The organism is Methylobacillus flagellatus KT (assembly GCF_000013705.1).
GTDB lineage: Bacteria > Pseudomonadota > Gammaproteobacteria > Burkholderiales > Methylophilaceae > Methylobacillus > Methylobacillus flagellatus.
In genome coordinates, this window is record NC_007947.1 from 858,568 (window position 1) to 912,116 (window position 53,549).

The window sequence follows — 53,549 nt, forward strand, 5'->3', positions numbered from 1 at the left end:
ATCCCATGGTCTTCATGGCGCGTGCGGCGGCTCCTATGTTGCCCGGGTGGCTTGTCTGGCAAAGGACGATACGGATTTGTTGCAGCAGGTTGAGTTTGGATGTCATGGCAATAAGGCTTAAAATGCTATTTTACCAGTTTAGGGTGTGTGCCCTAACAAGCGCAATTTGTCCCTGTTCTTTAAAATCAGCCCGGCGTGCCGGGATACCGTAACGGAAAGAATCTATGCATTTGTTGAATAATGCGGTCAAGGCCGCCCGCCGTGCAGGCGATATCATTAACCGTGGCTCTTTGGATATCGGCGCCCTGACGGTGCGCAGCAAGGATTACAATGATTTCGTCAGTGAAGTCGACCAGGCCGCCGAGGCTGCCATTATTGATATATTGAGAAATGCCTATCCTGACCATGGTTTTTTTGGGGAGGAGAGTGGCAAGCAGGATGAGGATGCGGATAATGTCTGGATCATAGATCCATTGGATGGTACCACCAACTTTCTGCACGGTTTTCAGCAATATTCCGTGTCGATCGCCCTGAGGCAGAAAGGGCAGATCACGCGTGCGGTCATCTATGACCCTAGTCGGAACGATCTGTTTACTGCCATTCGCGGCGGTGGCGCTTTCCTGAACAATAAGCGCATCCGCGTCACCAACCGTCCCAAGTTGCAGGATTCCCTGATCGGTACCGGCTTCCCGTTCCGGGATTTCACGCATTTCGAGACTTATATTGGCATGTTCAAGGACATGGTCAAGAAGACCGCTGGCTTGCGTCGCCCCGGCTCTGCCGCGCTTGATTTGGCTTATGTCGCAGCCGGCTGGTTTGACGGCTTCTGGGAAATTGGTCTGTCTACTTGGGATATCGCAGCCGGCGCTTTGCTTGTGCATGAAGCTGGCGGCTTGGTCGGCGATTTCGAAGGCAACGAGGGTTACCTTGAAAGCGGCAATATCGTCGCAGCCAATCCTAAAGTATTCGCTCAGATGTTGCAGGTGTTGGCTCCCCATTTGACGGAAGAACTGAAAACCAAGAAAAAATAGTCCTGGGGCGGCGGATGTCGCCTTTCGATATCCATCATGCCAACACGAAAAAAAGCCAGCGTGAGCTTTCACGCTGGCATTACACTATGGAGAAGTTGCAAAGAACATGGAGTGAACTCTTAACTTCTGAGGTCCATTCTAGACATCCGTCAGGAAGCTGGCTGTAGGAATGTGTCACTCGGGTAGGGGGAAATATTCATTCAATTTTCGTGGTGAAGGAATAAGTATCGGGACTTTTTCCCGTTTCTGTTTTCGGAGAACTGATTTAAATTGCGCAATCACACGCAGCAGGCTGCTTTATCAAGTTCACCGATGAACCTAAAATTACGTCTCAATCTGATCATTACCCTATTGTTGGCATTGGTGTTGTTGCTTGCTGCTGTGATGATGATCCACAATGCCCGGGACGATGTCCGTGCGGAAGTGCAATCTACTGCTACCCTGGCCATGCATCTGCTGGATGCTGAAATACTGCATTACACTTCTGATTTCGCTTGGCTGAATGAAGCGGATGGGCAAAATCCCAATTCCATATTCCGATTGCATAACCTGGGCAACGTTCGCCATCTGCGCATTGAGTTCTTTGACGCTAATGGCCGCCTGCGTGACAGCAATATCGAAAGTCATAAACAGGAACCCACATCTTGGCTGGTGAGCGCGATGGGGTTCATTTCTCCAGCCCTGCCTGAAATCCGCCGCAAGATTTTTGTCAGCGGCCGCATGATTGGAGAGCTGGTTGTTACACCAGACCCCAGTTATGAAATCCAGGAAGTCCTTGGCGATGTCATGGGGTTGCTATTGCTAGTGGCCATCTTCTTCGTGGCCGTCAATGCATTGGTGTACTGGGCGGTTGGCCGTGCTATGCGGCCGGTTGATAGCGTCATGACCGCATTGAATGAGCTGGAGCGAGGCAATCTGAAAGCGCGGCTGCCTGATTTTGAATTGCCAGAACTGGCCGGCATTAGCCGGAAGTTCAATGCCATGGCCGAAACGCTTGAAACCAGCATACAAAACAATCATAAGCTCACGCAGCAGTTGATTCGACTGCAGGAAGACGAGCGCAAGAACCTGGCGCGGGATCTGCATGATGAAATCGGTCAATACTTGACCGCGGTGCACGTGGATGCTTCTGCCATCCTCAATGCCAAGAGTATCGAGAATGCTAAGGAAAGTGCGAAAGCGATCAGCGCCGTGGCGCGGCAGATGATGGATATCGTGCATGACATGCTGCAGAGGTTGCGACCTTCAGGGTTGGATGCGTTCGGCTTAAGTACTGCGTTGAAAGATCTGGTGAGCACTTGGAAACAACGCAATCAGCAAGTTGACGTGCATGTCGATATTCCCGGGCGGCTCGATGACATCCGGGATGAGACGACTGCCATTGCGGTGTATCGCATAGTGCAGGAGTGCCTGACGAATGTGACCCGGCATTCCAATGCAAGCCGGGTCGATATACGGATTACTATTGAGAAGACGATGCTCAACATTACTGTTGAAGACAACGGGCGTGGATTCAATACTGCCCAGCTGCCATCTGGTTTTGGGCTTGCCGGCATGCGTGAGCGCGTAGAAGGCTTGGGAGGACGCTTCTCATTAGACAGCGCGTTGGCGGCGGGGACACGGGTCAATGTTGAGTTGCCATTACAAGCGTCAGCAGGGGAAAAGCAATGAGTGTCAATATTCGCATCATGTTGGTGGATGATCATGAGGTGGTCCGCTCAGGCCTGCGGCGATTGCTTGAGCAGAATGACGGTGTTGAAGTTATTGCCGAAGCAGACAGTGGGGAGCAGGCATATCAGTTTTATGGCGAGCATATGCCTGACGTCATCGTCATGGACATGTCCATGCCAGGTATGGGCGGGCTAGAGGCTTTGCGCCGCATCATTGCGCGCTATCCTCAGGCTCGTGTCATTATTTTTTCCATGCATGAGAATGCTGCGTTTGCATCGCAGGCATTGGGCGCGGGGGCCAGGGCGTATGTGGCCAAATCTGGTGCGGCGGATGATCTCGTCCAGGCAGTGCGTGAAGTGGCGCAGGGAAAAGGTTATTTAAGCCCGGGTATTGCCCAGCAGATTGCCTTGCAGACCCTCTCTGGCAGCGACGACCCTACGCGTCTGTTATCAGCGCGTGAGTTTGAAGTATTCCGCTTGTTGGCCGCGGGCAAGGGAGTAGAGGAGATTTCCACTATATTGAAGATCAGTCAGAAAACCGTGGCAAATTACCAGACACTGCTGAAGCAGAAATTAGGTATCACCAGCCCCATTGAGCTGGTGCGGCTGGCGATCAAGCATGGCGTAATTGAGGGGTGACAGGCAAACCCTTGCGGCCAATGTTCCCGTTGATATGGGCGAATATTTCATTTTCGGGAATAATTCCCTGTAATTTTGAGGAATGAATGCGATAGGTGATTGCTTGGTTTGGGATTACGCTGTCATTCAGCAGCTTGGATTTCTTAGCAAGATAATTTTCCATCAAGCCTGTTGTTCAACTCCATACCACTAAGGATTTACCAAAACCAGGATGACACCTGGTTTTTTTTTGCTGTTTAATCCCGCTGCTGGGTAATGCCAAAGCGTATTGCAATATGCACCAGTTGTCCTGTTGTCTGCACATTGAGCTTTTGCCGTACCTGGGTCTGGATATTGGCAGCAGTCTTGTAGCCAATATGCAACTCCTCAGCGATACCGCTTAAAGAAATACCTTCAGCGATACGGCGAAACACCTCGAATTCCCTGGGGGATAGTTTTTCCAATGGATTTTCGCTAGGAGAGAAGCGGTCCATGGCGAGGTGCTGTGCCAGTTCATGTCCAATATAGCGTCCACCACGCAATACTTGTTTCACTGCTTCAAGCAATATTTCTGGCGCATCGGTCTTGACGACATATCCCCTCGCGCCGGCCTGCATGGAGCGCGCCGCATAGATATTGTCGTTATGCATACTGAAAATAATCAGGCGGGCATTCCTATCTCGTGCAATGATGCGGTGCAAGGTTTCCAATCCGCCAATTCCCGGCATGTCCAGGTCGAGAATTCCCAAGTCGGGGTGATGCTCTTGCCAAAGCGTACAGGCGCGCTCGCCGCTCTCTGCTTCTGCTATTACTTGGTAACCTGCGTTCTCAAGCAAGATGCGCAATCCACTGCGCACTACTGCGTGGTCGTCTGCCAGTAGTATTCGTTGAACCATACTTAATTTTCCTGAATGACCTTCGGTGTGGCATTGAAGGGAAGCGTTGCTGAAATAACAACCCCTTTTCGTTCGCTGCGGATGTTAAATGTGCCGCCCTCTGCCTCAACACGCTCTCGCATGCCGGATAAACCGAAACCCGCCCGGGGCAGATGTGGATTGAAGCCTACACCATCATCTTGCACCTCTACCGTCAATATGTCTGAAAGTATTCCATGGGTGCGGATTAGCCTGATCGCGACACGATTGGCATACGCATGGCGCGCGATATTGGTGAGCGACTCCTGCACGATACGATATGCCACGATACTGGTTTTTTCCGGCAGGCTCGGATAATGTTTATCCAGCATCAGTTGACACTCGATTGCCGGATGTTGTCTTTTCCATTCATTGACCAGTTGCTCAATCGCTTCTGCAAGACCATGAGCGTCCAATGCCGTAGGACGAAGGCGGTGAATCAAGCCGCGTACTGCTTGCTGAATATGTTCGACATGTGAATTGATACGTGCGGAAAACTCCCCGATGAAAGAATGGCCCTCCTTGGGTAGGCTCGCCAATTCCAGACGAATTGCAGTCAGGTACTGCCCCATTTCATCGTGGATCTCACGCGCGATATTGCGGCGCTCTTCCTCTTGCACTTGCATGGCATGACGGGCGAGTGCTTGGTTTTCCTTGAGCAGAACAGCCAGTTCACGTTCTGCCAAATGCTGCTCCGTAATATCGGCAAAAAAACCGTAGATATTCTGTTGTGAAGAGTGTGGGTTATCCAAGGCACGTGTCAGTCTAGCCGTTACGACCCAAGGCGCATTGTCCGGACGGGTAAGCGTAAGCTCCGGGATGTCGACTTTGTCTGAAGTTTGCAACTGGAGACAAATATCCCCCCAGCGCCGCCCCATTGCCTTCTTCAGGTTGAGGGTAGATGCGCTGTTGCCGGACATGGCATTAAATGCCGGATTACACAGCAAGATATTACCATTGAGATCAGCAATGAAATTGCCGGACAAGCCTTGTTCAAAAAGTGTTTTGAACAAGCGCTGACTTTCTTGCGATGCCTGTTCTGCGACACTGCGACGGTTAACCTCTGCGATCATTTCGCGCATGCGGCGGCGTGAGAACCACACCGCAACAAAAGCCGCTGTGAAAAGGACCAGTGGAAACTCGTCCAGCTGGAGTGATTCGTGGGCCAGCGCCCACGCGATGAACTTTTCTGACAGATCCAACTTTGCCGATAGCAGAAACACGCTTGCGATGACAAGCAGGGAAATGATGATATCGCGGGTGGGCTGGGAAATGCGCGTCCAGAATGTGAGAGTGGGGTTGGGCGTGGTACTCATTGTTGCGCAATTCTGATAGAGAACCTTCATTCCTTGGAAGTGATTTTTTCCTGAAATCGCTGACGGCATGCGGGGTTGGGAGTTTTTCCTGGTGTCGTGGGCAATTAATTTTCATTGGTATTGAAATATTTCAAAACATATTCGGGATTTTTTCCCAATGTAATTTGTGATTAATTCCTCTTCTTGAATTGAACCAATCCTTGGAAACTCTCAGCTATCTCTGGTTACAAATTTTTACAATTAAATAAAATCGGTGATATTTATGGAGAGGTGCTGGAAAGCCGTGCTGTTCCAGTGTTCAATGAAACTAAGAGGGAATTCAAAAGTGATTAAAAAACCAATGATGGGGATGGCAGTCTTGATCTTGACCATGCCGGCATTCGCGGCTGAGCAGGCAAATCAAAAAAATGCTGCTTCCAATGCCAATGAGGAGAGCATTGTTGCAGATAAGGTCAAAGTGACCAGTATCCTGCCAGACCGTCTGGAAGCAGTGCCTGGCTCTTTCAATGTAGTCGACGAAAAGGAATTGAAGGCCCGTCAACCATTCAGCGTACGCGAAGCATTGAACCAAACGCCTGGCATCAATATTGTGGGTGAGGATGCCTTTGTGCTGGCGCCTAATATCGGCATTCGCGGCTTGAATCCCCGTCGCACATCCCGTACCTTGCTGATGGAGGACGGGGTTCCCTTGTTCTTGGCGCCTTATGGAGATCCTTCTGCTCACTATACTACGCCTCTTGATCGAGTGAACCGGATTGAAGTTGTGAAAGGTTCCGGGCAGACACTGTATGGTCCGCAAACCGTTGGTGGCATGATCAACTTCGTGACCAAGCCTGTACCAAAAGAGTTTCAGGCGAGCGTGATGGCGATTATTGGTAACAATAATTTCAGCGGCGGCCATGTCAATATCGGTACAGGTGGTGACTGGGGTGGCATCATGCTGGATGCGGTCAATCGCAAAGGCGATGGCATTCGCGACAACCATGACTTTGAAGTCAATGAGTTGACCTTGAAGGGACAGTTGAATTTAGACGAGCGGAATACGCTGATTACTAAGCTGGGCTGGTATGAGGAAAACTCGAGTATTTCAGAAACTGGTTTGGGTCTTGTTGAATATAATGAGGATAAATATCAGGCCCCAACTGGAAAGCAGGATTATTTCAATCATGAACGTAAGTCAATGCAATTAAAGCATATTTTTCAAGTTTCTGATAAGGCAAAACTTAGTACACAGTTTTATTATGTTAAATCAGAAGCCCAGCTAAAAACCGGTTATACCGGCTCTTTTTCAACAATTCTAATCTGCAACACCCGGCTAGCCTACGTTCCAAGCCCTCGCTACATGGGCCGAACAATAAACAATAAAAAAGGAGCCGTCAATATGTCATTCAAACATTTCAATAATTTTTCATTGAGCAATGAGAATACGCCCGAGGCCATTGATTGGCTGTTGGAAGTCGGATGGCATTACACCACCATGCAGGAAAATGAAGCGATGCAGATTGCCAGAGTTAACCGTACGACCTGGGGACGCTGGCGCAAAGGCCAAATCAAGATTCCACCGGCAACACTGGAATTGCTACGGCTTCATGCCTTCGGCCATACGATGTGCAATTTGCACAGGCAATGGGATGATTTCCGCTTCAGGCGCGATGCTCTCATCACGCCAGATGGACGGGAAATGCGACCCGCAGACCTCAAGGCCGTTTTTGTATGGAAGCAGATGTGCCTATACAACAGGACTAGCGCCGAGCGGCAAGATATTTATAATAGGCTGCGCTTGGTTTATGGCGACAATTACCAACACGCGATAGCTTAAGGGGAAAGAATGAATAAATACGAAATTGAACACCTTGAGAAAGACAGCGGAAAGACATTCCCTGTCATTATTGAGGCTGAAACGGCCGAGGATGCTTGGTTTATTGCCAACATCAACGCAGAGCGCGACATCAGCATTCAAGGCCACGGAGAACCCGTTCTTGTGCCTATTGGCATCAAAGCATTCAAAGAATAAGAAAGGTAAAAAAAATGAAAACAATCACCCTATCGCTTATCACCGCCCTGACCCTGGCTGGCTGCGCGTCAACTCAGACTTACAAGGCACCCACACAGAACTACAGACTAAAAGGCCAAGATAACGCCATCACAATTAATGGCGCTATTTTTTCCCAAAAGAAACATGAACTTGACACGCCCAAGCTAACAGCTGGAATTTATATCAATGGAAGCCTTTATATAGAAGTTCCGCTAGATAGACAAGGTAACGGCCAAGCAACAGGCGGCACTTTTGAAGATAAAAGCACCGAGGCATCTTGCCATAGCAAACCCGTTGCAAAAGGCATCGCCAATATAGATTGCATGGTTTTCATCGACAATGAAAAGACCGTCACCCTTACGTTTTAACGCTTGATAAAACGGCCTGTACGCTTCGAACGTGCAGGCTTTTTTGTTGCCTTACGCTTTTTTCTGGTAGCCATATCTAACAACCCTTTCCAGTGAATCTATACGACGATGTGCTGTATCAACATCCCTGCGCAGGTATTTGATATGCACTCCGATGGCGGCATAACTGCCCACGAATGAGCAGAGCGCCGCCAGCCCTGGCATCAGCCAATCCATTACAGAATAGCCATTACCACAGCGCCTACCGCATTCACGGTATTTGCTGCCTGCTCACCAAAGATCGCACCAGCAGCAACGCCGATTGCGGCCCATGTACTACGCGCATCAAAGAGCGCTTTCAATTTCTCACGCATATTCCCCCCGAGTTACCAAGAACCGGTAGCACCATGCCCACCGAATGAGCCGCCACCGCCTATAAAATCAACCTGCCCACTGGTGAACAAGTCATTAAATTGCCATGCGATAAAATCGCCCGCATCGCAATATCTTGAAGCGTCCCAAGAATTACCTAGACGCTTTGCCATTTCGCATTTGCTCTCATTGGTGCGAGGCACCCCCAGCAGGTCGCCAACACCCACCACCACCCCGCCCCCAACGCTCCCAGCGAGACTACCAACACCGCTAATTGCACCCGCAACCGCATCTTGTGCCGCTGCCGCCACACTGCCTTTTTTTATGATGTACAGAGCGACCCCCGCCGCGCCCAACATCCAGAACCAAGGCGGGATTGCATCCAGTGCTTTCAGCGCCTTATACATTGATGACCCCGTTGTTATTTGTCGCATTGTTGCCCGTTATATTGTCCGACCATGACGGCGCGTATTGCGTGGGCCAGAACAAAGCCTGTTCCGTCTTTTTCTGGTAGCGCGTCAGCAGCAGGAATGCACCAACGCCAAGGCCAACCACGGCCAGAATCTGAATTGTTTTCATACGTTCACCTTATGCAAGAAACAGCGCCCGCTCATTGGCACGGCGCTTGACCAAACCGGCCATGACAACGCCGCCAGACATGCGCCACGCCGGGAATTGATTCGCGGCCCCCTGATAGTCCCCGGCATTCAGCAGCTTGAGCAGTGTTGAGCGGCTGAAAGCGCCTGAACCTACGTTGAACACGAATGACACCAGGGCGTCATATTGATTTTGCGTCAGCGGCACCTTTACCAAGCGATTGACGGCGGATTCTGCATCAACCAGATCAGATACCAGCAAGCGCGTTGCTTCCGCTTCCGTGATCGTCCATAAATCCTCAAACGTCCCGAGCTTATGGCCGTACCCGATTGTTGGATAACCTTTCGCCTTTTGCCCCCTGGCAAGCGGCTGGCCTGTTGCATCGTCATATCTGACAAGCTTTAAGCCCTCTTCTTGTTTGATTTTTGCCAGCCCGTTAAGGCTTATGCGCATTCCAGATGCTGGCATTACTGTATTGCTCATTTGAAGAAAATCCCCCGTAATTCCATCAAGCCAGCCCGTACCCTCGCCGTCCGGCGTTGTTACAGTGTCGCTATTGTTGAGATAGCGCCAGATCATATAACCGCCGAACCCCAAGGCAAGGCCGGTAATGATGTTTTTAAGCACCGGCCAGCCCCTTGATGATGGTTTGCGCCTGGAGTAAGTCATCTGGCGACATATCGACAACGAGCATTGGCAGATGGACGGCCAATTGCGCGGCGCTGATGCTGCGCGATGTTTCTTGCTCTACTTCTTGCGATTCGCCGCCACCCTCCACAACTACGGTAACAACTTCACTCACTGTTAAATTGCCGTATTCATCGAAAGTAAAAGTTTTCATTTTTTTCCTCATAAAAGCGAGTAAATAACCTGCATCATTCCACCATCCCGATTTTTGTTACTGATGAAATACACCCCCAAACCAGCTGGCACAAAAAATTCCCTATCCAGCTTCAAAATATCGGCATCGCTGTTTGTGAAAGCAGAATATCCAGATGTAATTGCCAGCGCCTGACCATCAAAAATATTTGCCGGCGCACTAGTCTTTACAATCAATGACGAAAGAACCGCCGGCCCCCGCACCATGGATGCAGCTGCATGAATGATGCAGCCCCTTGCATTTGCGGCAGGTGAGATGACTTCTTGAGCCACATTTACCCCAGCAACTATGCCAGCCAACCAGCATGCGCCGTATCGAATTGGCCTCATCAGTAGCTACCCTCCCACACCATGACATTCGGATTGCTGGCAGCATTACCTATGGCGATCAAGACGCCAGTGAACACGGCACCGCCTATAAATTCGATGCTTTCACCCGGCCCCAATTCCCAACCATTGCCCACGGATACCGAGCCAGAGGAAACCCAAATAGTGCCGACCTCATCCTGATTTTTTATAGATATAAATGCCCGGTTCGGATTGACCGCGGCCAGCTCCCCGGCTGATGTTGTAATCGTCCGGCGCACAAGGTTACTATTGCCAACTTGCACCGCACTACGCAGATTGTTGACATTCACCCCACCCGGCACCGAGACTCCCCCGGATACTTTGGCAGAGCCGACACGCGCCCCGCCGGTGCCGACAAACAGGCGTATTTCCTCTTCCCCTACCCCACCATGCCCCAATATCAGTCGCTTGAATTCGCCGATATTGGCCTCTTCCCCTTCATCTAAGGTGAAGTCATCGCCGTTTTCCGTGCGGACGCGCACCGGGACAAGGGCTTTTTCAATGCGGATATAGTCGCCAGTCAAAGCCGGTATTTCTTCCCCGCCCGCCTGGACTTTAAACGTATAAAGTTTGAGACTCATTTCAGCGCTTCCGATTGAAGTAGAAATAGAGCGCGGCCAGCCCGGCCACTACCCACAGTGTTTTGTTTGTCAGCTTTTCTTGCGTCAGCTCGGGATTGGTGGAATCAGAGACGTATTGCATGGCCTGATTGCCTGCCTTTTCTGCAAAGCCGAGTGCCTGAATATTGGCCTGCTGTACCGCATCCAGAAACTTGACCGTCAACCCGGCCACGGTATCGACGGATTTACCAGCAAGATCAATCGCGCCACCGTCCAGAAAGCTGATTACAGAATTTGCCCCCGCCGAAAAATTTCCGCCAAAGAAGGTTCCATCCCCGATATTGACGCCCTTGCTACCCGCGACATTGTTCACAGCCAGAGGCGTATCAATATCTTGAAGGGTTAGAGGCGCCTGGATATTTTCGTTAAATGTGGCACTGGCTGACCCCTTGTAACCCGTTAAACTCACCGATTCAGGCATTGCCATTTACAGCCACCCTCTCTTTTTTGCATATACAAACCCCAGCCCGATCGCCGCCAGCACGGCGATATGAATCGGGTTTTCGAGATCAATCAGCGGCTTGTTATAGACTGGTGCACTGGTGTTTGTCGGTGCAAACGCGCCCAGCCCCGAATATGCCGCGCTGGAATTGGTTTCCGTATCAGAACCGAACAAACCGCCACCCCCACCTAATAAAGCCAGCCCGGCAAGCCAGGGATTGCCAGAGGCGAGCGCACCCGCTCCGGCTGCACCTGTTGCGCCTGCCGCCCCGCTGGCATAACCGCCCCCGACCGACCCCCACGAACCCGGAGCCACAAGGCCAGCAATTCCCGCCATTACTTACCACGCAGCAGCATGAAGCCCACAAGGCCAGCACCGGCAATCACGGCCACCCATAACAGGCGGTTATTGCTGGCGCTGGTGTTTGCTTGCAGGGCTTGTGCCTGCATTTGCGCTTGCAGTGTGAGCAACGAGGCTTGGTTCTGCCATTCGGCCTGCTGCTGCGTGGTTTTTGCCACGCCTTTGGCGATTTCTTGCTGGTTCCAGAAGGCGGCAATATCCAGCGCATCCTTAATGCTGAACGCTTTTAAATCGTCCCATAGCTGTAGCGCCATGATGCCCCCTTAAGCCCAAACGGCCAGTGTCTCAGCGACGATATTTGCCAAACCGGCAGTATCAAATGTCATTTTGAGTCGCAGATCGGACACGCCGCGCGTATTCAGCAGGTCGCCCGCATCGCCTTCAAGCAGGAAGTCAATATGTGTTGCCTTGCCTGTTTGCGGTACGCGTGGCACCGGATAGACGTTTTTCTGAGCACGCTCAAGAATCGGCTTGGTAGCATCGATCACCTGGACGCCATCAACCAGCAATTCCACATTGCTAATATCAGACTTGAAGATATGGATAGCCTTGTACACGTCACCAGACTTCGGCAATTTGTCGTTTTCGACTACGCCAGATACAGCGCTTGAAATGCCGTAATCGCGGATTTGGGTATATACGCCCAGCTTTTGCGGCACGGTATCAATGAACGCTTGTGCCTTCATGGTGATGTCCGCAGGCGCACCGGCTGCGAGTTCCAATTCCACAGTGAAGGTTTGCAGATCATCAGTACCGAACGCTGGCGCTCGCTTGTAGGCAAGCTGATCGTAGGCGTTATCCGTGAAATGAATCATGAACTGATTCACGGTATCAGGGCTGCGGCCATAGTAGGCATTCAGATCAAACAGGCGTTGCAGGCTGGCAAAAGTTTGTACTTCCTTGCCATTGGCGAGAACGCGAATTTTGCCGATGTCGGTTACGTCCAATCCTGTACCTGTCACAGAAAACAGGATGTTGTGATATGTGGGCTTGATTGGAATCTCAAGCACGGCAGTGCTACCAGCAACAACACGGCTGATAGAGGGCAGTTTGATATGCTTTTTAGCCATGATGCCCCCTTATGCAGCCAATGCGGTGTTGACGTATGGAATTTGACGGGCAACGATCATGCCCAGAACGCCAAGCGCAGCGCCCTTTACATGATTACCCGGCGCGAACTTGTAAACAGCAAAAGCGATGCCCGCACCGATGGCGATAGTAACCCACTTGCTATTTGCTGTTGTGGTTGTGGAATCCATTTAAAACCCCTGTTAGTTAGAAATAAGTTATGACAGGGCGAAGATTGCGACGAAAGCCGCGCCGCGTATATAGGCGGTAACGGTTACGGTTACAGGAAAAAGGGCCATTTTTGGCCCTTTTCTTTACAAACTTTTACACTTTTTTCATCGAAAAGTGAGTTTTGACCCTGTTACCTGGCCCGTCAATGCGTCCTTATGCAGGTATTCCAGCGGCTGCAAGTGAGCAATGCGCTCCCTAGGCAGGCCGGTTTTCTTTGCCATGTAATCGACATCCGACCCGGTAGCAGCGCGGAACACGTAGAAATCTGTGGCGTTGCCTATGGCAGTCTTATCTGCCTCTGCCCAGCGCTGGGATATGGGGAACAGACTGATACCCCGCTTCAGGCCGCGCCGCACCAGGATGCCCCAGCCCTCGGGTGCCTTGCTCATGGTTGTCACGTCTGCCAGTTCTTCCAGCACAGCGGCACACTCGCCGAAGTACGAGCCGTAATGAAACACAGCCCGGCAGAATCTATCGAAGTCTGCCTTCATGTCGCCCTGGCTGACGTAGGCATATTTGCCCGGCTTGCCTTTCTTGACCACTTCCAACAGATCGGCAAATGCAGTAATGCGCTTATAGCCCTGCAACTTGCTCCACTGGTCCTCAATGTCCCACACGAACACGGCCTTGAATTTGCCCTGGCGCACGAGGCGCACCGTCATGGCCGTTTTACCCGACCGGCTGGCCCCGGACATGATGCATAGCCGTCCGTCCCTTGTCGCCAACGTCATGACGCGTACCTATCCACGTCTGCCGCGCATTCATCCGCCGGGACTGGCTCGTATTGCGGCGCTGGCTCTGCTGGCTTTTCTGGCTCTTTTTCCGGTTCCGGCTTTTTCAAATCCTGCTGCACGGCGTTGACTGTTGCCATGGTGAGCGGCATTGCCACGGCGAACAGCGCCATTTCCTCGACACCGGCGCCGGATTCCAGAAAGGCCAGCACCCTGCCGCCCCATGGGTATTTGCGCAGCACAGGCACGGCGGCACCGGCAAAGGCGTTGCATGAATCTTGATTCCAGACGGCGGCGGTATTGCGCATGCCGCCAGCCAGCAAGGCCAAATGTCCGATTTGCAGCAACCCGGCAAGGCTTTGTTCGGCGCTGATTTGTGGCACCGGCCCGGCTTCCTGCCCCGGCTCCGCTGTTTCTTGTACAGGCTCATCCGCCAGCATTTCAAGCTGGGTTTCCGATGCGATTTGTTCAGGTGTTTTTTCCATGACTAGAACTCCAATGAGAAACCGGCTTTTTTCTGCGCTGGCTTCGTTTCAGGTATCGGCGCGGGCTTGTTTTCCGGCACCGGCGTTGCTGTTACGGTAACAGGCGGTTTTTCCTGTTTCGGCTGCATGGCCTGGGCAATGTGCGGATACTGTTTCAGGAACGCATCCACGCGTCGGGCTTTTCCGCCTACCCGCAATTGGCCGTCACATGACGCTTCACAGAAGCCGAACGGCGCACCGTTTTTGTCGGACGTGATACGCATGCCATTGGCCGTGCCGCAATATGGGCAATTGATATGCCCTAGAATGGATTTTTCAGACATGCAGCACCTCAAGATCATCGGGGTTCACCCAGCGAATTGAGCCGTTGACCATGATGCCCACGTTGCCTTTGCCGCTGACCTGGCGCACCTGGCCGACTATTTCCGGCCTACTCACCACGCGCACCAATTGGCCGCGCACTATCTCTTCAAGCGTCATTTTTCCCTCTCATTTCCAACTTTGTGACAATCTCAGCCAGCAACTGCACCTGAAAATCATGCAGCACCATGACAGCCGCCCCCAATTCCTCTACTGCTGGCACCTTTTGAAACATCGGCGCGTGCTTCGCTTTCTCTGAAAGCACTTCGACCACCCGCATTTGGCGCTGCAAACGCGCCATTTTCTCTACCATCGCCATTCCCCCGGTTACAGTTATTTACAGAACTCCAAGCGGGCCTAACGGCCCTCTTTAAAACCCACTCGCGCAAGCGAGTTTTGACGTAATCGCCCCAGCGCGTTTCCAATCCTTCAACCCTCTCCATCCCCGCCCCGTCATAGCGCGTCATGGCCTCATCAAACCAGACCCGGCGCACCTTCACGGCGTGAAACCTGCGCTTTGCAAATGCCCCACCCATCAGCGCCGTATAGCCTGCCCAATCGCCCGCATCAGCCGCCGCCACAAGATCAGGCAGAATTCCGCCCATCTGATCGTCGCCAGCATCGCCAAGGCGACGAAGCTCACGCCATACGCCCACCCCTGCACCGCCGATTTGCTGGAACTGCCGAATTCCCCAGCAAGCAGCCCAAGCGTCAACCCGGACAGCATTGCCAGTAACAGAACCACCCTCAAAGTCATCAGCATCCTCAAGCCCTTTTCCATTGATATTTTTTGATATGTACTTAGCCAGATAGCCCACCGCAGACCCCTTTTTGCGATCAATAGGCTCAAACTTGAAACGGTGTTCAGACGCGCCGAATTCGTCGCCATCCTCACGCAGGGCATAATGACGCAACACCTCGCGCACTCGCTCGACGTGCGCAGGCTGCATAAACAGCACCATATGCCAGTGCGGCGTTCCATCATGGTGCGGTTCGACCACGCGGAACCCGTAGACCTTAATACCCTCTTTTGCCAGCGCGGCGCGTGACAATGCCCAGCCCTTGCACAGGTGCGCTTGCGCCTCGCGTGGTGTTTCCGCCTTGTATTTGGGATTTGGTTTGCCATCAGACCGGACGGCGTGAAAACGGCTAGGGGCCGTGATGGTGTAGAACTCTGCTGCATGACCGTGAGTGCGTGAGTAGGAATCAAACCCGGCCATGCGCGCCATCAATTCCATGCGCCTAATTTCAGGATTGGAGACGCCCAGCGCGGAAAGCTGGGCAAGTGTGTATTCCTGGCCCTCATCATTGACGGCGAGGATTGTTTCCAGCAAGGCCGCATTGCGCCGCCGCTGGCCCTTGCGCCGCGCTACGGTTTCATCGCTGGAATAGATACCGGCCCGTTTGCTGACCATGCCAAGGTTGATTGCCGCAGCTTCGACCTGACGCCCCACCACCTTGCGCAACTGCCGCCGCCACCACAATTCGCAGCACAACCGCGCCCGCTGGCCGGACTTCTCGACACCCTTGAATTGCGGCTTGATGCCGTACTTTTCTGCAAGCCCAATCATGGCCCTGAGCGCTAAATCGGCATCTTTCCAGTACCCGGCCAGCCTAAAGCACTCATCCGCCCGCGCCTTGGCATAAGCGCATATCTCATCATCGCTTGCAGCCAGCAGCGCTTTGTTTCCGCCGATGGCTTCCGTGATGTCAAGCAAGGCAAGGTTTGCCGCCGCCCTGCCCTCTCGCTGGTAAAGCTCTACATACCGCCTATTGATCGCAGGCTTGAACCGCTTGGGATATTTGGCGAAATGGGCGCGGATATGCTTGTGATCCAACCACTCGCCGGTTACTTCAATTGCCAGCATCAGGCCGCAACCCTCGCACCTTTTGGCGGCTCAATGCCCCAAAAAAGAGGATCATTCAACAGTTCGGAAAACGCGATTAATTCCGCCTCGTTATACCGCCTGCCCTTCAATTGTGTAGGCTCAAACAGATGCAACTGCCCCGAACCGTCCCGCACGTCCCACAGCTCGACAAAGACCAGAACAACATGCGTTTGATCGCATATTCTGACGTCCCGCACCCTGCCGAACCGGCCAGCCTTGGAACCTTCGCAGACGTTTACCAGCGTCCCGGCCTTAATGAACATCGGCCATCACCATGCGCACAGGTGCCAGCTTTTTAGCTGCCTTGCAGCACTGTTCCTCGTTGCGAATTGCGCCGTTCAGAATGTCGGCAAGGTATTCAGAGAAGGAGATTTCAGCGCCGGTAAAGGCTACGTATTGCAGGCGGCATGCCTCAATACGTTTGCGCTGCATTGCGGATAGTGGAAATTCATAGACCATTTCAAGCCCTCGCAGTTGGTTGTCAACCAGCGAGAAATTGAAACGTTATAGACAGTGTGCAGATTGCACACCGGGTAAAAGGTTAGATTGTTGTAAATTAAGAGATTAGTTAGCTAAGTCACTGATTCAGTGTATATTATGTAAAATCTGATCGGGCCTCTTTCCGACAAATTAATGAGCCAGGAGGCTTGGGAGGACGATCAGAAATGGATCGATGCCCAGGTGTTGTAGCGACAGAAGCAAATTCTGCTCAATGTGGCGGTCGCTGGCGTCCTCGAGAGTTCGAGTATTGGGGAATTGAGCCAAGGTTAGATATTAGTCACAACTTATTTGGAGTAGAAAGTGATGCAGTCCTTGGCTTGCGCTACCATAGGGAGACCCAAGATCGAAATCAATTTAGAGGAGCGGATCCTCGATTTCAAAGTTTAAGTTATGCAGAAAGTTTTTATGGAGTAAATGGGGGAACTGGACACAGAGAACAAGTAGATATTGATGTTGAAGCTAAGTCTTACTATGCACAAAATACCTTTTATCTCGGTAATTGGTCATTAACACCAGGCATTCGTGTAGAAGATATTAGAATTTCTACAAATGTGAAACGTGCCGAAGGTCAGCCACAAAATAATCCTGAGTCTGACCTTACTAACAATCAGACTAAGGTGTTACCAGGTTTTGGTGTGGCATGGAGTGGTATCGAAAACACGACTGTATTTGCAGGTGTTCACCGAGGGTTTGCACCTCCACGGCCTGATCGTGATATATCTGCTGGTGGCGCTAATACTGCAGTTGTTGCTAAAACAAAACCTGAGGAGAGTACCAATTGGGAGTTAGGTATTCGGTCTAATTATTTAAAAGGGATTAGCTATGAAACCACCCTTTTTCATACTCAATTTGATGAAATCGTAATCAGCGATGGTTTTGGCTCATTCAGAAATGGAGGGGAGTCTCAGCATTCTGGTATCGAGGTGGGCGGACGTATTGACTTTGGTACCATCTACAATACTTCTCATAACTTCTATATCAGTGGAGCATATACGAATCTCTTTACTGCTAAGTTCAAGAAGACTAGCCTTGATGATGACATTCGCAGTGGTGATCGTCTTGCCTATGCACCCAAGCATATTGCTTCCCTGAGCTTTGGTTACGAGCACCCGATTGGTTTTAATGCACGTATAGGTGTGGATTACGTGAGTGAACAGTATGAAGATGTGCCCTTCCGTGAGGGACGTAGTGAGTATGATCCACTCAGTGGACAGAGTGGCAAGATTCCATCTTACACACTGGTTAACGCTTCTCTCAGCTACCGTCCAATAGGCAGCAAGGCAACCTTCTTCGTCAGCGGGCATAACCTGGGTGACAAGGAGTATCTGGCAACCCGTGTCGATGGCATGCATGCTGGTCGTCAACGCCAGGTGTTCGGCGGTGTCCGTTACGATTTCTAATCCTTAACCGCATCCTTCCTCTGGCTTTTTGCTGGAGTAGTTGTACTTGCGCCCCGTTATCGGGGCGTTTTTTTGCATGGAGAGCATGATCGTGGCGGCGTTATAATCAAGGTTTGTGATGATGTGCTGGCGCTGGCCGGCAAGCATGAACGGGCAATCAATTTGACTAAGTTAGACAATACCTTGGAACAACATACCCCGATGATGCGCCAGTATCTTGGTATCAAGGCGCAATATCCCGATATGCTGGTGTTTTATCGCATGGGGGATTTCTACGAGTTATTCCATGATGATGCGGAAAAAGCATCGCGCCTGCTCGGCATCACGCTGACCAAGCGTGGCAGTTCCAACGGCGAGCCTATCCGCATGGCAGGTGTGCCTTATCATGCGGCGGAGCAGTATTTAGCCAAGCTTGCCAAGCTGGGGGAGGCGGTTGCCATCTGCGAGCAGGTGGGCGACCCTGCCAAGAGCAAGGGGCCCGTGGAGCGCCAGGTCACACGTATTCTGACCCCGGGGACGTTGACCGACGCGGCCTTGCTGGACGATACGCGTGACAACCTGCTGCTTGCCATTGCACATGGCGAAGGTGTATTAGGGTTGGCACGCATCAATCTTGCTTCAGGCCGGTTCATTCTGAGTGAAATAACGCCCGGACTATTGGCGCAGGAGTTGGAGCGCATCAGTCCGGCTGAAATTCTTTATCCCGATGATTTTTACCATATGGCGCTGGAGCAGGTGAAATGCCCAAAGAAGCGTCTGGCGCCTTGGCAGTTCGACCTGGATTCATCCATCCAGACCTTGACCAAGCAGTTCAGCACCTACGATCTGGATGGCTTCGGCTGTGCTCATATGCTGGCCGCCATCATGGCGGCTGGCGCCTTGCTTGATTATGTCAAGCATACGCAGCGTACGAGCCTGCCACATATCCAGTCCCTGATGGTTGAGCAGGGAAGCCAGTTCATCCAGCTGGATGCTGCGACACGCCGCAACCTGGAAATCGACCAGACCTTGCGTGGTGAATCTTCGCCCACGTTGTACTCTTTATTGAATACCACCGTCACTGCCATGGGTGCGCGTTTGCTGCGCTCTTGGCTGCATCATCCTTTGCAGCATCAAGCAGATATTCAGGCACGCCTGCAGGCGGTGAAGGTTTTGCAGGCGCAATATGATGGATTGCGCCCCTTATTGCGCAATGTCGGGGACATCGAGCGCATGGCAGCAAGGGTGGCTTTGAAAACGGCGCGACCCCGGGATTTGTCCGGTTTGCGCGACAGTCTGCAACAGCTTCCCGCACTGCAACGAGTGTTGCGGCCTGAAGATTCCGCACTGTTGCACTCCTTGCAACAACAACTGGATGTGCCACAAGCAGCGCTTGATATGCTGATTGCTGCGATCAAGGATGAGCCGGCTGCTGTGCTGCGCGAAGGCGGCGTGATCGCCGATGGTTTTGATGCCGAGCTGGATGAGTTACGCGCCATACAGAGCAATTGCGGGGAGTTTCTCCTTCAGTTTGAAGCGCAGGAGCGCGAGCGCAGTGGTATCAGCAACCTCAAGGTAGAGTACAACAGCGTGCATGGCTTTTACATCGAAATCAGCCGTGCGCAATCTGAGAATGTACCGGCCGAATACCGCCGTCGCCAGACGTTGAAGAATGTCGAGCGCTATATCACCCCTGAGCTGAAAACCTTCGAGGATAAAGTACTGTCCGCCAATGAGCGTGCCTTGGCGCGTGAAAAGTTCTTGTTCGATGAATTGTTAGGGAATTTGCAACCCGCATTGGCTGCCTGGCAACGCAATGCAGAGGCTGTGGCGCAGCTGGATGTGCTGGCAACGTTTGCCGAGCGCGCAGATGTTCTGAAGTATGTTGCGCCTCAGTTCAGCAGCGAAGCCGGATTGGATATCGTGGATGGTCGCCATCCCGTGGTGGAGCAGCTTGCCCAACCTTTCATTGCCAATAGTGTTTCATTATCGCCTTACCGTCAGCTTTTGCTGATTACTGGTCCGAATATGGGCGGTAAGTCAACCTATATGCGGCAGACGGCTTTGATCGTGCTGCTTGCACACTGTGGATGCTTTGTTCCGGCGAAATCGGCGAGGATAGGACCTATAGACCGTATTTTCACTCGCATCGGCGCATCAGACGATTTGGCCGGGGGGCGCTCTACTTTTATGGTGGAAATGACCGAGACAGCGAACATCCTGCACAATGCCACTGAGCGCAGCCTGGTGCTGCTGGATGAGATTGGACGCGGTACCTCGACATTTGACGGGTTATCCCTGGCATGGGCAGTGGCCCGACAGTTGCTGGAGAAGAACCGTAGCTATACCTTGTTTGCCACCCATTACTTCGAGCTAACCAGAATCAGCGAAGAGTTCAAGCATGCAGCCAATGTGCATCTGGATGCGGTTGAGCACGGTGATGGGATTGTGTTCCTGCATAATGTGGAGGAAGGGCCAGCAAGTCAGAGCTATGGTTTGCAGGTGGCCCAGTTGGCAGGCATTCCACGCACTGTGGTGAATGCCGCCAAGCGCAAACTGGTGCAGCTTGAGCAAAGCCAGGTCATGCAACAATCATTGGCGGGGCAGGGCGATATGTTTGTTGCTGCCAATGTCGAGCCAGAGCCCGCCACACATCCGGTGGTATCCGAGTTGGAAAGCATCGATCCTGACAGCCTCACCCCCAGGCAGGCACTGGATGTTTTATACAAATTGAAAAAATTAATATAAGAATCAGACATATTTTTGAAACAACTGCCTGCCAGAATACACAACATAGTCCTTACCGGGACTCCCGTTTTGTTACTTTAGAAAATCCCAAAAGGAAGATATGGTTGTCGAGTATTTCATCAAAATAGTGATTCCAGTAGTATTTGCGTCCTTTGTGGCCATGATAGGCTGGTTTGTCGGCGAGAAGCCGGGCGCAATGATCGCTGGGGGCGCTTCTCTTGCCCTTTCATTCGGCTGGACCAGTTATAGCTGGGCATTGTCTGTGCGGCAATCGCGCATCAATGCGCGATTGGCCAAACGCAAGCAGGCCAGGGCCAAGAAGACAGTGCGCCGAGTGTCTTGCGCATAATGCATGCATGAGCGGCTCTCTTGAGTTGGCAGCCGCACTGAATACAAAAAGGCAGCCTAGGCTGCCTTTTTCATTGATCACAAGATGGCTGAGTTGAGCTCATCAACTCGCAATGGGCCTAATGATGGTGACCACCTGCACCATGTACATGCCCGTGATCGATTTCTTCCTGGCCTGCTGGACGCACGGCGGTCACAGATGCCTTGAACAATACGCGCTCTCCGGCCCAGGGGTGATTACCGTCGACAATGACCTTGCCATCTTCAATATTGGTAACGGTATACAGTACGATGTCGCCAGTTTCGTCTTCGCCCTCAAATTGCATCCCGACCTTCAACTCTTCCGTCGGGAAGGCGGAAACAGGTTCTATCTGCACGAGTTCCTCATCATATTCGCCGAAGGCATCAGCTGGTTCCAGCGTCAGTTCGATAGAGTCGCCCACAGACTTGCCATGTAATTCCTCTTCTACTCGCGGGAAAATATTGTCATATCCGCCGTGCAGGTAGCTGACGGGATCCTTGCTGGCCTCCAGAATATTTCCATCGCTATCGCGTAATTCATAGGTGATGGTGACAACAGTGTTCATGGCGATCTGCATGAAAGATCCTTCTTTAAAGTGATTTGATAAATTTGAGTATTTCTGCGGCATGGCCTTTGGCCGTTACCCCATATTGTGCCAAGCGTACCACTCCAGTCCGGTCAATGACAAATGTGGAGCGGACTATGCCCATTTTTCTGATCCCGTCCTTCTCTTTTTCCTGCCACACACCATATTGCCTACATACCTCTCCATCCTCGTCGGATAGCAGGCAGACTGCCAAGCCGTGCTTGTCTCGAAAGGTGGCGTGGCTGATGCAGTCATCCCGGCTGATGCCGATCACGATCGTATCGTGGCGCTTGAATTCGTCTTCCAAGTCGCTGAACTCTATTGCCTGCAACGTGCAGCTGGGGGTGTTATCTTTGGGATAAAAGTAAAGTACTACATTGTGACCGCGTAGCGCGGAAAGGGTAATGGGCTCAATATCTGCATCTAGCAGGGAGAAGTCAGGAGCTGGTGAATTGGGTTGCAACATGGCTTGAATATACTTTAGAAAAGAGATTGCTCATGTTTTTATCCTACTACGGTGTTTTGCCAAGTAGGGGCAAGGCGAGAATTGTCAGCATGATGAGCATTGCCTGCGGATCACATCTTGAACGAGCATGTGTTGCGGCCATGCGTATGCGATGAAATGACATTGGACTGACTTCAAGAAAGGATGGGGAAGATTCTAACCTAATTTCTTGGCAGCGTAAGCAATGCGCTATCATGCACGCATGAAAAATAAACAAAATTCACTAGATGGCCGGCTTGCTCTGCTCGGCGGGCTGAGTGCAGCACAATTTCTTGCTGAATACTGGCAGAAAAAGCCTTTATTGATTCGTCAGGCGATCCCAGGATTCAATGGATTGCTAAGCCCAGATGAGCTGGCAGGGCTGGCTTGCGAAGAAGATGTACAGTCGCGCTTGGTTTCATTAAAACGCGGACGCTGGCATGTTGAAAACGGGCCGTTCGACGAAAAGCGCTTTGCCAAACTGCCTGAGCGTGACTGGACCTTGTTGGTGCAGGGGGTTAATCACCACTTGCCGGAAGCCGCAGAGTTATTACAGCAGTTTGCTTTTATCCCGTACGCCAGGCTGGATGACCTCATGGTGAGCTTTGCGCCCGACCAGGGTGGGGTGGGGCCACATTTCGACTCATATGATGTATTTTTGCTGCAAGGGGAAGGCCAGCGCTTGTGGCGGATCAGTGAGCAGGACGATCTTGCCTTGGTCGAGGGTGCACCACTGCGCATCCTGCAAAATTTCAATACTGAGCAGGAATGGGTCCTCGAGCCGGGAGACATGCTTTATTTGCCGCCACACGTTGCGCACTGGGGTATTGCAGTGGGCAATGCCATGACATATTCGATTGGCTTTCGGGCGCCTTCGGTGCAGGAGCTAGTCAGCGAGTTCCTCAATGATCTGCAGGACAGGCTGCAAATACCTGGAATGTATGCAGATCCGGATTTGCAACTGCAGCGACATCCGGCGGAAATTGGTACACAAATGCTGAACAAAGTGGGCGCCATGCTGGATCAGATCCGTTGGCAATCCGAGGATGTATCCAGTTTCCTGGGACGGTATCTTTCTGAGCCTAAGCCGCACATTATCTTTGATGAGAATACGCCGCTAGACCTGCCGCGATTTGTGCAACAATTGCCAAGATGCGGTATTGCCTTGGCTGCCAAGAGCCTGATGCTATTCCATGGCAATCGGTTTTTCATGAATGGGGAGCAATTCACGGCAACGGAGAAGCAGCAGCACCTGCTGACGGCCTTGGCAGATGATCGTCGGCTGGAGGGAGCTTGTTTTGATTCCGCCATATTGCAAGAGACAGTATTGATGCAGCAGCTCCATGACTGGTATCTGGCCGGTTATTTGCATTTCATGGAGTGATCGCGTAGCTTACACAAAAGCAATACGCCAGGTTGAGTGGTCTACCTGTCATGAGTGGCAGCACATTTGCCACCTTAATCAATTGGGAGCTTGCCTTGGCCAGGAGTGAAATCATGCGTACCTTGTTGATCACTTTGCCTCTGATCTGTTTGCCTGTCCAAGCGTCAGCGCTGGATTTCAAGATGATTACGCTGCAGCACCGCTTTCCGCAAGATATTCTGCCAGCGGTAGAGCAGCTCGTCCTTCCGGAAGGCTCGGTGACCGCAATAGATCATCACTTGGTCGTGCGTGCTACAGCCGACAAGATGAGTGAAGTTGAGGCCTTGGTTGAAAGACTAGATACCGCGCAGCGCAATGTACGGATTGCAGTTCGTCATGAAGATCATGCAATGCAGGACAATAGCGCCATAGGCATTGATGGAAGACTGCGACATGGCGCCCCCGAAATGAGGGGATGGTTCGAAGAAGGTGTGCGTTTTGGCATCGATGACAGCCAAGCCACGAGCCGTCGCAGCGGGGAGCAGTTTTTGACAGTCATGGATGGTGAGCGTGCTTTTATCCAAGTGGGGCAATCCGTGCCTTTTACCCAGCAATGGGTATTATTGACTTCGCAATATGCCAATATCCAGCAGACTATCGAGTTTCATGACGTTACGACTGGTTTTGCCGTCAGGCCACGTTATATCGGTGATCAAGTTGAGGTGGAAATCACGCCGCGCATCTCACGCATCAATGCAAGGGGCTTCATCGATTTCGAGCAGTTGTCGACCACGGTTCGTGCTCCGCGGGGCGAGTGGCTGGACATCGGTGGCATCATGCAGAATCACGATGAAGTCAGCCGTGCCATTCTCTTGCAAAGCCAATCTGCGACCGGAAAAAACACCCGTTTGCAAATCAAGGTTGATTGAAGAATTTGACCTCTGTGTTTTTGCACGATAATTGACAGAGTATTGTGTAAAACAAGGCTGGCAGCCAAAAAACAGTGGTATTTTTTATCGGAAATGGTAGAATTTTTGACACTCGGTTGGTTTTACCGTAACTGGTTTTCAAATTTATTGTCTACACACATCTTTAAGGGATAAAAAATGACACGTTCTGCTCTGCTTGCCGCTCTGCTCGCACTTGCTTTGACTGCTTGTGGTCAAAAAGAAGAGGCACCTGCTGAAGCTCCTGCTGTTGAAGAAGCCGCTCCTGCTGTTGAAGAGGCACCTGCTGAAGCTCCTGCTGTTGAAGAAGCCGCTCCTGCTGTTGAAGAAGCACCTGCTGAGGCTCCTGCAGAAGAAGCACCAGCTGAAGAAGCTAAGTAATTGATAAGCTGGCTTTGATGCCAGCCATCAATTATCTGTACCGAAAAGCCGGCATCGCCGGCTTTTTGTTTTTTGCTGTGTAGTGCGTTTAAAGTTTTCAGGATATTGGTTTTATTTTATTTGGCGCCAGTCGAAGCCTTCTTGCTGGCTGGCAATCCCGATCCAATGTTCTTCACAACCCAGAGTGCGACTTAATGCGGTATTGACCAGGGCCGGATGATTATTTTTCTCGCTCAGGTGTGCCGCGACGATATGCTGTAGCTTGCGATTATCGAGTTTGCCTAGCAGGGTGGCCGCGCTCTCATTGTCCAGATGTCCAAGGCGGCCGCCTACGCGTTGTTTCAGGGAGCGTACGTAGGGGCCGTTGTGCAACATGTCTACATCATGGTTACATTCCAGCACCAATGCGTCACAGGCGCTCAATGTGGCTTCGATGTGTGGCGTCGAGGTGCCTGCATCAGTGAGTACGCCGAGCTTGTGCTTGCCATCTTCGAAAGTGAACTGCACTGGCTCGCGTGCATCGTGGGGGACAGGATAAGGCTGGATTTGCAAGTTGCCGATGCTGAAAGGTTGATGGCTGTCGATGATGTGCAAGTCAAATTCGAGTTCCTTGGGCATGAGTTTCTGACTTGTGATATATGTGCCGTAGGTCAACCAGACCGGGATGCGGTAGCGGTTGGCTAGTTTGAAAACTCCGCCTGTATGGTCATCGTGTTCGTGGGTGACAAGAATGCCATTGATCTCTTCTGGTTGAAGGCCTAGCCTGGCGATGCGCCGGATCGCGTCGCGCAACCCGAATCCGCAGTCTAGCAACAGGCGGGTTGAGTCTTGCTCAATAACCAGTCCGTTGCCTGTGCTGCCGCTGCCGAGGGAGGCAAATCGCATATCAGCAAATATTGCTCAAGGGCGATTGCGATTTTAATGAAACCAAATCAACAAGCGCCCTGATGTTAATTATTTGAGCTGCTCGAAGAGCAGGTTGATGATGCGGTTTGCCGTGCTGGTGCGCTCGCGCTGCCCATCCTTGTCTGTGATGGTAATCAAGGAGCTGCTGGAGCCTGAACTTTCTACCCGGACCTGGTATTGAGTGTCCCCTGATTTGCGCTTTTGGTTGCCATCCTTGTCAGCCTTGTCTTTCCCCCAGAACTTCAGGGTTTCCAGTAGGCCCTTCTTTTCCTTTGGTAATTCATCAATGTCATTATCCGTGTAACGGACATAGAAGATACCGCTCGACCGGTCGCGATCCTCGACGACGAAGCCAATACGATCCAGCGCCAGCCCTACACGACGCCATGCTCGGTCAAAGGCATCATTGGTGCTGAGGCTGAGTGTGCCGTCGCTTTCCTTGTTGATGCTGGCACGCAATTCTGGGGAGGCATTGGCAATAATGCTGCGGGATCTCTTTTCTTCTACGCCAAGACGTACCATCAATCTACGTAATAGCTCCGCATCAATGTCCTCCGCAATGGCGCGGGATTCTTCCGAACCTGTGCGCTTTGTCTTGGTGGGAGCGTAACCCATTTCGACTTCCCCGGCGATGGTGCGTACCTTGATCTTGCCGTCGTCTGGCACATTGCTGACGGCACGATGGCTCATATAGATTTCAGTCGTACCAGGCTCTACCCCACGATCGATACGCGTGCGGAATTTTTGGCGGTTTTGCAGGCTGTTGAGCTTGTCAAGCCAGCCCTGGAATTTTTCTAGGTAAGTCTTATCATTAGGGTCCAGTGAGCTGGGGTCAACCCATTCAGTCTCCATGACACCGGTTTGCGGGTTTTCTATCTGGACGGCAAATCCAAGGTCAGTCCAGAATTCACGGATGACGGGCCAGACTTTTTCTGGTTCGGCATTCACTACCAGCCATCTTTGCGCGCCTGCACGCTCCATGCGGACGCCGTCTGGGTTTGGCAACACTTTATCCTGCTCGTTTTCTATTTGACCGCTTTCATTCAGCGACTGGCTGTAGTCCGAATAGTTGGTGGCGGCACCGGGAATGGCGTAAGCGTCACTGGCCGAAATGTTGGTCAGGTCGGGTGGCACTTCCAGAGGGCGCGCGCGTCCTGCGGCTTTGTAATCTGAGCTGGTGTCGAGGAATGGAATGGAGCACCCGCTGATGGTCAGCAATGTAGCCAATAAAACAGGTTGGAGTGTGAGTCGATTCATGGTTTCTCTATGACTGAATAACTGTGACATCAAATGGCAGCTTGCTTCATGGCGCTGCGCAATGTGTCATGAAATTGGGATGATAGTGGCACGAGTGGCAGGCGAATGCCACCTTGGATCAAGCCCATCTGTTGCAGTACCCACTTCACCGGGATTGGATTGGCTTCGATAAACAGTTTTTGATGCAATGCGAATAGCTTGGCATTGGTACTACGGGCAGTCTTGAGATCGCCTGTCAGTGCGGCAGCACACATCTCATGCATCAGCCTGGGAGCGGCGTTTGCCGTCACCGAGATGACGCCGCGTCCGCCGAGCAGCAATAATGCAAGGCTACTGGCATCATCACCACTGTAAACTGCAAATCCTTCAGGTGCGCGCAGGATCAGGTCAGTGCCACGTTCGATATTACCGGTGGCATCCTTGATGCCAATGATATTCTCTATTGCAGCAAGGCGCAGTACGGTTTCATTATGCAGGTCGCAACCTGTCCGACCCGGAACGTTATAAAGAATCTGTGGAATATCTACAGCTGCGGCAATGGCCTTGAAGTGCTGGTACAGGCCTTCCTGCGTTGGTTTGTTGTAATAGGGGGTAACAAGCAGGCATGCATCTGCCCCCAGCGCTTTTGCTTTACGGGTAAGCGCAATGGCTTCGCTGGTGGAGTTGGCCCCTGTGCCAGCGATGACCGGGATGCGTCCGGCACTGTGTTCAACTGCGGTTTTGATCAGCAGGGCATGTTCATCAAAGTCGACCGTGGGAGATTCCCCTGTTGTGCCCACGACGACGATACCATCGGATTTTTGCTCGATATGGTAGTCGATGAGTGAACGTAATGCCTGGATATCCAGGCTGCCATCATCGTGCATGGGGGTGACGATGGCAACGAGACTGCCTTGCAGCATGGTTATGCGACCTGATAATGATGAAACCCGCCTATTTTAACTGAAACCAAGGGGATAATAATATGATTTTATGCGCTTTCAGGGTGCTCACTCATTGCAGGAAAAGGTGGTTTCACAGCGGAAAAGCCTAATGGGGATATTATTTTCCTATAATATTCGCCAATATTTTCACAAGCGACAGATTGATGAAGCCTGATGCAATAACCATACCAACCATGGCTGCGGTGGCGAGCTTATTTTCTGTATTGTCCCATGCGAATGATGCAGCATTGAGCAGTGAGCAGCCTTCTATTCCAGAACCCATGCTATTTGACCTGGTGCGACCGCTGGGTTCTCCCAGGGGGGAGCTGGAGGTAAACAATCTGGCAGAGCATTCCCTACGTCATGGTGATATCCAGTGGGCTCCGGAAATCGAATATGCGTTTGCGGACGGATATGCCATCGAGGTTGAGCTGCCGTTCGAGAATTCATCATTGTCAACATATAAGCTGGCATTGCAAGGCACGATGGACTCTCATTCAAGTGATCGAATGGTTCATGGCTGGCAGGTAATTGCCCGTCGCCAGGCGGATGAGGATGTGTATTCTGCGGATGCATTGTATTTGCATGGATACCGTTTTAACTCCAGGTGGAGCACATTCAATATGTTGGGTATGCGGCGTACTGAATTTGGTGGTGATGGTATGAATACGGTACTTTCCAATAACAGCCTGTTCTATAGATTTTCCAGCAAGCTTGTGCTGGGGCTGGAAGTGAACAATGAAATTGACCATCACATGAAGTGGCGATATCGCATCACGCCACAGATGCATTATAACTTCGACAAACATCGTACTTTGCAATTTGGCCTCGGCCCTTCAAGGCTTGACGATGACATGAGGACAGAGTGGCTGGCTTCCTGGCGGCTGATCTATGCTTTCTGATGCCCAGCGTCTTCGGGCGGAAGCATATCCCGAATGCAGGCCGCAATGAGGTCGGTTCGGGCAAAGCGGTGATGGCCGCCACCGGGCAGTATCAGCTTGGCTTTGCCGGAGAAATTCACGACGCTTTCCATATATGGAATTAATTCATCGCCTTGCTCGTGGAGCACGGTAAGCCTGCTGGGCTGGCCGTTGACACGGTAAGCAGCATATTTTCCCAAGTGGGCCTCGGTCAACCAGCCTTGTTCGTGTGAGTAGAAATTCTCCACTTTGCCGATATAGCGCTGCAGGCTCAATTCAGGATGCATGCAGGGATTGATCAGCAAACAGGGTTGCCGATAGCGGCATGCAAACTGATAGGCCCAGAAGCCGCCGAGTGATGAGCCTGTGAGCAGGACACCCTGGTTCAGCAATGGCAGGATGGCTTGTTCGAGCTGTATATAGGCAATATCGGGATCCCAGCTGTTGTATTCGGGAATGGTGACCAGGGGGAAATGTTGTCGTAGTAGTGATGATTTTTCACTTGCCGGGCTGGAGTTGAAGCCTGGCATGTAAAGTATGTTCAAACGATATTCTCCTGCGTCGTATCAGTCACGCAATCCTAGCAGCGCAGGCAGGTCGGCGATAGAGTCTATTATCAGGTCTGGCGTGACTGATGAGGAGGCAAGATATTCTTCGCGAAACTTGCCGGTGCGCACCAGTACCCCGCGAATGCCTGCTTTTTGTGCGCCTCCGATGTCCGAGTCGACATCATCTCCAATCATTAGCACTTCAGATGCCGGGAGCTTGAGATCTGCGAGGGCGATCTGAAAGAACTCGGTGGCAGGCTTGCCGATGATCATGGCTTGTGTGCCTGCTGCATACTCAAGCCCGGTGATGAATCCACCGATATCTATCTGCAGTCCAGCCTCGGTTTGCCAGAATCGGTTCTTGTGGATGGCAATCAGCTTTGCGCCGTTCTTGAGACAGTTGAAGACCTCGTTCATGATGTCGTAGGTCCAGGCTTGGCCGATATCACCAACGACAATGTATTCAGCGGAAGTGTTGGACTGACGGAAATGCGAGAAGTCCTTCTTGACATCATCCGCCAGCAGAAAGCGGCAGATGGGATTGCCGAGTTGTTCGAGGTATTTCAATGCGGCTTCAGGGGCACTGATGATTTCCTCCGGCGCGATATAGAATCCCATGCCCAGGATTTTCTGATGCAAGGAATGGCGCGAAAGCGTGCTGGTGTTGGTGACAAAACGACAGCCCAGGCCTTGCCGGCGTAACAAATCTATTGTTTCTATCGCGCCTGGAATCGGGCTGTTGCCTATATGCAGGACGCCATCCAGGTCGAACAGGACGGCGTTGACAGATGAAGTGTCCATGATGTGTACCTCCTGGAAAGTCCACTATGGGACAAGCAAGCCTTGTGCCGAAAAAACAACGGAGGCAAATGCCTCCATCGCTTAACTTAAATATTCAGTCTTGTTTGCGTGGTGCAAACCTTCAATTCCTCAAATCTGCTTCCCAGGCATTGCCATAGGTTTTGCCGTTGCGAGAGAGGATCAGCATTTGATACATGCTGGTCACCCACATGAATGTGGACGCGATACTGTAGCCGATCCCGCCAATGATCGTCAGCCAGGCGAACCCAGGGTTGAGCTTGGTCAGCCACCACGAGAGCACGTCAAGGATCAAGAACGCGAATGGGAAGGCAATGGCCAGTATTTTCAGGATGCGAGGCACATTCACGGCAAAACTGAAAATGAAAGCCATGAGGAAGAAAATGAAGCAGATCCCGAACAAGTGGATATGGGAAACTCTTGTCAGGCTCTGAATCGTGGCGCCCTCATTGACGGCAGATACTTGTTTTACGCCTTCATAGGTTGTGTAGTCTGGGATGCCGGGAATCACGCTGTGGCACATGACACAGTGTTTGGCAAATACGCCCTTGAAGTGGTTTTCCCATTGATCTTCAGGTGCGCCATTGCGCACCCACTTGATGATGTCGAGGCGTACCTCAGGAGGTGCATGCGGTTTCATCGAGCCGTTAAGTTTGCTTTCCAGCTTGCTGCCGCTGCGGTCCCCGTAATAGCTGTAGACGATATCATCCTTGGACAGCCCCAACTTGCCATCAGCCATGCCGTGCGTCAGCATGATCTGTAGCCCTGCCATGCAAAGGCCGACGCCGATGACCAGCAGGTAGCCTATGAACAAGACCTTGATCGACATGGGAAGATTGGGGAGGTTTAGCCAGGGAAGGCTGGAGGGTGTTTCTTTCATGGTATTCTCGTCTAGCGTAAAAAAAATACAAGCAACGCAAGCATACCTCAATTTGAGATATAGCACCTAGTTTTAGTAGGGTTATTGCAAATGAAAAGTCTTACTGTCGTAGTAAGGCTTGCATCGGTGCAATAAGTCAGTGCGATGAGGCGTTTTTCCGCTCCTTGCGGGCGTTCAGTATGCAGAATCCAATCCAATAGCTGATGACGATAATGGTCAGGATGATGGTGCTGATCGATGCAATGCCCACCCACGAACCAAACAGTACTTTAAGCATAGTGGTCTCCTTATTATCGTTGTCGTGGTTAAAGATTAATAACCATGATAATTTTATGGATATGCTACGCTTTTGCTAGGAAGAGTAAAGACCTTTATCAAAAAATGGTTAAATTTTCTTCTGCCGCATCGGTGTTGTCTTGTCTCGCTATCTGACATCAGCAATAATCCGGCGGATAACATGAGCAGACAGACCATGGTTTTGCCCCGGACAATAAGCGCAATAAGAACAGGCCATCATGACAACCATTGAGAATCAACCCGAGGCGGGAAGCGGGGTGCAGGGAATGATCGGGTTTGAGGAACTCAACCTGCAACCGGGGACCAGACTGCAGTTAATGCGGCACCGGGGCCGTACTCCCGTACAATACCTTTCCACCTTTATCGGCATGGAGCGCAATGAATACCTGCTGTTGCGTTTGCCGAAGGCGCAGGGCACCTTCCTGACCTTTTACGACGGGGAGAAAGTCACGGTTCGCGTCTTTTCCGGGGTCATGATCAGTAGCTTTGACGCCAGCGTGATCCAGACGATCCATCATCCCTTGAATTGCTTGTGCATTTCCTTTCCCCATGCCATCCAGGTGAAGAAAATCCGTAGGGAAATGCGGATCAAGGTCGATATCGAAGGGCGGCTGGGGTTGCAGGATAGAACTATTTTGCCAGTAAAGTTGACCAATATCAGCGCCACCGGATGCCAGATTCTGGTTGATCGCGATATCGGCAAGGTTGACGGCCAGGTGGTCTTGAATTTCAACATTGCCCAATTGCACGACGATGAGACTTCCGCCATGACTCTGGAGGCCAAGGTGCGCAACGTGGTGCCAGCAGGTCTGTCAGGCGGTGCAAGCTTTCTTGCCGGCCTTGAGTTTGTGGCACTGGAAAGCAACGTGCAATTGCTCGTGCGCCATTATGTCTACGAATGCCTAGTCGATAGGCGGCAGAACTTGGTCTAGGCACTAACCAATGGAAAGGAAACGCATACCGATCTAAATCGCTATACGGAAATCTGTTTTTTTACATAGAATCGCGTTGGGATACAGCTAGAGGTTCGTAGTCACTTTAACAATGAAGTAACAACCTGCCGGGAGATCTCGTGAAGAAAATAGCATTTGCGTTACTAGCATGCTGTACTTTGAATAATACTGCCAATGCGGTGGACGGTATTGCGTTCACAGGCGGGCACGGCCCCGATGCCAATATGGTCGCTGTTTCGCTGACCTGGGATTGGGGGAAGCGTTGGTTCACAGAGGGGGATTGGCACCTTGGAGGATATTGGGAGTTGACTGGTGCTGCCTGGAAAGGCGACGGGCCATCTCCTGAAAAAGAACTGTATGCGATCGGCATAGCGCCGGTGTTCCGTTTGCAGCGCTTCACACCATCAGGGTGGCTCAATCCTTATGCGGAAGCTGGCATAGGCGCCTATCAGTTCTCTGGTCGGCGCGTGCATGGAAGCCTCAGCATGGGAACTCGCTTCGAGTTCGGCAGCCATGTCGGCTTGGGCGTCACGTTCGGCGACCAGCAGCAATATGATCTCAGCTATCGCTTTCAGCATTTCTCCAATGCGGGCATCACCAGCGAGAACCCGGGAGTCAATTTCAACGAAATCCGTTTCGGATATCATTTCTAACTTACCCGGATAAAGCAGATTCATCATATCGGGTGGCGGTTATAATTCTGTTATTCCTTCATAACGGACGACAGAATGATCGAACTTGCAGATCGCATAGACGCCATATTGCCCCAGACCCAATGTACGCAATGTGGATATGCTGGCTGCCGTCCATATGCCGATGCGATTGCCAAGGGAGAGGCAGCCATCAATCAGTGCCCGCCTGGCGGCGAGGCTGGGATTCGTGCATTGGCACAGCTGCTTGGTCAGCCATATGTGCCTTTGAATCCATTTCACGGCGCCACCCGACCCAAGATGCGTGCTGTCATCGATGAGGCCCGTTGCATCGGGTGTACTTTATGTATCAAGGCATGTCCTGTGGATGCCATCCTGGGGGCGCACAAGCAGATGCATACGGTGATTGCGGATGAATGTACCGGTTGCGAATTGTGTTTGGTGCCTTGTCCTATGGAGTGCATCGACATGGTGCCCCTGATAGAGCAGGATTGGGATTACACGCGTCCGGAAAGCCATGCGCGTCAGGTAGCCGATGCAGCCCGCACACGGCATCTAGCACGTTTGCATCGTCTCGAGCGGAATGCGTCAAAGCGATCAGGCGTAGCGACTCCGCAGGGCTCTGATCGTCAGGTGTCCAACCCTGTAGAGGCAAAGAAAGCGGCGTTGGCTGTTGCCATGGCCCGTGTTCGCGCCCAACGAAAAATCACAGACCCGGAAAAAGCATGAATCCAGAAAAATGTAGAGAGCTGTTCCGCCGGCTCAGTCTTGCCATTCCAGAACCGACAACCGAACTTGTGCATGCGAGCACGTTCGAATTACTGATTGCCGTCATTCTTTCCGCTCAAGCAACCGATAAGGGCGTGAACATCGCGACAGCGAAGCTGTTCCCTGTTGCCAATACGCCCCAAGCAATTCTTGATCTTGGTATCGAGGGCCTGGAAGGCTACATTAAGACGATAGGGCTCTATCGCAGCAAGGCCAAGAACATCATGGCAACCTGCCGCCTGCTGGTGGAGCGATATAATGGCGAGGTTCCTAATACGCGTGAAGCATTGGAAAGCTTGCCGGGCGTCGGGCGCAAGACGGCCAATGTGATATTGAACACAGCATTCGGTCACCCCACTATCGCGGTCGATACGCATATCTTTCGACTCGGCAACCGTATTGGGCTCGCACCAGGCAAGACACCGCTTGAGGTGGAAAACAAGCTGATGAAAGTAGTGCCCAAGGAGTACCTGCGTGATGCACACCATTTGCTGATCCTTCACGGGCGATATGTGTGCGTGGCGCGCAAGCCCAAGTGTGGCGAGTGTGTCATTTACGACCTGTGTGAGTTCAAGGCCAAATCGACGCCAGCGTCTGCTGCCGTGGAGGCCATTTGAAAGTTGGGACAGGACTCACACGCGGGCGTCAGCCGCTGCCAGGGCTTGCGGTACAAGCTGTTAGGCAAGCGATGGATCAAGCAGGTCTCGATATTGCCAATAGCGTGTTGCTGTTCTTGAGCGAGAATTTCGCGCAAAATCCGCAACCAGCCCTACGTGCTGCCGCGAAGGCGGCGAGCACCACTCAGGTTAGCGGTTGTTCCGCGCCTGGCATTTTTACCCAGGATGAATGGGTGCTGGACGGCTCTGCAGCAGCAGCGCTGGTGCTGGGCGATGATGCTGCCATCTCTCTGGCGAGAGGCCGAAAGGATGAAATACTGTTGACATTGGCCGCCCCAAACGCATTCAACTCGTCTTGGATGATGTCACCTGGCATATGCTTCGGCGGAGTGGCAGGAGATGCAACTGGGCAAGGCCGGTTCTCAGTCTGGAATAATGGTAAAGCCTCGTCGGCTGGACATTGTCAACTGATCTTGGAGGGAGCGGCAGGCGTGGTCGATGTCGCCCATGCTGTCAAGCCGATGAGTGTGCCGCAACGCATCGAACAGGCCAGCCGGCATGACTTGCTTGTATTGTCTAGTCAATCCGGCCCTCGCCAATCCGCATGGTCGAGCCTGACCAGCGCGCTTGGTGGTCAAGATATCGACGATCACGCGGGGATGCCGTGCCGTCGTGTGATGCTGATGCTGGCTGAGCATGAGGCAGAATTGTTGCGGAGGGAATGCCAGCTTATTCCTATCGTGGGGGCCGATGCCGTCGCGCAGTCAGTCACGCTGACTAAGAAAGCTGTGCCCGGCAATTGGTGTGCCTGGGGGGTGTTGGATCGTGATGCCGCGCAGCAGCATCTTGACGCCAAGATCGTCTCCATGGGCGCCCGCTTGCGCGATGAGCCCGCTTTTGGTTTGATGTTCTCCTGCCTGGCGCGCGGGCCACATTTTTATGATGGGGTAGATCAGGATATAGCGCTGTTGAAACGCTATTATCCCAGCATGCCGGTGATCGGGTTCTATGGCAATGGTGAAATCGCCCCGCTCAATGGCCGCAATGTGTTGTGGCAAAATTCCGTCGTGCTGGGATTATTTACTGCTGAAAGTTGAACGATGAATGCATCATTGTTGTTGAATGCCGCTAACCGTTATCCACGCGTGCTTTCCATCGCGGGCTCGGACAGCAGCGGGGGAGCAGGCATACAGGCCGACCTCAAGACATTTTCCGCCCTGGGCTGCTATGGCATGACTGCCATTACTGCCTTGACAGCGCAGAATACCCAGGGAGTGCGCGCCATTCATAGCGTTCCACCCGAGATGCTGCGTGACCAGATTGATGCCGTCGTGGAGGATATTGGCGTAGATGCCGTCAAGATCGGCATGTTGCATTCACCGGAAGTCGTGATGACTGTTGCGGAAGCGCTGGACACGCACGGCCTGGAGCACGTGGTGCTGGACCCGGTCATGGTGGCGGCCAACGGTGCCAAATTGATTTCGGACGAAGCCATCTCGGTGCTGGTAAAAGAACTTTTCCCCCGGGCGCTCGTGGTTACCCCCAATCTCGACGAAGCCGCATTGCTACTAGGCCGATCATTGACCGGAACCGATGAGCTGGAGCAGGCCGCGCAGGATCTACTCGGCCTGCGCGCTCAGGCCATCTTGCTCAAGGGCGGGCACCTGCCCGGGCATGACGTCCTGGATATCCTGGTACAAGCCAATGCGGCAGGTCAAGTAACCGAGCTGCACAAACTACATTCACTGCGCATTTCCACCCATAACCTGCATGGAACGGGATGCACCTTGTCCTCTGCGATTGCGGCATATCTGGCATTGGGTTTTAGTCTGCCAGATGCGGTGCAGGCCGCCAGAATTTATGTGCGTTCCGCCTTGTATGCGGGATCTAACGTCAGAACGGGCGCAGGCATCGGTCCGCTGAACCATGGCTTTGCTCCGCAAGCGATGAAAGTGTGGGAGGCCTGATGGCCTTGTTCCACCCCAGTCGCGATCAGGTGCGCCAGTTTTTCTTCGATGCCTGGGCCAAGTTCCAACAGCAGCAAGCCTTGACCGACCTCGAGACCATTGCTGTCGACATCATCCAGGCACATCCTGAATACCATCATGTCTTGGAGGCGCCTGAGCAATATCTGGAGCAGTCCTATTTCCCCGAAATGGGGGAAACCAATCCCTTTCTCCATATGAGCCTGCACCTTTCCGTACTTGAGCAAGTGTCCATTGACCAGCCTCCTGGTATCCATGCCGCTTACCATGCTTTGGCGCGCAAGTATGGCAGTGTGATTGAAGCGCAGCATGCGCTGATGGATTGCCTGGCTGAGGCGATCTGGCAAGCTCAGCGCAGTAGTACCGGTCTTGATGCACAGGCTTACGCCGCTTGTATCGAGGCCAAGGCAAGAGGCTAGCCGCGTAAGCGGATATCTTGCTGTACCGGATCAGTGGTGTTCGTGTCCATGCTGGCTGTCCAGCAAGCTGTAATAGTTTGAGGGCTCCAGCACGGTAGGTACGGCTTCCTCCGCCAGGAACGGGTAATCCTTGCTGTAGTGCAAGCCGCGGCTTTCCTTGCGCTCCATGGCGCTCTTCACGATAAGTTCCGCAACCTGCAACAGGTTGCGCAATTCGATCAGATTGTTGCTGATGCGGAAATTGCTATAAAACTCGTGCACTTCGTCGCGCAGCAAATGAATGCGGTGCAATGCGCGTGTCAGGCGCTTGTTGGTGCGGACGATGCCGACATAATTCCACATGGTGCGACGTAGCTCGCTCCAATTGTGGGTGATGATGATTTCCTCGTCCGCATCGGTGACGCGGCTCTCATCCCAGTAGGGCAGGATGATTTCCGGCATCTGAGGCTGCCTGAGGATGTCCTGCGCTGCTGCCTGGCCGAATACCAGGCACTCCAGCAGCGAATTGCTGGCAAGGCGGTTGGCGCCGTGCAGGCCGGTACAGGCTGTCTCCCCGATGGCATATAAGCGCGGAATGTCTGTGCGACCAATATGGTCGGTCATGATGCCGCCGCAGCTATAGTGTGCTGCAGGCACGACGGGAATGGGTTCGCGCGTGATGTCGATGCCCAGCTCGAAGCAGCGGCGGTAAATCGTGGGGAAGTGGGAAAGGATGAAGTCTGCTGGCTTGTGGGATATGTCGAGGTAGACGCACTCCAGGCCGCGTTTTTTCATTTCAAAATCAATTGCGCGCGCCACGATGTCGCGGGGCGCCAATTCGGCGCGCTCATCATGCCAAGGCATGAAACGTGTACCGTCCGGCAGCTTCAGTATGCCGCCCTCACCCCTGATAGCCTCTGAAATCAGGAACGATTTTGCTTCTGGGTGGTAAAGGCAGGTAGGATGGAACTGGATGAATTCCATATTGGCGATTCTGCAGCCTGCGCGCCAAGCCATGGCAACGCCGTCGCCAGAAGCGACATCCGGGTTGGTGGTATAGAGGTAGACCTTTCCTGTTCCGCCGGTGGCTAATACGGTATGCTGCGCACCAATCGTGAGCACCTTGCCAGTCGTATTGTCCAGTACATAGGCGCCCAGGCAGGCGCTGCCTTCCATGTTGACTTTGCCAGCAGTGATGAGGTCGACTGCAATATGCTCTTCCAAGACGGTGATGTTGGGGTGCTTGCGCACTTTTTCGGCAAGGGTTTTCTGGACGGCATGTCCAGTGGCATCGGCTGCATGAATGATGCGCCGATGGCTGTGACCGCCTTCGCGGGTAAGATGGAAACCACTATTGTCATCTTCACGTGTGAAAGGCACGCCTTCTGCAATCAGCCACTCGACTGTTTCCCGGCCATGTTCTGCAACCAGGCGGGTAACGGCAGCATCGCATAAACCCGCGCCAGCGATAAGGGTATCTTGAATATGCGCCTCTGTTGAGTCATCATCTGCAAGCACGGCAGCAATGCCGCCTTGCGCCCAGTTGCTTGAGCCATCGTTGATGCTGCGTTTGCTGATCAAGCAGACTTTTTTACTTGCCCCGACCTTGAGGGCGAGAGTGAGGCCTGCTAAGCCGCTGCCGATGATAAGGACGTCGTATTGCTGCATAAGAACCTAGAAATGGATGAACTTTAGCGAGTGTAGCGCTGTCTGTAGCACTAAGCTAGTCATGAAAATACAAAGGGAAGGTCATGATCAAGACAAATAATTTCGAGGAATTTTCGCGCATGAGCTTCGTCGACACGGGAGTGCGCGGGTATACTCCATCTGTCAAGAAAACACAGTCAGGGAGCGTGGCCGCAATGGCAGTAACCCCGCCAGCGGGTAATCGGGAGCTAGACCAGCAGTTAGTTGAGCGCGCACAAAGTGGTGATAAGCGTGCGTTCGGGTTGCTGGTGGATAAGTACCAGCGCAAGCTGGGACGATTGCTTTCGCGCTTGATCAGGGATCCCGCCGAAGTTGAGGATGTCGTCCAGGAATCCTTCATCAAGGCTTACCGGGCCTTGCCCAGCTTCCGTGGTGATAGTGCGTTTTATACCTGGTTGTACCGTATTGGCATCAACACTGCGAAGAATTACCTTGTCGCGATGGGACGCAGACCCCAGGCCACAGGGGATATCGAGATCGAAGACGCAGAAAATTTTGATGATGGCAATGAATTGCGCACCATGGATACCCCTGAGACGGAATTGATGGGCAAAGAGATTGCCCAAACTGTGAACGACACCGTCGCTATGTTGCCAGAGGAATTACGTACTGCGATTACCTTGCGCGAGATAGAAGGCCTTAGCTACGAGGAAATTGCCACCATGATGGACTGCCCCATAGGGACGGTACGTTCTCGTATTTTCCGTGCTCGTGAAACGATTGCCCAGAAGTTGCGTCCTTTATTGGACACCCCCGAAAACAGGAGATGGTAATGAAAAGTCAAATTTCAGCGCTGATGGATGGCGATATGGCGCTTGAGGATGCAGAGTATCTGTATACGACTTTGAAGTCTGGCGGTGAGTCTGCCCAGGCGTGGTCTGATTATCATTTGATTGGTGATGCCATGCGTGGCAACCCTGTTTTTAAGCCTGATTTTACCGAACGCCTGATGGCAGCGCTTGAGGAGGAGCCTGTGCTTTTGGTGCCTGCTGTCAAGCGTAAACAGGCCGTGCTAAAGAACAGCAGGTTTTGGTCTGTAGCCGCTTCGGTTTCTGCGGTTGCATTTGTTGGATGGGTTGTGTTGCAACAACAAGTGCAGAGCGATCTTGACGATGACGCAACGCCAATGGAGATTGCCCAAAGCTTGCCGGCTGACTATTGGCTTGCTCATCAATCCCAGGCCTCCAACAACTCTGCCTACTATATCCAGCCAGCCAATTACTCGGAGTAGTGGGTAGATGAAGCGTTTTCTGCTGGCTTGGTTGCTGGCAACTCCGTTTGTGGCTGCGCATGCTGAATCTGAAGACCCTTGGCTTGTCCTGCAAAAGGCTGCCCGCGCAGCGCATGAGCTTAGTTACAAAGGAGTATTCATCTACCAGGCGGGCGATAATATCAAATCCGTCCAAATTACCCATACGAATTCAGGCCAAGGCGAGTATGCGCGCATGGTGGTGCTGGATGGCGCACCGCGCGAAGTGCTCAGCCAGGGTGGGGATGTGGTCATCTTCAGCTCCAAGAATGAGAAAGTCATCATGGAAAAGCGTCGGGCGCATAACCTGTTCCCCGCTGTTCTGCCTGATGACATGGAGCTTCTCAAAGCCAATTATCAGGCTCGGATTGGCGGAACGGAGCGCATTGCCGGCCGCGCCGGTCGTGTAGTGTTCCTAGATCCGCGTGATGGCCTGCGCTATGCCTACAAGTTCTGGGCGGATTGCGAGTACGGCTTGCTGCTCAAGTCCCTGATGCTGAGCGAGCAAAAACAAATGCTGGAGCAAATGGCCTTCAGCCAGCTTAATATGATGGAAGAGCAGGGAATGGACTGGTTCCACCCTAGTGTCGATCATAGTAAGCATTATATTCTCGAAGAGGCTAATGCACAGCTGGTACAGGAGGCTTCGAACTGGACGGTTGGGGCCTTGCCGGTAGGCTACCGCAAGGTTGAGCAGGTGACCCGCTTGGTTCCTGGAAAAAGTGCGCCTGTTACACAAGTCATTTTCACGGATGGATTGGCTTCTGTCTCTCTCTTCATTGAACCTTTATCCAAGGGTGTTCGTCCTAGAATCGGCCAAACATCTAAAGGGGCTACCCACTTCTATGCCAATGTCAGCAAGGGGCATCAGATACTGGTGGTTGGCGAGGTTCCTGCTGCGACTGTAGCGCAGATAGGCAGCGCAGTCAGTTTCAAATAGCTCGTCAGTGCCTGAAGCACAGTGATTTTTAAAGTATGGATTGGCCTTGCAGCATGCAAGCTGTGAGGTGCGCATTTTCATGGTTCATGAATGATGGTGTGTGAGTTTGCTGCTACAAAGTTCTTGGCAGCGTATGAGTGTGACGTGTTAACGAGGTGACGCAATGTTTAAAAAGCTAATTGCCATGTCAGCAATTTGTTTATTTGTTGGTATGGCGGGGGCAACGCCGGTTTTAGCCAAGGAATTGCCCGATTTTACCGAGCTGGCGGAAAAGCAGGGAGCGGCAGTGGTCAATATCAGCGTGACCCAGGTCGTACAGTCTGGAATAGGTGGATCTCCTTTTCCCGGATTCCCCGAAGATGAGGCATTGAATGAATTCTTTCGCCGTTTTGGCATTCCAGGGTTTCCGGGTGTGCCGCGCGGACAAGGTGGTCCACAGCAACCTGAATTTAAATCCCAGTCCCTCGGGTCAGGATTCATCATTAGCAGCGATGGTTATATCCTGACGAATGCCCATGTAGTTCGCGAAGCCGATGAAGTGATCGTCAAGCTGAATGATAAACGTGAATTTCAGGCCAAGATTGTGGGGGTTGACCGCCGCACGGATGTCGCGCTGCTTAAAATTGATGCGACAGGGCTGCCGAAGGTCACCATTGGCAATCCTGAGCAACTGAAGGTAGGGGAGTGGGTGGTGGCAATTGGCTCCCCGTTTGGACTGGAAAGTACGTTGACCGCCGGTGTGGTCAGTGCAAAAGGCCGTGCCTTGCCACAGGAAAATTTTGTGCCTTTCATCCAGACCGATGTTGCCATTAACCCTGGCAATTCTGGCGGACCGTTATTCAACCTCAAGGGTGAGGTGGTAGGCATTAACTCCCAGATATACAGCCGAACTGGCGGTTATATGGGGTTATCGTTCGCCATTCCGATTGATGTGGCCATGGATGTTGCCAATCAGCTCAAGATTTCCGGTCGCGTAGCGCGTGGCTGGCTTGGGATCGGTATTCAGGAAATGACCAAGGAGCTGGCTGAGTCGTTTGGTATGAAGAATACCAAAGGGGCTTTGGTCGCCGGCGTGGAAAAAGGCAGTCCTGCTGAAAAGGGCGGCCTGGAGCCAGGTGATGTCGTAATCAAGTTCGATGGCAAGGATGTCAATGTTTCTTCCGATTTGCCGCGTATCGTTGGTTCCACCAAGCCTGGCAAGAAGGTGCAGGTCGAAGTCTTGCGCAGGGGGGCTAGCAAGACCTTGAATATTACACTGGGTGAAATGCCGGCCGACAAGGATGAGGTTGTGCCAACTGCGCAGCCCGATGCCAAGCCAGAGTCCAATCGCCTGGGGTTGACCCTACGCGAGTTGACGCCACAGCAGCGTCGTAGCCTCAATGGTCGCAATGCGCTGGTCGTGGTTGATGCGCAAGGTGCTGCTGCACAGGCAGGCATCCGCAGGGGAGATCTGATCCTAGCCCTGAACAATACGGAGGTGCAAAGCCTGGAGCAGTTCACCAAGCAGGTAAATGCGGTGCCTGCGGGTAAGACAGTGGCGTTGCTCGTGCAGCGGGAAAACAATACCCTGTACGTACCAGTCAAGGTTGGCAAGTAAGGCAGGCCAAGTAAAATATGTTGAGTGCCGGTATTTCCTGTAAAATCCGGCTCAATTAGAGTGTTGTAAAAGGGCGCTTCGGCGCCCTTCTTTACTTGGCTTAATCTAGAATAACTACATGAAGAATATTCGCAATTTTTCTATTATCGCTCATATCGACCACGGCAAGTCCACGCTGGCCGACCGTATCATCCAGTTGTGCGGTGGGCTGTCCGACCGTGAAATGGAGGCCCAGGTACTGGACTCCATGGATATTGAGCGTGAGCGCGGCATTACCATCAAGGCACAAACGGCGGCATTGGAATATAAGGCGCTGGATGGGCAGGTCTATAACCTGAATCTGATCGATACTCCCGGTCACGTCGATTTTTCCTACGAGGTCAGCCGCTCTCTCGCTGCCTGCGAGGGCGCATTGCTGGTCGTGGACGCTTCGCAAGGCGTAGAGGCGCAAAGCGTGGCGAACTGTTATACCGCGATTGACCAAGGTGTCGAGGTGGTTCCTGTTCTCAATAAGATCGATTTGCCTGCAGCAGATCCGGAACGCGTGATGCAGGAGATCGAGGATGTGATCGGCGTGGATGCTTCCGAGGCCGTGCGTTGTTCCGCCAAGACTGGTGTCGGGGTGCAGGATGTGTTGGAAACCATGATTGCCAAGATACCCCCGCCGGTAGGCGACCCGGAAAAACCCTTGAAGGCTTTGATTATCGACTCATGGTTCGACAATTATGTGGGCGTCATTATGCTGGTGCGGGTGGTGGACGGCGTGCTCAAGCCCAAAGACAAGATCCGCATGATGGCGACCAAGGCAACTTACCTTTGCGAGCAGGTCGGTGTCTTCACACCCAAGTCCCGCCCGCGTGCCTCGTTGTCGGCGGGTGAGGTGGGATTCATCATCGCGGGCATCAAGGAGCTGACCAGTGCCAAGGTCGGCGACACTGTCACCCTTGCAGACAGGCCAGCCAGTGAAGCCTTGCCAGGCTTCAAGGAAGTCAAGCCACAGGTATTTGCCGGCTTGTATCCAGTGGAATCGAACCAGTTCGAGGCCTTGCGCGAAGCGCTGGAAAAGTTGCGCCTCAACGATGCTTCGCTGCAATTCGAGCCAGAAAACTCCAGTGCGCTAGGCTTCGGCTTCCGGTGCGGGTTCCTTGGCCTGTTGCACATGGAAATCGTGCAGGAGCGCCTGGAGCGCGAGTACGACATGGATCTCATCACCACAGCGCCGACTGTGGTGTATGAGCTGTTACTCAAGAGCGGGGAGGTGGTGCAGATCGAGAACCCGTCGCGCCTGCCTGAGCCGTCGCGCATTACCGAAATCCGCGAACCCATCATTACCATCAACCTGTTGATGCCGCAGGATTACGTTGGCCCGGTGATGACCTTGTGCAATAACAAGCGCGGCGTGCAACGCAACATGCAATATATGGGGCGGCAGGTGATGCTGAGTTACGAGATGCCGCTCAATGAAGTGGTATTGGATTTCTTCGACAGGTTGAAATCGGTGTCACGTGGTTATGCTTCCATGGATTATGAGTTCCTTGAGTTCCGTGCCGCGGACCTGGTCAAGCTCGATATCATGGTCAATGGTGAACGCGTCGATGCATTGTCGTTGATTGTGCACCGTTCAAACAGCGTTTACCGTGGCCGGGAACTGGTATCCAAGATGCGCGAGCTGATTCCGCGCCAGATGTTTGATATTGCAGTGCAGGCTTCCATCGGCGCCAATATCATTGCCCGTGAGACGGTGAAAGCGATGCGCAAGAACGTCCTGGCCAAGTGTTATGGTGGCGACATCACCCGCAAGAAGAAACTTCTCGAAAAGCAGAAAGAAGGCAAGAAGCGTATGAAGCAAGTTGGTAATGTTGAAATTCCACAGGAAGCATTCCTGGCTATTTTGAGGGTTGAAGACAAATGATGTTTGCATTGTTTATGTTGGCGGTGCTGGTCATCACTGGGGCGATCTGGCTGCTGGACAGCTTGTTCTGGCGCAAGAAGCGTGCTGCAGATGCGGCAGACCCTGTGATCGTGGAGTACTCCAAAAGCTTCTTCCCCGTAATCCTGGCCGTATTCCTGATTCGTTCCTTCATTGTGGAACCATTCAAGATTCCTTCCGGCTCCATGATGCCGACCTTGCTGGCCGGGGATTTCATCTTGGTGAACAAGTTTTCCTACGGTCTGCGCGTACCTATCCTCAACAAGACTTTCTTTGAGATCGGGCATCCGCAACGCGGGGATGTGTTTGTGTTCCACTATCCGCCTGATCCCTCGATTGACTACATCAAGCGCGTGGTTGGCGTGCCAGGGGATCGCATTGCCTATCGCAACAAGCGCCTCTATGTGAATGGCCAGGCGGTGCAGACTGAATATGTCGATGATTACAAGTATGTCGGCTCCGGCCTTAACATGATTGTGACCAAACGCTATCAGGAGCAGCTGGGCGATACCAAGCACGATATCCTAATCGAGGAAAACGGCATGGCGTTCGATGGCGAGGTCGAGGTGCCTCCAGGTCACTACTTCGCCATGGGCGACAACCGGGACAATAGCAAGGACAGCCGTGTCTGGGGCTTCGTCCCCGAGGATAACCTGGTTGGCAAGGCATTCCTGATCTGGTGGAATTTTGACGACTTTGGCAGAATTGGCACCAAGATCAAATAATTGGAGGGAGCCAGCATGAAAAAGCAGCAAGGCATGTCATTCCTGAGCCTGGTGGTCGTCATCGCAGTGGGTATATTTTTTGCTGTATTGGCAATGAAGCTTGCGCCTTCCTATATCGAATATTTTGCTGTCAAGAAAGCGATTAGCCGCATTGCCCATGACCCAGGGTTCTCCAGCATGAGCAAAGCGGACATGATTGCTGCTTTCCAGAAGAGCGCCACCATCGACGATATCCGCAGCGTCGAAGCCCGGGACCTGACCTTCCTGCGTGATGAGAACGGCAAGACGGCGCTTTCGGTCGATTACCAGGTCGTGGTGCCCTTGTTTTCCAATATCAGTGTCTTGCTGGACTTCGAGGCATCTACCGACAATGCCCGTTGATCGTCAATCTTGCCCTGGCCGTGTGGCTTGCATGGCTTTTTCAATGCTGCATGTATCCCGTGGCGGGCTGCCGTTTTGAGCCAGAACAGCCTGGTACGCCAGCTTGCGTACGAATTCAAGGATAAAGGCCTGCTGACGCTGGCGCTCACCCATCGCAGCTATTCTGGAAGCAATAACGAGAGACTGGAGTTCCTTGGAGACGGCGTGCTGAATTTCCTGGTGGCACATCAGTTGTTCCTGCGTTTTCCAAAATTGCCCGAGGGCGATCTCAGCCGGTTGCGTGCTCAGCTGGTCAAGGAACAAACCTTGAGCGAGATTGCCACAGAACTGAGTGTGGGGGAATTCCTCCGTCTTGGCGAAGGCGAACTCAAGAGCGGCGGCTGGCGGCGCCCCTCGGTGCTGGCCGATGCTATGGAAGCCATCATCGGCGCGGTTTTCCTGGACGGGGGCTACCCGGCTGCCGAGGCGCTGGTGAAGCGCTTGTTCCTGCCGCGCATGGAGGGCATAGACCCGAAGGCAATCGGCAAGGATGCCAAGTCCCTGCTACAGGAATTCCTGCAAGGGCGCAAAATAGACCTGCCCGAATACAACGTCTTGGCAACCGAGGGCGAAGCGCATTGCCAGACATTCCGGGTGAGCTGCCATATCACCAAGTTCCAGATTACCACCGAGGGCAAAGGCTCCAGCCGACGTGCGGCTGAGCAGCAGGCCGCCCAGCTGGCTTACGAGCAATTGCTCGAAAAAGGAAAGAAATGACATCATCCAACGCTTTTCGTTGTGGCACCGTCGCCATCGTCGGCCGTCCCAACGTGGGCAAGTCCACCTTGCTCAACCATATCCTCGGCCTCAAGCTGAGCATTACGTCACGCAAGGCGCAAACCACGCGGCACCGCCTGCTGGGAATACATACCACGGAAGATACGCAATTCCTGTTCGTGGATACGCCAGGTTTCCAGCAAAAGCATATCAATGCGCTCAACCGCAACCTGAACCGCACCGTCACCCAGGTGCTGAGCGAGGTGGATGTGGTGTTGTTTGTGATCGAGCCCATGCACCTGGGAGATGCGGACCGCAAGGTGCTGCAGCTGCTGCCGAAGAATCAGCCAGTATTCCTGGTCGTCAACAAGGCTGACCTGATGGGCGACAAGGGGAACCTGTTGCCGTTGATTCAGGATTTCGACCTGGAGTTTCCATTCACCGGCATCATTCCCGTAAGCGCCAAGAAAAATCTGTATCTGGATGAGCTGCTGGCTGCCGTCCGTGAACACCTGCCTGAACAGCCGGCGATTTATGGCGAGGATGAGCTGACGGACCGTAACGAGCGCTTCCTGGCGGCAGAAATGCTGCGTGAAAAGATATTCCGTTTGCTGGGGGACGAAGTGCCGTATTCCGTAGCGGTGGAGATCGAGAAGTTCGAGCAGGAAGGCAATTTGCGCCGTATCCATGCCGCCATCATTGTCGACAAGGATAGCCAGAAGCCGATGCTGATCGGCAAGGGCGGCGAAAAGCTCAAGCGCATTTCCACCGAGGCGCGCCAAGATATGGAAAAGCTGTTCGGCGGCAAGATCTGGCTCGAGACCTGGGTGAAGGTCAAGAGTGGCTGGGCGGACGACGAACGCGCCTTGAAATCCCTGGGCTACTGAGAGCCTGTTCACAATTTTTTCATAGGGTACGCATGGCTCCAAAACGTGTCTGGTCAAGGCCCAGTGTGCAGGTAATGCTGCAACGCGGCGGACGTGTTTTAGGGGCATGCCCTCCGGGTTGCTCCGGCAGCGCAGCCGCTGCTGTGTTGCAAATCCTCGCCGGGCAATGAGCCCGTCTGTGGTTTGCGCCTTGCTTCGACTACACTGCCGGAGCAACGTACCTCATGAAAAAATTGTGAGCAGGCTCTAAAAGCCGACCCTGGACCAGAAGAACAGGATATTGCCGTTGCCCCGGCCGCCAGGCACATAACTGGTGTTCACCGAGTATTGCCTGTAGTTGAGCGACGCAATCGGCAGTACGCCAGGGATGGGGATGTTCTTGTAGATATCGGCACGCGAAGTGAGGAATGCCGTGTAGCCGACGCCGGCATGCAGTCCCGACCGAGGTCCCATCATCCATTGGTGTCCATAGCCCAGCATAGGTTGCACATTGCTGTGCGAGTCCGAGAATGCCATCAAGTAAACACCTTCCCAATTGCCTGCGGCATTGTAGCGGCTGCGTCCGTATCCCAGGCCCCAGGTGAATTCACGGAACGAGTCGATCTTGTCGTTATCGTAGGCAAAGCGCAAGTGGTGGGTCCAAAGCGGAATGTAGAGGTCATGATCGCCGTTTTTCCAGGTATCCGAGATGCGCTCGCATGACTTGTCTATCCATGAGTAGTCCGTGTTGCACGCGGCCTCTGCCGCCAGTGGGACGAGCATGGTGCTGCTCATCGCGATGATGCCGTGCCTGATATTCATAAGCCTATACCTTAACCATCTGCTAGACCTGACAGCAGAGCATGAGGAAAGGTTTCTCCACTGCGCTGATATGGGCGAGGAAACCTGAGATAAAATGCGTGCTGGTTCTTAATCTAACATAAAGTTTGCATGGCACTCAGTAACATCCACCGCCAAGACAATCAGCCTGTGTATGTGCTGCATACCTATCCGTTCAAGGAAACCAGCCTGGTGGTCGAGTTGTTCAGCCGCGAGTTCGGCCGGGTGGCGGCCGTCGCCAAGGGCGCGAGGCGTCCGCGTTCTGCCATGCGCGGCATGCTGCAGGCTTTTCAGCCACTGCAGGCGACATGGTCAGGCAAGGCCGAGCTCAAGAACCTGCACAGCATGGAGTGGGGAGCGGGTTTGCTCCTGCTGCGCGGCGAGGCGCTGATGTGCGGCTTCTACCTCAACGAGTTGCTGTTGCGCTTGCTGCCGCGCGAAGATGGGCATGACGCATTGTTCGACTACTATAGCCAAACCTTGCGCATACTTGCGCAGGACCAGGTGCCGGTGGCGACTACTTTGCGTCGCTTTGAGCTCAGGATGCTGCAGGAGCTGGGCTATGCCGTGCCGCTCGAGTATGACGAAGCAGGCAATGCCATCAAGCCTGAGCATATGTATTCCTACGTTGCCGAACAAGGCGCTGCCCCTACAAGCCAGCATGTAGCGCCGCCAAATGGCGTACAATTATCCGGCAAGACATTGCTTGCCATGGCGCAGGATGACTACAGCGATGCGCTGACCCAGCAGCAAAGCAAGCAATTGATGCGTGCCTTGCTCGCGCACTATCTGGGAGATAAACCTTTACATACCCGACAACTACTCATGGATCTGCAGGCATTATGAAACTAGGCGTCAATATCGATCACGTGGCCACCCTGCGCCAGGCGCGCGGCACTCAATACCCCAGTGTGGTGCAGGCCGCCCTGCGCGCCGAAGAGGCGGGGGCGGACAGCATCACCATTCATTTGCGCGAGGACCGGCGCCATATTCAGGATGCCGATGTTTTTGCGTTGCGTCCGTTGCTGCAGACGAAAATGAATCTGGAAATGGCGGTAACCGACGAAATGGTCGGCATCGCCCTTCAGGTGAGGCCGCAGGATGTCTGCCTGGTGCCTGAGCGCCGCGAAGAGCGCACGACCGAGGGCGGTCTGAACGTGATCGGCAACCTAGGCGCTATCAAGGGCGCCTGCAAGACGCTGGGAGATGCTGGAATTCGCGTTTCCTTGTTTATCGGGCCGGAGCTGGAACAAGTCGAAGCTGCCAAGGCGGCAGGCGCGCCGGTCATTGAAATTCACACAGGGGCATTTGCCGACGCCGGTACCGAGGCAGCAAAACATGCTGAATTGCAGCGCATTCGCATGGCAGTGGACCATGGGCTGGCACTGGGCCTGACTGTCAACGCCGGGCACGGCCTGAATATTCACAACGTGCATGAGATTGTCAGCATTCCCGGTATCGAGGAACTCAATATCGGCCATGCGATCGTGGCCCACGCCCTGTTTGTCGGCTGGGAGTACGCAGTGCGCGAAATGAAGGCGCTGATCGTGCAGAAGGCGACCTAAGCTTCGGTAACTCTCCAGCATGATTTATGGGATAGGTACCGATATCGTCGAAGTGGTGCGCATTGAGGAGTCACTCAGCCGCTTTGGTGACGCATTCGCCCGGCGTATTCTCAATGCTGCCGAGTGGCAGGAATACGAGGCGAGCCGGGTCAAGGCCAGGTTTCTTGCCAAGCGCTTCGCTGCCAAGGAGGCATTCGCCAAGGCGTTGGGCACAGGCATACGCGGCGCAGCCAGTTTCGAGAATATCGGTATCGGGCATGACGCCCTAGGCAAACCGGAGTTTCGGTTGGCGCCGTTGTTGCAGGCGTGGCTGGAGGAAAAGGGCGTAGGCAGCCTGCATCTTTCCCTCAGTGATGAGAAAGCCATCGCTGCCGCATTCGTGGTTTTGGAGCGCGCCTGAACCATGCATCGTAAGCTGTGGCTCGCCTGCCTGCTATTTGCAGGCGCTGTAATGAGCGCTGAGCAGTGGGAGCTGGCGGGGGAAAGCAGCGTCGGCAAGCATTATATCGACCAATCCAGCGTGGTGCGCAATACTGCAGATCAGAAAGTGACCGTGCAGACCAAGGTGGAACAACCTGATGCCAGTATCTGGGTGACGACCATGCAGGTGGATTGCCACACCAGGCGGTTCAGTTATCTCAAGGGGTTCCAGCTCAAGGACGGCAAGCAAGTGGTCAGGTTCGACGCTCCACGTGCGGAAGAGCCAATCAGCCCGGGTTCACTCCCGGATCAGCTGGAACAGCGCTACTGCGCCGCTCGCGTTGCGCCGATTTCCGCACCGGTACCCAGCTGGGAGATCGTCAGCAACAGCAACGCGGGCGAGGTGGCGATTGACCGTGCTTCCTTGCAGGCGCTGCCAGGTCAGGAGTTCAAGGTCAATACGCGAGTGAGGTTGTTCAACAAGAATGAGCAAACACTGAGTTCGCTGCAATTCAATTGTGGCAAAGGCACGTTCAGGATACTGCAGTCGCAGAGATTGCGTGACGGTCATGCCGAGTTTCTGTTTGACAAGCCGCAGCCCGATGTGCCGGTAAGCAAGTCGGCGACCACACAGGAGCTTGCCAAGACAATCTGCACTCCGGCCGCCAAGCCTGCACGCACACCATTTCAGGAAGATGCCTGCAAGGCGACATTGCATGATTTGCAGGGGCTGGAAACCCGCGTGCAGGCTGATGTCGATGCCCACGCCCTGTATTGCGACACCATGCAGAACTACTTGGACCACCTCGCAAAAATTGCCGACGAGGTGGAAAAAAACCACTGCGCTATCCACGGTCTGGACCAATACCAGCGCGAAATCCGTGCTGTTGGGTGCGAGGACCCGGTAAATGGACAATAGCATAGAGATGGATTGGGAGCGCAGGTTCGGCGGTGTGCGCAGGCTGTATGGCGAGTTGGCGCTACATAGGTTTCGTCATGCACATGTAGCCGTGATCGGCATGGGCGGCGTGGGTTCATGGGCGGTGGAGGCCTTGGCGCGTAGCGCGATAGGCAAGTTGACGCTGGTTGATCTCGACAATATCGCCGAATCCAATGTCAATCGCCAGTTGCACGCTGTCGAAGGGGCTTTCGGCCTTGCCAAGGTCACGGCCATGGCGCAGCGCGTGCGAGAGATCAATCCCTTGGCTGAGGTGCGGGAGGTTGAGGATTTCATTGCATCGGATAACCTTGATGTATTACTGGACAGCAGTGTTGACGCGGTGCTGGACGCGATAGACGATGCGCGGGCCAAGGTAGCCTTGGCCGCATGGTGCCGCAAGCTCGGGATTCCGCTGGTGATGGCAGGCGGAGCGGGGGGGCGCGTCGACCCGACACGCATCCGGGTGGCCGACTTGGCAGACGTGCATGGCGACAGGTTGCTGGCAAAAGTGCGCAATCAGTTGCGGCGCGACCACGGCTTCCCGAAAGGATTGGACGGAAACAAGCCAGGCAGTAAAAAGAAATTACCAACATTCGGTATCGCCTGTGTTTATTCTGACGAACCTGTACAGCAGCCGGAAACAAGTTGCAACGTAGAGGCCGGCAGCATCACGGGTTTGAATTGCGCAGGCTATGGCTCATCGGTTGCCGTGACTGCCTCATGCGGCATGATTGCCGCGGCGGCAGTGCTCAAGCGTTTGGCGGTGGGGTGAACGCTTGGGCGATGGTGCGCTCGTATTCCGGAAAATAGCGCGAGATCACGGAAAGGTCGAAGCTGCGCAGAATGCTGGTGTTGGGTTCGCGCTCCAGTAGAAACTCGAAAGAGCGCCGGATCAATACTTCATTGTCGAAGCGCCCTTGGCTGAGCGTGTTTGCATAGTCTGGCGCTATTGTCACCCGGTGCGTAGTCGCCGAATTTGCCTCGATGGCAACCTCGAACGTATGTTCATCTAGTTTGTTGACGGTGATTTTCGTCATCGCAATCCCCTTTGATGATTAGGGTATAGTGTAGCTCGAAATGTAGCCGTGTAACACTAAATTAGCCACATGTTAAGGCATTTGCCGATTAGAAATCGTAGCGCAGACTGGCGCCTATCGTACGCGGCTGGCCGGCCGAACCGACATAGAGGTTGCTGCCTGCGTTGGTGAGGCCGAGAAAGTAGCGCTTATCCAATACATTCTTAGCCCATAGCGAGAAGTCCCAGCGATGCTTGCCGCTGGTTACCCGCAAGCCGGTGCTGACATTGAGGATGCCGTATCCGGCAATCTTCGAGTATTCCGAGTTGTTGACGTCGCCATAGCTTTCGGAGCGCCAGCTGTATTGTGCATTGGCATAGTGTTCAAGGTTGTCGGCAGGGTTCCAGCGCAAGTGGGCGCCGCTACTGAATGCCCAGCGCGATGCGCCGTTCACCTGGTTGCCTGCAATGCTGCGCGTTCCTTTGCCATAGCCGCTGTCACTGGTACCGCCAGGACCATTGAATTCCTCGGCCGGGGTGGGAGCCGTGCCGCGGTCAAAGCTGGCATCGGTGTAGGCCCCGCTCAGGCTGAGGCTGAGATGCTGGCTGACCCTGGCACGCAAATCCAATTCCATCCCTTTGCTGCTCAGGTCGCCCACATTGGTAAGCAGTCCTGCATAGGTGCCGTTGATCGATGTCCCGGTGATGGCCTGGTAATCCTTGACCCTGGTCAGGAAGACGCTGGCGTTGGCGACCAAGCGCTGATCCAGCCAGCTCGACTTGATGCCGAATTCGAGATTGTTGGCTTTTTCCGGGTCAATGTTCAAGGCCTCGGTGCCCAGCACCGCGCCTGGTGAAGCCACGCCATTGGTGTTGAAGCCGCCGGATTTTTCGCTGGATGAGTAGGTGGCATAGCCAAGCACACGGTCATTCAGCCAGTAGCTTGCGGTCAGCAGGCTGGAAAGGCTTTCATCCTTCTGGTGTTGCACGCCGGTATCGTAATGATCAAGCAAGGGGGAGAGGATTGGTGGCAACGGGGTAATCTGGTCTTGCACCACTCGCGCTTCTTTTTTCTCCATGGTGGCGCGCAGGCCTGCGGTCAGGTCGAGTTTTTCCGACAGGTGCCAGGTGCCTTGTCCGAATAACGCATAGCTGTGGGTCTTGGCGTAGCCGGACCCGGAAAACGCCGAATTGTCGGGGTAGATGGTGGTCAGCGCGAAAGCATCCGGCCCGGTCATGTACTGCTCGCGGTTGGAAACGTCTTGATAGTAGTAGTAGACGCCCGCTACGTAGTCGAATACATCGCTCAGGGGTGAGGCCAGGCGGATTTCTTGCGAGTATTGCTTATGGCGGGCATCGACGCCGCCGTTGACCGCAAACAGATCGGTACGGTCGAGATCGTTGTCTGGCTTGAATTGCCATTGCCGCCAGGCGGTGATCGAGGTGAGGGTGTAGCCATTGAAATGCCAGTTGGCCTCAGCCGAGAGGGCATCCTGGCTGGTACGGGTACGTTGCCTTCCGTCCAATGTGACCTTGTAGTCCTTGGGGTCATAGGCGCGATTTGATGCACCCAGGCCGTTGGCGTGGGTGATGGCGTCGGTCGCGTTGGAACCTGGAGTGCCAGC

Annotated in this window: 72 protein-coding genes (2 of these 72 only partly in view); 34 read left to right on the forward strand and 38 right to left on the reverse strand. The window is 53.2% G+C overall.

Annotated elements, in window-relative coordinates; translation table 11 throughout:
- On the reverse strand, nt 1-106 hold the start of the coding sequence (locus tag MFLA_RS04150) for an RNA methyltransferase (protein WP_011479177.1). The gene continues 650 nt to the left of window position 1, outside the view; only the first 106 of its 756 coding nucleotides appear in the window; its start codon is at nt 104-106; its stop codon lies off the left edge, out of view.
- Between the two features lie 118 nt (nt 107-224).
- On the opposite strand from MFLA_RS04150, the gene MFLA_RS04155 reads away from it, so the two are divergent.
- The 3 genes from MFLA_RS04155 (at nt 225) to MFLA_RS04165 (ending at nt 3,340) form a co-directional block, all read left to right on the forward strand.
- On the forward strand, nt 225-1,031 hold the full coding sequence (locus MFLA_RS04155; protein WP_011479178.1) for an inositol monophosphatase family protein: 807 nt from the start codon (nt 225-227) through the stop codon (nt 1,029-1,031).
- Between the two features lie 312 nt (nt 1,032-1,343).
- Entirely contained in the window at nt 1,344-2,702 is a 1,359-nt protein-coding gene (locus tag MFLA_RS04160) for an ATP-binding protein (protein ID WP_048811553.1), read from the forward strand.
- Entirely contained in the window at nt 2,699-3,340 is a 642-nt protein-coding gene (locus tag MFLA_RS04165) for a response regulator (protein ID WP_011479180.1), read from the forward strand. Before MFLA_RS04160 ends, MFLA_RS04165 begins: the two co-directional genes overlap by 4 nt.
- On the opposite strand, the gene MFLA_RS04170 is transcribed toward MFLA_RS04165, so the two are convergent.
- The 3 genes from MFLA_RS04170 to MFLA_RS04180 form a co-directional block, all read right to left on the reverse strand.
- Nucleotides 3,315-3,503 (reverse strand): hypothetical protein, encoded by a 189-nt coding sequence (locus MFLA_RS04170; protein ID WP_048811554.1) that lies wholly within the window; start codon nt 3,501-3,503, stop codon nt 3,315-3,317. The genes MFLA_RS04165 and MFLA_RS04170 overlap by 26 nt on opposite strands.
- Nucleotides 3,504-3,576: 73 nt before the next feature.
- Entirely contained in the window at nt 3,577-4,215 is a 639-nt protein-coding gene (locus tag MFLA_RS04175; RefSeq protein ID WP_011479181.1) for a response regulator, read from the reverse strand.
- Between the two features lie 2 nt (nt 4,216-4,217).
- Nucleotides 4,218-5,549: a histidine kinase gene (locus MFLA_RS04180; protein WP_048811555.1), complete on the reverse strand. Its 1,332-nt coding sequence runs from the start codon at nt 5,547-5,549 to the stop codon at nt 4,218-4,220.
- A gap of 325 nt (nt 5,550-5,874) precedes the next feature.
- Between MFLA_RS04180 and MFLA_RS14360 the strand changes: the two genes are divergently transcribed.
- From MFLA_RS14360 to MFLA_RS04195, 3 genes are read left to right on the forward strand one after another with little or no spacing between them, the layout of a single operon-like run.
- Entirely contained in the window at nt 5,875-7,368 is a 1,494-nt protein-coding gene (locus MFLA_RS14360) for a TonB-dependent receptor plug domain-containing protein (RefSeq protein WP_195742079.1), read from the forward strand.
- A 9-nt stretch (nt 7,369-7,377) separates the two neighbouring features.
- Entirely contained in the window at nt 7,378-7,563 is a 186-nt protein-coding gene (locus MFLA_RS04190; RefSeq protein WP_048811556.1) for a hypothetical protein, read from the forward strand.
- A gap of 14 nt (nt 7,564-7,577) precedes the next feature.
- Nucleotides 7,578-7,952, forward strand: a complete 375-nt coding sequence (locus MFLA_RS04195) for a hypothetical protein (RefSeq protein ID WP_011479184.1) — start codon at nt 7,578-7,580, stop codon at nt 7,950-7,952.
- Nucleotides 7,953-8,003: 51 nt separating this feature from the next.
- On the opposite strand, the gene MFLA_RS14365 is transcribed toward MFLA_RS04195, so the two are convergent.
- The 20 genes from MFLA_RS14365 to MFLA_RS04280 form a co-directional block, all read right to left on the reverse strand.
- Nucleotides 8,004-8,168: a hypothetical protein gene (locus tag MFLA_RS14365; RefSeq protein WP_195742080.1), complete on the reverse strand. Its 165-nt coding sequence runs from the start codon at nt 8,166-8,168 to the stop codon at nt 8,004-8,006.
- Nucleotides 8,168-8,305 carry a hypothetical protein gene (locus tag MFLA_RS14370; RefSeq protein WP_195742081.1) on the reverse strand — a complete coding sequence of 46 codons (138 nt, stop codon included), beginning with the start codon at nt 8,303-8,305 and terminating at the stop codon, nt 8,168-8,170. The genes MFLA_RS14365 and MFLA_RS14370 overlap by 1 nt, the downstream gene beginning before the upstream one ends.
- A 12-nt stretch (nt 8,306-8,317) precedes the next feature.
- A complete protein-coding gene (locus MFLA_RS04200; protein WP_011479185.1) occupies nt 8,318-8,710 on the reverse strand; it encodes a hypothetical protein in 393 nt (130 codons plus the stop codon).
- Nucleotides 8,703-8,882: a hypothetical protein gene (locus tag MFLA_RS04205; protein WP_048811557.1), complete on the reverse strand. Its 180-nt coding sequence runs from the start codon at nt 8,880-8,882 to the stop codon at nt 8,703-8,705. Before MFLA_RS04205 ends, MFLA_RS04200 begins: the two co-directional genes overlap by 8 nt.
- Before the next feature lie 9 nt (nt 8,883-8,891).
- Nucleotides 8,892-9,527, reverse strand: a complete 636-nt coding sequence (locus MFLA_RS04210; protein WP_229407164.1) for a lysozyme — start codon at nt 9,525-9,527, stop codon at nt 8,892-8,894.
- A complete protein-coding gene (locus MFLA_RS04215; protein WP_048811558.1) occupies nt 9,520-9,741 on the reverse strand; it encodes a hypothetical protein in 222 nt (73 codons plus the stop codon). Before MFLA_RS04215 ends, MFLA_RS04210 begins: the two co-directional genes overlap by 8 nt.
- An 8-nt stretch (nt 9,742-9,749) precedes the next feature.
- A complete protein-coding gene (locus tag MFLA_RS04220; RefSeq protein ID WP_195742082.1) occupies nt 9,750-10,052 on the reverse strand; it encodes a hypothetical protein in 303 nt (100 codons plus the stop codon).
- Nucleotides 10,053-10,108: 56 nt separating this feature from the next.
- The gene (locus MFLA_RS04225) at nt 10,109-10,708 is read right to left on the reverse strand and encodes a ubiquitin-like domain-containing protein (protein ID WP_011479188.1); all 600 of its coding nucleotides are present in this window, start codon (nt 10,706-10,708) and stop codon (nt 10,109-10,111) included.
- Nucleotide 10,709: 1 nt separating this feature from the next.
- The gene (locus MFLA_RS04230; RefSeq protein ID WP_011479189.1) at nt 10,710-11,174 is read right to left on the reverse strand and encodes a hypothetical protein; all 465 of its coding nucleotides are present in this window, start codon (nt 11,172-11,174) and stop codon (nt 10,710-10,712) included.
- Nucleotides 11,175-11,525, reverse strand: coding sequence for a hypothetical protein (locus tag MFLA_RS04235; protein ID WP_011479190.1), 351 nt, complete (start codon nt 11,523-11,525; stop codon nt 11,175-11,177).
- On the reverse strand, nt 11,525-11,803 hold the full coding sequence (locus MFLA_RS04240) for a hypothetical protein (protein WP_011479191.1): 279 nt from the start codon (nt 11,801-11,803) through the stop codon (nt 11,525-11,527). The genes MFLA_RS04235 and MFLA_RS04240 overlap by 1 nt, the downstream gene beginning before the upstream one ends.
- A gap of 9 nt (nt 11,804-11,812) precedes the next feature.
- Nucleotides 11,813-12,619, reverse strand: coding sequence for a major capsid protein P2 (locus tag MFLA_RS04245; protein WP_011479192.1), 807 nt, complete (start codon nt 12,617-12,619; stop codon nt 11,813-11,815).
- Between the two features lie 9 nt (nt 12,620-12,628).
- Nucleotides 12,629-12,808 carry a hypothetical protein gene (locus MFLA_RS04250; RefSeq protein WP_048811559.1) on the reverse strand — a complete coding sequence of 60 codons (180 nt, stop codon included), beginning with the start codon at nt 12,806-12,808 and terminating at the stop codon, nt 12,629-12,631.
- Between the two features lie 144 nt (nt 12,809-12,952).
- Complete coding sequence (locus tag MFLA_RS04255; RefSeq protein WP_195742083.1) at nt 12,953-13,579, reverse strand: hypothetical protein; 627 nt, start codon at nt 13,577-13,579, stop codon at nt 12,953-12,955.
- Complete coding sequence (locus MFLA_RS04260) at nt 13,576-14,064, reverse strand: hypothetical protein (RefSeq protein ID WP_011479194.1); 489 nt, start codon at nt 14,062-14,064, stop codon at nt 13,576-13,578. The genes MFLA_RS04255 and MFLA_RS04260 overlap by 4 nt, the downstream gene beginning before the upstream one ends.
- A 2-nt stretch (nt 14,065-14,066) precedes the next feature.
- On the reverse strand, nt 14,067-14,387 hold the full coding sequence (locus tag MFLA_RS04265; protein WP_011479195.1) for a hypothetical protein: 321 nt from the start codon (nt 14,385-14,387) through the stop codon (nt 14,067-14,069).
- Nucleotides 14,380-14,544, reverse strand: a complete 165-nt coding sequence (locus MFLA_RS14375) for a hypothetical protein (protein ID WP_195742084.1) — start codon at nt 14,542-14,544, stop codon at nt 14,380-14,382. The genes MFLA_RS04265 and MFLA_RS14375 overlap by 8 nt, the downstream gene beginning before the upstream one ends.
- 56 nt (nt 14,545-14,600) lie before the next feature.
- The gene (locus tag MFLA_RS04270) at nt 14,601-16,292 is read right to left on the reverse strand and encodes a replication endonuclease (protein WP_011479196.1); all 1,692 of its coding nucleotides are present in this window, start codon (nt 16,290-16,292) and stop codon (nt 14,601-14,603) included.
- Complete coding sequence (locus MFLA_RS04275) at nt 16,292-16,576, reverse strand: hypothetical protein (protein WP_011479197.1); 285 nt, start codon at nt 16,574-16,576, stop codon at nt 16,292-16,294. The genes MFLA_RS04270 and MFLA_RS04275 overlap by 1 nt, the downstream gene beginning before the upstream one ends.
- Nucleotides 16,566-16,772 carry a hypothetical protein gene (locus tag MFLA_RS04280; protein WP_052286270.1) on the reverse strand — a complete coding sequence of 69 codons (207 nt, stop codon included), beginning with the start codon at nt 16,770-16,772 and terminating at the stop codon, nt 16,566-16,568. The genes MFLA_RS04275 and MFLA_RS04280 overlap by 11 nt, the downstream gene beginning before the upstream one ends.
- Nucleotides 16,773-16,978: 206 nt before the next feature.
- On the opposite strand from MFLA_RS04280, the gene MFLA_RS14380 reads away from it, so the two are divergent.
- The 3 genes from MFLA_RS14380 (at nt 16,979) to MFLA_RS04295 (ending at nt 21,290) form a co-directional block, all read left to right on the forward strand.
- Nucleotides 16,979-18,214 carry a TonB-dependent receptor family protein gene (locus MFLA_RS14380; protein WP_011479198.1) on the forward strand — a complete coding sequence of 412 codons (1,236 nt, stop codon included), beginning with the start codon at nt 16,979-16,981 and terminating at the stop codon, nt 18,212-18,214.
- Nucleotides 18,215-18,415: 201 nt separating this feature from the next.
- Nucleotides 18,416-20,941, forward strand: a complete 2,526-nt coding sequence (gene mutS, locus MFLA_RS04290) for a DNA mismatch repair protein MutS (protein WP_048811855.1) — start codon at nt 18,416-18,418, stop codon at nt 20,939-20,941.
- A 100-nt stretch (nt 20,942-21,041) separates the two neighbouring features.
- Nucleotides 21,042-21,290: a hypothetical protein gene (locus MFLA_RS04295; RefSeq protein ID WP_011479200.1), complete on the forward strand. Its 249-nt coding sequence runs from the start codon at nt 21,042-21,044 to the stop codon at nt 21,288-21,290.
- A gap of 118 nt (nt 21,291-21,408) precedes the next feature.
- Here MFLA_RS04295 and MFLA_RS04300 read toward each other — a convergent pair whose 3' ends face one another.
- Both MFLA_RS04300 and MFLA_RS04305 read right to left on the reverse strand, forming a co-directional pair.
- Nucleotides 21,409-21,888 carry an FKBP-type peptidyl-prolyl cis-trans isomerase gene (locus MFLA_RS04300; protein WP_011479201.1) on the reverse strand — a complete coding sequence of 160 codons (480 nt, stop codon included), beginning with the start codon at nt 21,886-21,888 and terminating at the stop codon, nt 21,409-21,411.
- 13 nt (nt 21,889-21,901) lie between these two features.
- Nucleotides 21,902-22,363, reverse strand: a complete 462-nt coding sequence (locus MFLA_RS04305) for a peroxiredoxin (RefSeq protein ID WP_011479202.1) — start codon at nt 22,361-22,363, stop codon at nt 21,902-21,904.
- A gap of 241 nt (nt 22,364-22,604) precedes the next feature.
- On the opposite strand from MFLA_RS04305, the gene MFLA_RS04310 reads away from it, so the two are divergent.
- The 3 genes from MFLA_RS04310 to MFLA_RS14385 all read left to right on the forward strand — a co-directional run bounded on the left by MFLA_RS04310 (nt 22,605) and on the right by MFLA_RS14385 (nt 25,072).
- Nucleotides 22,605-23,765: a cupin domain-containing protein gene (locus MFLA_RS04310; protein ID WP_048811856.1), complete on the forward strand. Its 1,161-nt coding sequence runs from the start codon at nt 22,605-22,607 to the stop codon at nt 23,763-23,765.
- Nucleotides 23,766-23,878: 113 nt separating this feature from the next.
- Nucleotides 23,879-24,673: a secretin N-terminal domain-containing protein gene (locus tag MFLA_RS04315; RefSeq protein ID WP_011479204.1), complete on the forward strand. Its 795-nt coding sequence runs from the start codon at nt 23,879-23,881 to the stop codon at nt 24,671-24,673.
- A 177-nt stretch (nt 24,674-24,850) separates the two neighbouring features.
- Nucleotides 24,851-25,072, forward strand: coding sequence for a hypothetical protein (locus MFLA_RS14385; RefSeq protein ID WP_011479205.1), 222 nt, complete (start codon nt 24,851-24,853; stop codon nt 25,070-25,072).
- A 111-nt stretch (nt 25,073-25,183) separates the two neighbouring features.
- Here MFLA_RS14385 and MFLA_RS04320 read toward each other — a convergent pair whose 3' ends face one another.
- The 4 genes from MFLA_RS04320 to MFLA_RS14815 form a co-directional block, all read right to left on the reverse strand.
- On the reverse strand, nt 25,184-25,957 hold the full coding sequence (locus MFLA_RS04320) for an MBL fold metallo-hydrolase (RefSeq protein ID WP_011479206.1): 774 nt from the start codon (nt 25,955-25,957) through the stop codon (nt 25,184-25,186).
- A 69-nt stretch (nt 25,958-26,026) separates the two neighbouring features.
- On the reverse strand, nt 26,027-27,235 hold the full coding sequence (bamC, locus tag MFLA_RS04325) for an outer membrane protein assembly factor BamC (protein ID WP_195742085.1): 1,209 nt from the start codon (nt 27,233-27,235) through the stop codon (nt 26,027-26,029).
- A gap of 29 nt (nt 27,236-27,264) precedes the next feature.
- Entirely contained in the window at nt 27,265-28,137 is an 873-nt protein-coding gene (gene dapA / locus MFLA_RS04330; RefSeq protein WP_011479208.1) for a 4-hydroxy-tetrahydrodipicolinate synthase, read from the reverse strand.
- A gap of 139 nt (nt 28,138-28,276) precedes the next feature.
- Nucleotides 28,277-28,441: a hypothetical protein gene (locus tag MFLA_RS14815; protein WP_229407173.1), complete on the reverse strand. Its 165-nt coding sequence runs from the start codon at nt 28,439-28,441 to the stop codon at nt 28,277-28,279.
- Between MFLA_RS14815 and MFLA_RS04335 the strand changes: the two genes are divergently transcribed.
- Nucleotides 28,440-29,060 (forward strand): hypothetical protein, encoded by a 621-nt coding sequence (locus tag MFLA_RS04335; RefSeq protein WP_229407175.1) that lies wholly within the window; start codon nt 28,440-28,442, stop codon nt 29,058-29,060. The two genes, MFLA_RS14815 and MFLA_RS04335, sit on opposite strands and share 2 nt — an antisense overlap.
- Here MFLA_RS04335 and MFLA_RS04340 read toward each other — a convergent pair.
- The 4 genes from MFLA_RS04340 to MFLA_RS14390 all read right to left on the reverse strand — a co-directional run bounded on the left by MFLA_RS04340 (nt 29,048) and on the right by MFLA_RS14390 (nt 31,602).
- On the reverse strand, nt 29,048-29,623 hold the full coding sequence (locus MFLA_RS04340; protein WP_011479210.1) for a YqiA/YcfP family alpha/beta fold hydrolase: 576 nt from the start codon (nt 29,621-29,623) through the stop codon (nt 29,048-29,050). The genes MFLA_RS04335 and MFLA_RS04340 overlap by 13 nt on opposite strands.
- Nucleotides 29,624-29,644: 21 nt before the next feature.
- Complete coding sequence (locus tag MFLA_RS04345) at nt 29,645-30,427, reverse strand: TIGR01458 family HAD-type hydrolase (RefSeq protein WP_011479211.1); 783 nt, start codon at nt 30,425-30,427, stop codon at nt 29,645-29,647.
- A 121-nt stretch (nt 30,428-30,548) separates the two neighbouring features.
- On the reverse strand, nt 30,549-31,325 hold the full coding sequence (locus MFLA_RS04350; protein ID WP_048811564.1) for a hypothetical protein: 777 nt from the start codon (nt 31,323-31,325) through the stop codon (nt 30,549-30,551).
- 136 nt (nt 31,326-31,461) lie between these two features.
- Nucleotides 31,462-31,602: a DUF3149 domain-containing protein gene (locus MFLA_RS14390; RefSeq protein WP_195742086.1), complete on the reverse strand. Its 141-nt coding sequence runs from the start codon at nt 31,600-31,602 to the stop codon at nt 31,462-31,464.
- Between the two features lie 238 nt (nt 31,603-31,840).
- Between MFLA_RS14390 and MFLA_RS04355 the strand changes: the two genes are divergently transcribed.
- The 7 genes from MFLA_RS04355 to MFLA_RS04385 all read left to right on the forward strand — a co-directional run bounded on the left by MFLA_RS04355 (nt 31,841) and on the right by MFLA_RS04385 (nt 37,014).
- Complete coding sequence (locus tag MFLA_RS04355) at nt 31,841-32,554, forward strand: flagellar brake protein (protein WP_195742087.1); 714 nt, start codon at nt 31,841-31,843, stop codon at nt 32,552-32,554.
- A gap of 179 nt (nt 32,555-32,733) precedes the next feature.
- Nucleotides 32,734-33,228, forward strand: a complete 495-nt coding sequence (locus tag MFLA_RS04360) for an acyloxyacyl hydrolase (RefSeq protein ID WP_048811565.1) — start codon at nt 32,734-32,736, stop codon at nt 33,226-33,228.
- Nucleotides 33,229-33,303: 75 nt separating this feature from the next.
- A complete protein-coding gene (gene rsxB, locus MFLA_RS04365) occupies nt 33,304-33,954 on the forward strand; it encodes an electron transport complex subunit RsxB (RefSeq protein ID WP_011479215.1) in 651 nt (216 codons plus the stop codon).
- Complete coding sequence (gene nth, locus MFLA_RS04370; protein WP_011479216.1) at nt 33,951-34,610, forward strand: endonuclease III; 660 nt, start codon at nt 33,951-33,953, stop codon at nt 34,608-34,610. Before rsxB ends, nth begins: the two co-directional genes overlap by 4 nt.
- Entirely contained in the window at nt 34,607-35,707 is a 1,101-nt protein-coding gene (locus MFLA_RS04375) for an FIST N-terminal domain-containing protein (protein WP_011479217.1), read from the forward strand. The genes nth and MFLA_RS04375 overlap by 4 nt, the downstream gene beginning before the upstream one ends.
- Nucleotides 35,708-35,710: 3 nt before the next feature.
- Nucleotides 35,711-36,577: a bifunctional hydroxymethylpyrimidine kinase/phosphomethylpyrimidine kinase gene (gene thiD / locus MFLA_RS04380; protein ID WP_011479218.1), complete on the forward strand. Its 867-nt coding sequence runs from the start codon at nt 35,711-35,713 to the stop codon at nt 36,575-36,577.
- Nucleotides 36,577-37,014 carry a DUF1841 family protein gene (locus MFLA_RS04385; RefSeq protein WP_011479219.1) on the forward strand — a complete coding sequence of 146 codons (438 nt, stop codon included), beginning with the start codon at nt 36,577-36,579 and terminating at the stop codon, nt 37,012-37,014. Before thiD ends, MFLA_RS04385 begins: the two co-directional genes overlap by 1 nt.
- Nucleotides 37,015-37,044: 30 nt before the next feature.
- Here MFLA_RS04385 and nadB read toward each other — a convergent pair whose 3' ends face one another.
- The gene (nadB, locus tag MFLA_RS04390; protein ID WP_011479220.1) at nt 37,045-38,661 is read right to left on the reverse strand and encodes an L-aspartate oxidase; all 1,617 of its coding nucleotides are present in this window, start codon (nt 38,659-38,661) and stop codon (nt 37,045-37,047) included.
- A 194-nt stretch (nt 38,662-38,855) separates the two neighbouring features.
- Between nadB and rpoE the strand changes: the two genes are divergently transcribed.
- From rpoE to era, 9 genes are all read left to right on the forward strand, one after another.
- Nucleotides 38,856-39,473, forward strand: coding sequence for an RNA polymerase sigma factor RpoE (gene rpoE / locus MFLA_RS04395; RefSeq protein WP_011479221.1), 618 nt, complete (start codon nt 38,856-38,858; stop codon nt 39,471-39,473).
- Entirely contained in the window at nt 39,473-39,931 is a 459-nt protein-coding gene (locus tag MFLA_RS04400) for a sigma-E factor negative regulatory protein (protein ID WP_011479222.1), read from the forward strand. Before rpoE ends, MFLA_RS04400 begins: the two co-directional genes overlap by 1 nt.
- A gap of 7 nt (nt 39,932-39,938) precedes the next feature.
- Entirely contained in the window at nt 39,939-40,889 is a 951-nt protein-coding gene (locus MFLA_RS04405; protein ID WP_011479223.1) for a MucB/RseB C-terminal domain-containing protein, read from the forward strand.
- Between the two features lie 163 nt (nt 40,890-41,052).
- On the forward strand, nt 41,053-42,486 hold the full coding sequence (locus MFLA_RS04410) for a DegQ family serine endoprotease (RefSeq protein ID WP_011479224.1): 1,434 nt from the start codon (nt 41,053-41,055) through the stop codon (nt 42,484-42,486).
- A 118-nt stretch (nt 42,487-42,604) separates the two neighbouring features.
- A complete protein-coding gene (lepA, locus tag MFLA_RS04415) occupies nt 42,605-44,398 on the forward strand; it encodes a translation elongation factor 4 (RefSeq protein WP_011479225.1) in 1,794 nt (597 codons plus the stop codon).
- Nucleotides 44,395-45,141, forward strand: coding sequence for a signal peptidase I (lepB, locus tag MFLA_RS04420; protein ID WP_011479226.1), 747 nt, complete (start codon nt 44,395-44,397; stop codon nt 45,139-45,141). The genes lepA and lepB overlap by 4 nt, the downstream gene beginning before the upstream one ends.
- 15 nt (nt 45,142-45,156) lie before the next feature.
- Complete coding sequence (locus MFLA_RS04425; protein ID WP_011479227.1) at nt 45,157-45,522, forward strand: DUF4845 domain-containing protein; 366 nt, start codon at nt 45,157-45,159, stop codon at nt 45,520-45,522.
- A gap of 75 nt (nt 45,523-45,597) precedes the next feature.
- Nucleotides 45,598-46,278 (forward strand): ribonuclease III, encoded by a 681-nt coding sequence (rnc, locus tag MFLA_RS04430; protein ID WP_048811857.1) that lies wholly within the window; start codon nt 45,598-45,600, stop codon nt 46,276-46,278.
- Nucleotides 46,275-47,165, forward strand: a complete 891-nt coding sequence (era, locus tag MFLA_RS04435; RefSeq protein ID WP_011479229.1) for a GTPase Era — start codon at nt 46,275-46,277, stop codon at nt 47,163-47,165. Before rnc ends, era begins: the two co-directional genes overlap by 4 nt.
- Before the next feature lie 246 nt (nt 47,166-47,411).
- Here era and pagP read toward each other — a convergent pair whose 3' ends face one another.
- Nucleotides 47,412-47,966, reverse strand: a complete 555-nt coding sequence (gene pagP / locus MFLA_RS04440; RefSeq protein ID WP_011479230.1) for a lipid IV(A) palmitoyltransferase PagP — start codon at nt 47,964-47,966, stop codon at nt 47,412-47,414.
- A gap of 129 nt (nt 47,967-48,095) precedes the next feature.
- Between pagP and recO the strand changes: the two genes are divergently transcribed.
- From recO to MFLA_RS04465, 5 genes are read left to right on the forward strand one after another with little or no spacing between them, the layout of a single operon-like run.
- A complete protein-coding gene (gene recO, locus MFLA_RS04445; protein ID WP_011479231.1) occupies nt 48,096-48,830 on the forward strand; it encodes a DNA repair protein RecO in 735 nt (244 codons plus the stop codon).
- Nucleotides 48,824-49,549: a pyridoxine 5'-phosphate synthase gene (locus tag MFLA_RS04450; protein WP_048811567.1), complete on the forward strand. Its 726-nt coding sequence runs from the start codon at nt 48,824-48,826 to the stop codon at nt 49,547-49,549. Before recO ends, MFLA_RS04450 begins: the two co-directional genes overlap by 7 nt.
- A 19-nt stretch (nt 49,550-49,568) precedes the next feature.
- A complete protein-coding gene (gene acpS / locus MFLA_RS04455) occupies nt 49,569-49,949 on the forward strand; it encodes a holo-ACP synthase (protein WP_011479233.1) in 381 nt (126 codons plus the stop codon).
- A 3-nt stretch (nt 49,950-49,952) separates the two neighbouring features.
- Nucleotides 49,953-50,888 carry a surface-adhesin E family protein gene (locus MFLA_RS04460; protein ID WP_011479234.1) on the forward strand — a complete coding sequence of 312 codons (936 nt, stop codon included), beginning with the start codon at nt 49,953-49,955 and terminating at the stop codon, nt 50,886-50,888.
- Nucleotides 50,878-51,681 carry a tRNA threonylcarbamoyladenosine dehydratase gene (locus MFLA_RS04465; protein ID WP_011479235.1) on the forward strand — a complete coding sequence of 268 codons (804 nt, stop codon included), beginning with the start codon at nt 50,878-50,880 and terminating at the stop codon, nt 51,679-51,681. The genes MFLA_RS04460 and MFLA_RS04465 overlap by 11 nt, the downstream gene beginning before the upstream one ends.
- Here MFLA_RS04465 and MFLA_RS04470 read toward each other — a convergent pair.
- Nucleotides 51,659-51,946 carry a hypothetical protein gene (locus MFLA_RS04470; RefSeq protein WP_011479236.1) on the reverse strand — a complete coding sequence of 96 codons (288 nt, stop codon included), beginning with the start codon at nt 51,944-51,946 and terminating at the stop codon, nt 51,659-51,661. The genes MFLA_RS04465 and MFLA_RS04470 overlap by 23 nt on opposite strands.
- Nucleotides 51,947-52,034: 88 nt before the next feature.
- On the reverse strand, nt 52,035-53,549 hold the 3' portion of the coding sequence (locus MFLA_RS04475; RefSeq protein WP_011479237.1) for a TonB-dependent receptor. It continues 888 nt past the right edge of the window; only the last 1,515 of its 2,403 coding nucleotides appear in the window; its start codon lies beyond the right edge, outside the window; it ends in the stop codon at nt 52,035-52,037.

Coding starts and splice junctions, on each gene's coding strand:
- nadB (WP_011479220.1), bottom strand. CDS start 38,661: ATGCAGCAATACGACGTCCTTATCATCGGCAGCGGCTTAGCAGGCCTC.
- rsxB (WP_011479215.1), top strand. CDS start 33,304: ATGATCGAACTTGCAGATCGCATAGACGCCATATTGCCCCAGACCCAA.
- MFLA_RS04250 (WP_048811559.1), bottom strand. CDS start 12,808: ATGGATTCCACAACCACAACAGCAAATAGCAAGTGGGTTACTATCGCC.
- era (WP_011479229.1), top strand. CDS start 46,275: ATGACATCATCCAACGCTTTTCGTTGTGGCACCGTCGCCATCGTCGGC.
- rpoE (WP_011479221.1), top strand. CDS start 38,856: ATGGCAGTAACCCCGCCAGCGGGTAATCGGGAGCTAGACCAGCAGTTA.
- MFLA_RS04465 (WP_011479235.1), top strand. CDS start 50,878: ATGGACAATAGCATAGAGATGGATTGGGAGCGCAGGTTCGGCGGTGTG.
- MFLA_RS04310 (WP_048811856.1), top strand. CDS start 22,605: ATGAAAAATAAACAAAATTCACTAGATGGCCGGCTTGCTCTGCTCGGC.
- lepA (WP_011479225.1), top strand. CDS start 42,605: ATGAAGAATATTCGCAATTTTTCTATTATCGCTCATATCGACCACGGC.
- MFLA_RS04350 (WP_048811564.1), bottom strand. CDS start 31,325: ATGAAAGAAACACCCTCCAGCCTTCCCTGGCTAAACCTCCCCAATCTT.
- nth (WP_011479216.1), top strand. CDS start 33,951: ATGAATCCAGAAAAATGTAGAGAGCTGTTCCGCCGGCTCAGTCTTGCC.
- MFLA_RS04405 (WP_011479223.1), top strand. CDS start 39,939: ATGAAGCGTTTTCTGCTGGCTTGGTTGCTGGCAACTCCGTTTGTGGCT.
- MFLA_RS04240 (WP_011479191.1), bottom strand. CDS start 11,803: ATGGCGCTACAGCTATGGGACGATTTAAAAGCGTTCAGCATTAAGGAT.
- MFLA_RS14380 (WP_011479198.1), top strand. CDS start 16,979: ATGGATCGATGCCCAGGTGTTGTAGCGACAGAAGCAAATTCTGCTCAA.
- MFLA_RS04320 (WP_011479206.1), bottom strand. CDS start 25,957: ATGCGATTTGCCTCCCTCGGCAGCGGCAGCACAGGCAACGGACTGGTT.
- MFLA_RS04175 (WP_011479181.1), bottom strand. CDS start 4,215: ATGGTTCAACGAATACTACTGGCAGACGACCACGCAGTAGTGCGCAGT.
- MFLA_RS04170 (WP_048811554.1), bottom strand. CDS start 3,503: ATGGAAAATTATCTTGCTAAGAAATCCAAGCTGCTGAATGACAGCGTA.
- recO (WP_011479231.1), top strand. CDS start 48,096: ATGGCACTCAGTAACATCCACCGCCAAGACAATCAGCCTGTGTATGTG.
- MFLA_RS14375 (WP_195742084.1), bottom strand. CDS start 14,544: ATGACGCTTGAAGAGATAGTGCGCGGCCAATTGGTGCGCGTGGTGAGT.
- MFLA_RS04425 (WP_011479227.1), top strand. CDS start 45,157: ATGAAAAAGCAGCAAGGCATGTCATTCCTGAGCCTGGTGGTCGTCATC.
- MFLA_RS04225 (WP_011479188.1), bottom strand. CDS start 10,708: ATGAGTCTCAAACTTTATACGTTTAAAGTCCAGGCGGGCGGGGAAGAA.
- MFLA_RS04255 (WP_195742083.1), bottom strand. CDS start 13,579: ATGACGTTGGCGACAAGGGACGGACGGCTATGCATCATGTCCGGGGCC.
- MFLA_RS04195 (WP_011479184.1), top strand. CDS start 7,578: ATGAAAACAATCACCCTATCGCTTATCACCGCCCTGACCCTGGCTGGC.
- MFLA_RS14365 (WP_195742080.1), bottom strand. CDS start 8,168: ATGGATTGGCTGATGCCAGGGCTGGCGGCGCTCTGCTCATTCGTGGGC.
- MFLA_RS04190 (WP_048811556.1), top strand. CDS start 7,378: ATGAATAAATACGAAATTGAACACCTTGAGAAAGACAGCGGAAAGACA.
- MFLA_RS04160 (WP_048811553.1), top strand. CDS start 1,344: ATGAACCTAAAATTACGTCTCAATCTGATCATTACCCTATTGTTGGCA.
- MFLA_RS04355 (WP_195742087.1), top strand. CDS start 31,841: ATGACAACCATTGAGAATCAACCCGAGGCGGGAAGCGGGGTGCAGGGA.
- MFLA_RS14815 (WP_229407173.1), bottom strand. CDS start 28,441: ATGGGTTCTGGAATAGAAGGCTGCTCACTGCTCAATGCTGCATCATTC.
- MFLA_RS04295 (WP_011479200.1), top strand. CDS start 21,042: ATGGTTGTCGAGTATTTCATCAAAATAGTGATTCCAGTAGTATTTGCG.
- MFLA_RS04315 (WP_011479204.1), top strand. CDS start 23,879: ATGCGTACCTTGTTGATCACTTTGCCTCTGATCTGTTTGCCTGTCCAA.
- MFLA_RS04165 (WP_011479180.1), top strand. CDS start 2,699: ATGAGTGTCAATATTCGCATCATGTTGGTGGATGATCATGAGGTGGTC.
- pagP (WP_011479230.1), bottom strand. CDS start 47,966: ATGAATATCAGGCACGGCATCATCGCGATGAGCAGCACCATGCTCGTC.
- MFLA_RS04280 (WP_052286270.1), bottom strand. CDS start 16,772: ATGGTCTATGAATTTCCACTATCCGCAATGCAGCGCAAACGTATTGAG.
- MFLA_RS04410 (WP_011479224.1), top strand. CDS start 41,053: ATGTTTAAAAAGCTAATTGCCATGTCAGCAATTTGTTTATTTGTTGGT.
- MFLA_RS04235 (WP_011479190.1), bottom strand. CDS start 11,525: ATGGCGGGAATTGCTGGCCTTGTGGCTCCGGGTTCGTGGGGGTCGGTC.
- dapA (WP_011479208.1), bottom strand. CDS start 28,137: ATGCTGCAAGGCAGTCTCGTTGCCATCGTCACCCCCATGCACGATGAT.
- MFLA_RS04265 (WP_011479195.1), bottom strand. CDS start 14,387: ATGTCTGAAAAATCCATTCTAGGGCATATCAATTGCCCATATTGCGGC.
- MFLA_RS14370 (WP_195742081.1), bottom strand. CDS start 8,305: ATGCGTGAGAAATTGAAAGCGCTCTTTGATGCGCGTAGTACATGGGCC.
- thiD (WP_011479218.1), top strand. CDS start 35,711: ATGAATGCATCATTGTTGTTGAATGCCGCTAACCGTTATCCACGCGTG.
- MFLA_RS04345 (WP_011479211.1), bottom strand. CDS start 30,427: ATGGACACTTCATCTGTCAACGCCGTCCTGTTCGACCTGGATGGCGTC.
- MFLA_RS04215 (WP_048811558.1), bottom strand. CDS start 9,741: ATGAAAACTTTTACTTTCGATGAATACGGCAATTTAACAGTGAGTGAA.
- MFLA_RS04260 (WP_011479194.1), bottom strand. CDS start 14,064: ATGGAAAAAACACCTGAACAAATCGCATCGGAAACCCAGCTTGAAATG.
- MFLA_RS04335 (WP_229407175.1), top strand. CDS start 28,440: ATGCTATTTGACCTGGTGCGACCGCTGGGTTCTCCCAGGGGGGAGCTG.
- lepB (WP_011479226.1), top strand. CDS start 44,395: ATGATGTTTGCATTGTTTATGTTGGCGGTGCTGGTCATCACTGGGGCG.
- MFLA_RS04275 (WP_011479197.1), bottom strand. CDS start 16,576: ATGTTCATTAAGGCCGGGACGCTGGTAAACGTCTGCGAAGGTTCCAAG.
- MFLA_RS14390 (WP_195742086.1), bottom strand. CDS start 31,602: ATGCTTAAAGTACTGTTTGGTTCGTGGGTGGGCATTGCATCGATCAGC.
- MFLA_RS04230 (WP_011479189.1), bottom strand. CDS start 11,174: ATGGCAATGCCTGAATCGGTGAGTTTAACGGGTTACAAGGGGTCAGCC.
- MFLA_RS04300 (WP_011479201.1), bottom strand. CDS start 21,888: ATGCAGATCGCCATGAACACTGTTGTCACCATCACCTATGAATTACGC.
- mutS (WP_048811855.1), top strand. CDS start 18,416: ATGATGCGCCAGTATCTTGGTATCAAGGCGCAATATCCCGATATGCTG.
- MFLA_RS04385 (WP_011479219.1), top strand. CDS start 36,577: ATGGCCTTGTTCCACCCCAGTCGCGATCAGGTGCGCCAGTTTTTCTTC.
- MFLA_RS04180 (WP_048811555.1), bottom strand. CDS start 5,549: ATGAGTACCACGCCCAACCCCACTCTCACATTCTGGACGCGCATTTCC.
- acpS (WP_011479233.1), top strand. CDS start 49,569: ATGATTTATGGGATAGGTACCGATATCGTCGAAGTGGTGCGCATTGAG.
- MFLA_RS04200 (WP_011479185.1), bottom strand. CDS start 8,710: ATGTATAAGGCGCTGAAAGCACTGGATGCAATCCCGCCTTGGTTCTGG.
- MFLA_RS04270 (WP_011479196.1), bottom strand. CDS start 16,292: ATGCTGGCAATTGAAGTAACCGGCGAGTGGTTGGATCACAAGCATATC.
- MFLA_RS14385 (WP_011479205.1), top strand. CDS start 24,851: ATGACACGTTCTGCTCTGCTTGCCGCTCTGCTCGCACTTGCTTTGACT.
- MFLA_RS04305 (WP_011479202.1), bottom strand. CDS start 22,363: ATGTTGCAACCCAATTCACCAGCTCCTGACTTCTCCCTGCTAGATGCA.
- MFLA_RS04245 (WP_011479192.1), bottom strand. CDS start 12,619: ATGGCTAAAAAGCATATCAAACTGCCCTCTATCAGCCGTGTTGTTGCT.
- bamC (WP_195742085.1), bottom strand. CDS start 27,235: ATGAATCGACTCACACTCCAACCTGTTTTATTGGCTACATTGCTGACC.
- MFLA_RS04155 (WP_011479178.1), top strand. CDS start 225: ATGCATTTGTTGAATAATGCGGTCAAGGCCGCCCGCCGTGCAGGCGAT.
- MFLA_RS04400 (WP_011479222.1), top strand. CDS start 39,473: ATGAAAAGTCAAATTTCAGCGCTGATGGATGGCGATATGGCGCTTGAG.
- MFLA_RS04205 (WP_048811557.1), bottom strand. CDS start 8,882: ATGAAAACAATTCAGATTCTGGCCGTGGTTGGCCTTGGCGTTGGTGCA.
- MFLA_RS04460 (WP_011479234.1), top strand. CDS start 49,953: ATGCATCGTAAGCTGTGGCTCGCCTGCCTGCTATTTGCAGGCGCTGTA.
- MFLA_RS04470 (WP_011479236.1), bottom strand. CDS start 51,946: ATGACGAAAATCACCGTCAACAAACTAGATGAACATACGTTCGAGGTT.